Here is a 57,481-nt window from a genome sequence, read left to right as displayed (position 1 = left end):
TCGAGTGGACTGCCCGCCGCCCACAAGCAGCACCCCGTCGCAGCTCAACAGGGTCCGGTAGTAGGAAACTTCCCACTCCCCACTGGTGTCCCGGAACGTGTCCAGGGTGACCGAACTGCCGTCGGGCAGAGCGAAGGCGACCTCGCGATGGCGCGGCGGGTACGCCGCCACCCTGCCGGGGTTCTGTGCGTCGGTCCCCTCGGCGTACCCGTGGACGACCTCATGCTCGATGTAGGTGGGTTTGCTGGAGAAGACGGCCAGGTCACAACCCGCCCGGGCCAGCTCGCGGCCGAGCTCCCGGCAGGCCGCCGGAGCCTGGTCGGCCGCGCGCAGCGGAGGCGCGAAGGTGCGCGACGCGTCCACGCTGCCGACGATTGCTATCAAGGGGCGTTCGCGCTGCGACAAGACCATGCGTGATTTTATCCCGCAGACCAAGATCGCCACGGCTCTACGGGGATAGCGTCTTGCTCCTCTTCAGCGGCTTCCCGAGCCACCACTCGGCCGGACCGGAGCCTTTGCGCTCCGGCCGCGCGATCCGCGTCCGGGCGGAGAGGCGGTTCTCGACCGTGTCGCGCTCCGGGGTCAGGCAGTACAGCCACCTCCTGAGGGCGCTTCGGTCCACGGTGCCGCTTTCGTCTACCATCGCGATGGCTCTCTTCTGCAGATCCTCCAAACCCGAGCTGGCCGGACAAGGCGTACCTAGGCGGCGGACTGCATATCCGAGTCACCTTCCGGGGCCGCCTCAACGCGAAGGTGGAAAAGGCTCAGTTCCTCCGCGTCGCACTCGCTGATCCAGCGGATCCGGCTCAGCCTTGAGGGCTGATCCTCCCCATCATGCTCAGATGCTTGCCCGGAGCGCTGGGGCGAGTCCTCGTGCGGCTCGCCGGACTCCCTATGGTCAGACCGTGGACCTCCGTATGCTGCATACGAACGGCGTCGCACAGCGCCTCGGCTCCAGGGGGAGACTTGCATCAGGCCGCCATCGTCTTCGTACATGGTCTCTACTCGTCGCCGACCACCTGGACCCCCTTGCACCAGGAGATGTCGAAGATCCCTGCTGTCTCGGACGAGTACGACTTCCTGTTTTTCGAGTACGCGACGCGACCGGTGACTTGGAATCCGTTGCGGCGGATGCCGGATCTCGACACGATCGCGGAGAGCCTCCGTGGTTTCATCGGGGATCTGACCACCGGGTACGAGCGGGTAGCCTTGATCACACACAGCCAAGGCGGGTTAGTCGCCCAACGATACTTATCCCGCATGCTGCTGGCGGGCCGCGGGCAGGAACTCGCCAAGATACGACGGCTGGTGATGTTCGCCTGCCCCAACAACGGGTCCGACCTGTTCCTGCTGGCCCGCAGGGGGCTGATCCCTATGACCAGGAACAGCCAGGAGCGCGAGCTTAAACCGCTTCAGACCTCGGTACTGGAAACTCAGCGCAGGGTGATCGACGGAATTGTTCGGGCCACGGAAGTCGCGGACACCAGCTGTCCGATCCCGATCGTGGCCTACGCAGGCGAGAGCGACAACGTGGTGGTCCCCTCCTCGGCCGCAGGGTTCTTCCCCGAGACGGGGGTGTTGCCAGGCGACCACTTCTCGGTCATCAAGCCCAGCGGCCCGAACAGCCGGCTTGTCCATGCCTTAGGCAAGGAGCTCGCACGGGCCCTCGCGGAACCCTTCCCCGTCGACCCGCAGCCCGAGGCTGACATCCCCCATCGGCGCAGGCCGGCGCACTCTGCAGCCGACGTGCTCACGGAACGCGAAATGGCTGGACCGATCAACATAACAACCGGCGCGCCCGGTAGTCCTGTGTCCGCGCTCTACCTGCACGGCGGCCCAGTGGAGCAACTCAGGAACGTAGATATCTTGGTGTCATCGGAGAATACATATCTCCAGATGTCCCAGTTCTTCAAGCCGTCGACTTCCGGCAGCCTGCGGCGGGCAGCGGCGGAGAAGAGCGGTGGGGGACAAATTTTGGAGGACGTGGCCGGCGATCACCTCGCGGTGTGGCTTCGCAGACACGGCAGCCTCGGACTGCCCGTAACCGGCGGAACCGTTGCGCCTACACCTGCGGGTGCGCTGTCGAGACGAAACGTGCAACGCATCTACCACGCAGCTATCGCCGCCCCCATTTCGGGAACGAACAACTACGGCATCGACCCTCAGTCGATTCCCAGAGCCGTGCACAACGTCTTCGACCTGGCCCGTCAGGAACGTCATGAGCAAGGCCTCGCTCTCTCATCCATCTGCTTCCCGCTCTTCGGGGCAGGGCGCGGGGGGATGAGCGTCTCGGAGAGCTTCGAGTTGATCTGGGAGCCGCTGATGAGCGAACTCGCCGAAGACCCCAGCTGGAGCATCCACTTCACCACCCGCCGAAAAACGATCTTCGACCTGCTCCACGAGAGGCTTCGCGCCAAGAAGCGCGCCTATGAGCAGATCGCCCAGGAGCGCGGGTGACCCCGCCGGAAGGCCTGTCCCTCCATGGTGCGGTCTGTATGGACCACATCAGTGACACACATCTGCGCCGCCACCTCAGCACGCTATTGACCGCCTCTCACTGCTCCTTCTGTACTACGCACTCGCTTCAAGGCGAGCCCGTGGCCGTCGGCCTCCACCTCCTTGGGCGCCGTGTGCTGGGCGCAGTCCAGGACAAGTACGAGTACACGCAGGCGTCCGAGGAGGGCATCAGTACTGCGGCCGCCGTCGAAGAGGTCTGCCGAGGCGCCGTCGAGCCTCGCATAACGCGCCTGGTAGGGGAGTGGGCGAAACCCACGTCGTGGAAGCTGAGGGCGGTTCCACGACAGCGCCCCGCTTACGCCCATTGGACCGGATTTCGCCGGCAGGTCAGTCACCAGAGACGCTTCACCCTACTCGCCGAGACCGAACGGCATGATGCGCCTTCGCCCTTGGCCATGCTGGGCGAGGTGTCTGCGGTCGTCGACCGGGTGGGGCTCGTTCGCACGTTGCCCGCTGGACACCAGGTGTGGCGCGGGCGCATGCGCGCCCACGCGGCCACACCGAGCTATGCCGCGGCGGACATCGGCTCGACGCCGCCCACACGGGCTACCGCCAACCGGATGAGCCCCGCAGGTGTCTCGATGTTCTACGGATCTGCGAACGCGGATACCGTCCTCGCGGAGATATCGGCACACGATCTCAGGCCCTACGCAGCCGTGGTGGCATTCGAGTTGATCCGTCCGGTTTCCGTGGTCGACTTGGCGGTCGTACCTTCCGTACCGAGCTGGTTCGACCCCGACCGAGGGACCATGATCGGCCCAGTTGAGTTCATCCGGTCCTTCTCGGATGACCTGAGCCGTCCGGTGGTCCGGGACGGGCACGAGCACCTTGCCTATGTCCCCACCCAGGTACTGACTGAGTACCTCCGCTACCTTTCACCACTGAGCGTGGACGGGATCGCCTTCCGCTCGGCACACAACGGTGGTGTCAACTACGTCCTGTTCACCGGTCCCGAAGGCTGTGTCGACCCCGGAGGCGAGACAGCTCAAGCGATGCTTCGCCTTCAGCCGGGCACCGAACGGGTTGTCGAGCGTTCGGGCATCTGAGACTTCGGCACGGTTGGCGGTGAGACGTCGAAGGGCGGGAGTCAGGTCTCGGTGGTCACGCCTGACGAGCCAGGGTCCGGTCCGCTGTTGGGGCAGTAGGCCCACGAGGGCTGGGGCGGTGTCGATCATGTGCTCTCTCGGCCGAGACGACGGGCCGGCGCCCGCCGGTTCTTCAAGAGTTCGGTGCCGTGCTCGACGCGGATGCGCCGCGAGGTGTGCGCTCTGCGCCGGCGCCCACCACATGCTTCCGCGGCCGGCACGCAAGCTGTCCCGGTGCCGCTCATGCGACAACGACGCTGCCTCGCCAACGAGTGCTCGTCCCCATGCGATGTGGGTTTCGCACAGGCGGGAGGTGCGTGGACGCGCGTCGTTGGTGCGCGCAAAGCAGTCTCCCATGCCTGATGACCCGTCAAGCAGGTCGGCATCCGGTCAGCGTGAGTCGCCGGGCGTTGCCGGAGGAGTGCCCGAGAAGGCCTCGTCGGCGGCGCGAACGCCCAGGTGGGCCCGTAGCGCCAGATCGGAGGGATGTTCCTCGCAAACATTGTTCCGCGGGTGCCGGTGTACGGTCGAGACCGCCCTTGACCCGCAATAAGCAGGCAGGGAGCCGTCTCAGAGGGGTCGACAGTGCTGCGCACTCTGTTCGGGTCCACGATCTGACTGTTTGGCGCCGCCGCAGTTCAGTGGCGTCATGCGCCGCCCTCAGGTCAGCAAATGGTCAGCATGCGTCCCGGATGTGCGGCGTAGTGGTCGTCTTCTCCGGCTGGATGGCGTATCCGGGCTCCTCGCGCTGCTTGCCGAGCGTGTCGTCGAGATCCGCGGAGGAGAGGCCGCCGTCGGCGGCGGTCACCGTGATGTCACCGCTGCGCGCCCCGCTCACGGTGGCTGCGAACCGGTCCAGCACGGACAGGGGAGTCGGGGTGCCGTACCGGCTGCACCCCGGCTCTCACCGATCTCCAGCAGCCGTCGCCGTTCCTCGGCGCTGGTGAGCGGCAGGTCGCCCACGACCGTCGCGGTGTCGCGTACCACGTGTGCGAGGAGGAGAGCGAATCGATCGGCGATCCGTGCGATGGTCTCGGCACCGAACAGATCCTGGCTGAACTTCGGCGTTCCGTCGAGGCAGACCCCGTCGCCCACGACCGACGCCGGCTCGGTGAAGGAGAAGGAAAGGTCGAACGTGGCTGCCCGGTGTCCACCCCCCTTTAAGTGGGTTACGAGACCGGGCAGGTCCAGCTACGGGGGCCGGTGGTTGTTGAGGGTCGGCATGACCTGGAAGAGCGGGTGACACGAGGGCGAGCGAGTACCGGGCACCGGCCTCACCGTAGGCCTGTACGGTCGGCCCGCACAGCCCGCACAGCCCGCACAGCCCGCCCTCGCGACCAACGCGGACGTCGACTTTCCGGCCGACGGCACGTGCCCGCCGGCGCTCCGTACAGGGCAGGGCGGCTACTTCGCGGAAAGCATGAGGCGGCGCCGCGCGAAGAAGCCCTTCTCTCCAGGGGAGGCCGGAGGCATCAGATGCCGACGAGCCACGGCCACGAGCAGTGCATAGGCGGCCACCACCAGGACGACCGTGATGATCCACGACCGCGAACCGGTCGGGTCGTAGACCCGCCCCGTGTTGCCCACGTCCATGGCCGGCGCCGTCTGCCCGGCCGCGAACGTGTCCCGGCCGCTCCCGTAGAGCTTGACGCCCGTGAGTTCCACGGTGCCGTCGTCGGAACGAAACGTTCCCGACCATTCACATGAGGTGTGCCCGGAGTGACCCACGCACACGAGACGGGCGGCGGTGAAGGTGCCCCGCGGCCCGTCCGCGGTCGCGGCCCGGGCGGCGGTGCCGAGATTCGGCACCGTCATCCAGAAGAGCAGGATTCCAGCCAGCAGAAGCAGGAGGGAGACGAACCCGGAGGGCCTTCTCCCGCTGGTGGTCATGGGTTCAGTCCTGCGGCGCGCAAGTGCACCGTGCGGCGGCGTTGTCCGGCCGGTTCGCGCGGGTGTGCAGGTACATCGCCACCACCATGGGGACCGTCACCAGGGCGTTGTAGAAGAGGTGCAGTTCCACCCGGGGCATGATCAGTTGGATCAGGCTCGTCGGAGCGGCCTTGCCCAGCAGGTGCGCGCCCGCGAGTGCCTGGACCAGGAGCAGCAGGTGCTCCAGGTGGTGCCACACCTGGATCCCGAGCGACACCTTCCACCAGGTCCCCGAGCGGCCGGTGAAGCCCGGACGCAGAAGGAACAGGCCGACCATCATCACCAGGGCGTAGCCGTAGTGCATCCATTCCGAGGTGACGAGCCACGGGAACGGAATCCCGAGGACACCGCGCGCCTCCGGGATCGGCCAGCCCATGACGTAGATCTGGTAGGCCTGGACCAGGTGCTCTGCCCAGTGCGCTATGACGATGAACAGGAATAATCGCAGGCCGAGTTGATGGTGTCGGCCGTTGAGCGAGTCGAGTCCGCCCCGCAGGGTGTTGGGTGACGCTCCCGTGCTGATGGCCATGCCTGAACCTCCACGGTCGGGAAACGGTGGCCCATTACACCAGCACCGCACACGCGACGGCTTCTTCCGAAGTGCTCTCCTTCGGCGACCTGTTCGCGGACGCCCGCGGGCCGGCGCACGACCCGGTGCACGCTCCCCGGTGTGCACGGCGCCGACCTCCCCGGTACGCGCCGAACAGATGCCGCTGCTCAGGGACATGATCGGGGAAGGACCGATCCTTCTCTGCGCTCATGGCCGGTCGGAGACTCGGCCGCGACAGCGCGAGCTTCCACGCCTCGACGCACGGTTGCCACCGACTGGAGCGTTCACTAGCTTCCTCGCAACGCGAAGGCCCCGCCGTTCCGCGGCCACGCGATTCTCACCGCACATCTGTCTCCCCCTTCTCCTGGAGGACGAGCCGTGCCCCACATCGCGCTGAACAACGATCTCCCCGGAATCACCGGACTGATGGTCCACCGGCCCGACACCGGCGGACCGCTGGGCGACCTGGCGAACGCTCTGCTGAGGGCACCGTCCTCGCTCGAACCGGGCGAACGCGAGCTGATCGCGGCGTACGTCTCGCGGCTCAACAGCACCGAGTTCTGCTCGTCCTCGCACGGGGCCTTCGCGGCCGCGCAACTGGCGGGGGGCGGGGAACTGGTACGGGACGTGCTGGCCGATCCTGGCACCGCGCCGATCAGCGGGCGGCTCCGTGCGCTGCTGGGCGTGGCCGCAGAGGTCCAGAGCGCCGCGCGTCCGGTCTCCGATCGAGCGATCGAGGCGGCCCGCGCCGAGGGCGCTGACGACACGGACCTGCACGACACCGTTCTCATCGCCGCGGCGTTCTGCATGTACAACCGCTACGTCAGCGGCCTCGCGACCGAGCTGCCCAAGGACGACGAGTACTACGAGCACGCCACCCGCCGGATCGTGACGGACGGCTACCGGGCCGGGATCGTCCAGGGTGAGTGACTCCACTCAGCCGGGGGCACGGGAGGCTGCCGTATGACCGACCTGACCATTGGTCCGATACCGGACCCCGATCATCACCCAGCCTACCGTGCCTGTCGGGAGAACATCACCCGGCTCGTCACCTCGGACCCGTCGGTCGCGGAGCTCCCCGTGCCGGCCTGTCCCGGCTGGAGCGTACGTGATCTCGTCGGCCACCTCGTCCTGGTCTGCCGGCTGGCCGTCGACGAGGATCCGGGCGAGATCAGTGAGCCCCCGCCTCCGCCTCCGGGCATCCCTCTCGACGAACTCGTCATCACCTGGGCCGCGTTGGAGGAGCAGCTTCCGGCAGTTCTGCCGCGCGCGGAGTGGCTGCGTCGCCGCATCCTTCCGCTGGACGCGTTCTCGCACGAGCTCGATCTCCGTACGGCACTCGGTCTGCCCCCGCCCGATGGTTCCCCCGCCCTCGCGGACGCGCTGGATCTCGCCGTTATGGGCTTCACCCTGTCGCTGCACGGGCACGGCCTGCCGGCGTTGCGCGTCCGGACGCCCGACCGGGAGTGGACGGCCGGCGAGGGCGAACCGGCCGCCACGCTGGGCGGCGGCGCTCTGGAGGTCTTCCGCGCTCTGACGGGACGGCGCACGGTCCGTCAGATCGGTGAGCTGTCCTGGAGCACCTCGCCGGCACCGTGGCTGCCCGCGTTCACGTGGGGCCCCTTCACACCGCCGACGCGCGCGGTCGAGGAGGCGGCGACCACCCCCATGGGATCGGACCGGCACTCCCGCACCTGATGGCCGTCGCCACCCGGAACGCCGGGTGGCGACGGCCACCGGAGCCCCGCCGGCCCGTGGGCCGACGCTCAGTCCACGCTCTCCAGCCGTCGGCGGCGCTCGCCGGCGGGGCGGCCCGACGCGGCGCGGAACACGATGGGGCGGGCGATGGCCTGGAAGTCCACATCCGGGTCGAGGCGGCGGACCGTCTGCTCCACCATGAGGAGCGCGAGAAGGGGGAACACGAACTCCGACGAGGCGTAGATGCCGTTGCGCCGTTGACTGGCGAACAGTTCGGTGGAGAAGGCGATCAGGTCGAAGTCGCGTGCGGTGCTGCCGCCGTACCGGTCGACGAGGCGCGTCATGTCCGCGGTGAACGCGGCGGTGTCGCTGCGCCGGTCGACCTGTCCGGCGCTGGCCAGGACCGCTTCGGCGCACCGGGGACCGTTACGGAACCCGAGGTTGAGGAAGAACAGGGCCAGATTCTCCCGTACGACCTCGGGGACGCGGTAGACGAATCCGGCGTCCAGGACGACCACGGATCCCGTGCGGGTCAGCCGCAGGTTGCCGGGGTGCAGGTCGCAGTGGACCAGGCCCGTGCAGAACAGCATCTCGAAGACGGCCCGCAGCGTCTGGTCGGCGAGCGCCCGGCGGCGCTCCTGGCTCAACTGGGCCACCTCGACGTGCTCGCGTACCCCGGGCACGAAGTCCATGACCACGCAGGCCTCTCCGCACAGCGCGGTCACGGGCGCGGGGACGGCCACGAACTCCAGGGTGGAGAGGTCGTCGCGGAGCAGGGCGAGGTTGCGCGCCTCGGCGGCGAGATCGAGTTGGCGCAGCACGCTCGCCCCGACGGCGCGCGCCATGTCGGAGAGCGGGGCTCCGCGCAGCCCAGGGAGCCGTCCCGCGAGCGCGAAGGCGGTGCTGAGGATGGCGACGTCGCGGCGGACCGTGTCGGTGAGACCGGGACGGCGGAGCTTGACCGCCACCTGGGTCCCGTCGCTCAGCCGGGCCGGGTAGACGCAGGCGATGCTTCCCGAGCCCAGGGGCTCGGGCCGGAAGTCCGTGAGCAGCTGGGCTCTCCCGGGGCCGAGGTGTGCCGCCAGCGCCCGGTGGACGTCCCGGGCCCGCATGGGTTCGACGTTGTCGTGGAGGCGTCCCAGCGCCGCGCAGGCGCGGGGCGGCAGGACGTCCTCGCGGGTGCTGGCGATCTGGGCGAACTTGATGAAGGCCGGGCCCAGCCGTTCGACGATCCGGGAGAGCTCCTCGGGCCAGTCCGCCGGGGTGGTGGGCCGTCCCCTCAGCCGCCGCAAGGAGTGTCGTGCCAGGTGGCGGGCGGTGCCGACGGAGACGGTCGACAGGATGTGGCCGAGACGCAGCAGGGCCGCGGCGGTGGTCACGGAGGGCAGATCAGGACGTTCAGCTCGTTCCATATGGCCACACGTTCCTTAAGTTGATGATCTACGACTCCTAGTATCGGCCAAGTGATCCGGGGATACACCGTCCTTGACAGGTCAAGGTTACTTAGTTTTCATATAACTACCTCGCATGGGGTGCACTACCTAACTGCGGAGGAAACATGACCCAATCGATCGAATCCCGGATGCAGGAAGGCCTGGTGGCCCTGACGCCGCCGCCGGCCGCCCGGTACAACGACCCTGCGGAGTACCTGGACTTCGCCCGGCCGATCACCGAGAAGTTCCTGCCGTACGACACCCGTAGCGACAGCGAGCTCCGGGAGGTCACGGAAGGGCACGAGAGCCCCCTGGAGCGCGAGCGCGCACTGTGGGAGTTCGCCGACCGCAACCCGGAGGAGAGCCTGGCGTTCATCGCCGAGACCATCGCCACGGAGAAGGACCGCCTGGTCCGCTCGGGCGCGCTGTGGCTGGCCCTGCGTTCGGCCGGTCCGCGGGCTCTGGGCGTCTTCGAGAAGTACGCCACGGACGACGACCCCGAGGTGGCCGACTGGGCGCGCGTGCTCACCGGCGACATCACCGGCGTCAAGCAGCAGCGGGTGTACAACGAGGCCGAGGTCGAGGAGACCGGCTACTTCGATCAGACGGTGCCGCTCATCATCGGCGGCCGGGTCGTCATCATGACGCCCGGTGTCGGCGCGGTCCGCGCGGTGCTCTCGCCGCTGTGGTTCGACTCCATCCTCGGCCGTGTGCTCGCGAGCACCAACGTCGAGACGATCCGGACCGACCTCACGGTCGAGAAGGAGCTCAAGGGGCTGAACGAGGACGGCTCGTGCCACTACGAGATCTTCCCGTTCCGCGGTCTGAGCGTCGAGTACGACGGGAACAACCTGGAGCACAACTACCTCTCCGAGACGCTGCGTCCGTTCTACCCGAGCGGCTTCGTCGGCAAGGGTGAGATGGTCGAGGTGCCCGTGTCGCTCGGCCGTATCGCGCTCACCTCGCTCGCCCGCAAGGGCGACGTGGCCATCCAGGGCGACGGTCCGCGTGCGCAGCGTCTGCGCGAGGCCGACATGCCCTTCGTGGAGAGCGTGCGCGGCCGGTACTACGGCTGGGCCGCGGTCAACCTGGACCGCACCTTCGACCGTGGCACCGTCGGCGCCGGCGACGTGCAGCTGTCGAACCCGACGGACCCGATCGCGGGCCCGATGACCAACGCCAAGCTGTACGGCACGTTCCGCGGCAAGACGGGCGACTACACCGGCGCGGGCCGCTACACGCTCAACTCGATCAAGTGCCACGGCCGTCCCGACGGCAAGATCGACGTGGTCCAGGGCGGTGCCGAGCTGGCCGCCGAGTGACCTGTGGTGTGACCTGACGGTGCACCCCCACGCGAGGTGGGGGTGCACCGTTGCGTCGTGGCCCGGCCGGGACGTCGGACCGCCGGCAGGGGCCGGTCCCGGCGCCGGGGCGTCCGGGAGGTCAGTCCAGGCCGAGCATCAAGGTGCAGCGGAGCACGGCATCCGGCTCGCCCTTGATCCGGACGTCCCCGGTGGCGAGCGCCTGGAACGGGGACAGCATCCGAGCGCCCACCCGGACGAACGTACCGGCGTCGCACTCGATGGTCAGCGAGGGCTCGGCCACCGCGCCCCGCTCGAAGGAGACCCGGCCGTCGCGCACCAGGATCTGGAAGGTCTGCTCGCCGACCCTGAACTCGTAGACCTCGTCCACCTGGGGAACGGCGTCGTCGACGATCATCGCCTGCACGGCGAGGAAGCCCCACTCGGCGCGGGTCGCCCCGTCGGCGTCCGACGCGTCGAGGAAGTTCAGGCCCCAGCGCGCGAGCGCGAGGACAGGCTCCCGCAGCTCCTGCCCGGAGGCGGTGAGCCGGTAGAGACGGGCGCGCCCGTCGTCGGCCACGGACGCCTGCTCCACCAGGCCGTGGTCGCCGAGCATCCGCAGCCGGTCGGTGAGCAGATTGGGGCCGATCCCGGGGAGGTTCTCCAGCAGGCCCTTGAAGCGGGCGGGGCCGATCAGCAACTCCCGCACGATGAGGAGGGTCCACCGCTCACCGATGATGTCCAGCCCGGCGGCCAGACCGCAGAACTGTCCGTAGTCTCGTTTCACGGCGGCCTCCTTCACTCTCGTTCTCGATAGTAACATTCGTGCTCTGTGCAAGGGAGTGGGAAGAAGCAGGTGGGTGGGGTGAGGGCCGGCCCACCGAGGCCGCGGGACGTCCGCCGTGGCGGGGCCGAACGGGCGGATACGGCGGGGGCGCCGAGTCGCCGCGCGGCGGGAAGGGCGCCTCCGTCTCCGCGTCGGATCCGAGAGCGTCCCCGGTCCCATCATCCCTGCTGGGTAAGGCGGTTCACGGATGGCTGTCTGGGGCGCCGGACGTCGTGCCCGCACCGCGCCGCCGGTGTGCCGGGGCGGCGGCATCCGGTCGCCCCCACCTGACGGGGGCATGTGGCGGTGGCATGCGCGTTCGACTGCGGGCCGGGCGGTGGACGCATAGCCGTGAGGGTCCCGCGGTGCCCGACGTGATCCTTGCCACTCACTACGTATTCGTATAGTCTCCTGCCGGACAGTTCGATTCACAGGCCCTTGTTCACCGGGCTCAGATCTCGCTGGGTGGTGGATTTCGTGTATCTCATCTGGTTCCTGCACAGGGTTCCCAGGTCGCGCGAAGAGGATTTCCGCACTGTCGTCCACGACGCCGTAGAAGTCTTCCGGCGGCACGGCGCCATCGGCGGCACCGTGATGGAGGTGAGTGACCCCGAGGCGAAATACGGCTGCTCGGACATCGCCTCCGGCGTCGACGTGGCGCCCGACGAGGTGGTCTACGCCGAACTCACCTACTTCCACGACCGGGCGCACTACGACGAGGTCATGCCGAAGGTCGACGCCGACCCCGAGTTGGCGGAGCTCTACGACAAGCTCGTGGAAACAGTCGATATCTCGAGAATTCTCCGCAGCGAGATGAGCACGGTATTCGAGCTCATGAACACCGAGGAGCACGCCAGGTACCGGCGGACTCCGCACAGGCATTGGCATCCGGCACACCAGGAGACAGCGTGACGACAGAACACCAGGACGGGTCCGACGCGGCGTTAGCCGAACCCTCGTGGAACTTGAGGGCCGTCACCTGGTTGTCCGGCACCCAGTTCTTCATGTTCGGCATCGCCATCGGCGTGATGACGGTCGCCTGGGCGGAGGTCATCCGCTCCCTCGACCTGAGCGACGGGTTCTTCGGCACCGCGCACCTGCTGCTGCCCGTCGTCGGGCTGGTGACGCTGCTCGCCGCCAAACAGATCTACCGCTACCTGGACCACCGCTGGATCGGCATCTACGGCCAACTCGCCCTCATCGGGCTGCTCGTGATGCTGGCGGTGAGCGACCACTTCGTGGGTCTGCTGATCGCCTTCGTCCTCGCCGGCCTCGGGTCCGCGCTGGTCGACACCGCCACCAACAGCGTGTTCATGGAGATCCAGGCGCGCGGCGGCCGCGAAGTGATGAACATGATGTACGCGATCAACAGCGGCGGTACGGTCATCAGCGCCCTCGGCGCCGGAGCCCTGATCAGCATGGGCATGGACTACCGCTGGGTCGCCGTGCTGTTCGCCGTGATCATGGCGCCGGTGCTCGTCGCCTCCTTCGTCATCATGTACCCGCCGGTGAACCAGGACGAGCCGGAGGAGGCATCGGACGCCGCGGAGGCCGAGGGCGACGTCGGCCTCTTCAAGCTGATGCGCAACCCGCTGTTCCGCGTGGTCTTCGTGATGACCGTGCTCGGCATCGCGGTCGAGAGCATCGTGCAGGTCTGGTCGGTGATCTACGTCGACCAGCTCCTCGACGCCCCCATCGTCTACGGTGGCGCGGCCTTCGCCCTCTTCAGCCTCACGATGATGATCGGCCGCATGATCAACGCGTGGCTGGTGGCCGCCCTGGGCATCCGCAGGTCCTTCCTGATCTCGGCCGTGGGGACCGCCCTGTCCGGGGGACTGCTGATGGCCGCATTCGACCTGTGGCTCTCCGTCTTCGCCTTCCTCCTCATGGGCATCGCCATCGCCGGCGTACAGCCCACCTGCCTCAGCGCCGCGGCCCGGGTGGCACCGAGCCGCGTCAACATCGTCGCCGCGGCCATGATGGTGCCCGCGTACGCCGCGTTCATCGCGACGCCGACCGCCTACGGCTGGCTCTCCGACGCCACCTCCCTCAACACCGCCATGGTGCTCGTCGTGGCCGCGGGCGTCGGGGTCGGTGTGCTCGCCCTGAGCCGCCCGATCGCGGAGGCCGACCGGGCGGCCGCGCCCGCCGAGTCGGGGGACTCCACGCTCACCGCCCAGACCTGACCGGCTCCGCCGCGTCCCGCCGCACCACTTCACCCCTCCCGGCCCACGTACAGAAGCGGAGTTCATGATGAGCGGATCGCTCAGCGCCCTCGGAACGGCATCGCGTACGGCACGCACGGCGACGCTGGACCGGATCCTCCCGGCGACGCCCGACGAGGTGTGGCGGGCCTGGACCGAACCGGACCGGCTGCCCCACTGGTTCGGTCCGGTTCTCCAGGGCATACCGGGGCCTGACGTGGAGTACGTACTCGAGGGCCGCGGCGCGCACGGCGACACCATCGTCTGCCGGGTTCTCACCTGGGAGCCGTCCACCCGGCTGCGGGTGACCTGGCGCTACACCGGCGAGACCGAGTCCGAGCTGCGGCTCGACCTGACACCCACCGACGACGGCGGTACCCGACTGCTCCTGGAGCACGTGGGGTTCGGCCCCGAGGCGGACCCGGTCGACTACGCGGCCGGCTGGCACATGTACACCGACAACCTGGAAGCACACCTCGCCGGAACCCCCGGCGTGGCGGACTCCGACGCGCGCTGGATGGAACTGATGCCCGTCTACGCGGCGGCATCCGCCGACTGAGCCCGCAGAACAGAAACAGAGCAAGGAGAGAGCACGACATGAGCACCACGGACGAGAGCGGCAACCCCCAGGAAGCCGTTCAGGTTCCCGACATCCTGCATTCGACGCTGGTCCGCGCGGCCCCCGAAGCCGTGTTCGACCTGCTGTCCAGCGGCACCGGCTGGGACAAGTGGTTCACCAACGGCTCGACCTTCGGTCCGGCCGTGGGCAGCCCGGTGCACCTGGTCTGGCGCGGGTGGACCGACGACGGCAGCGATACCACCGACGACGGTGTGGTCATGGAGTGCGTGCCGAACGAACGCTTCGCGATCACCTGGGGAACTCCGCCCTCGCTGGTCACCTTCACCATCGCCGAGCACCCCGACGGCACCTGGCTCACGGTGGTGGAGACGGGCCTGCCGCAGAACGCGGCCGGTCTCGCGCGGTACGGGGAGTGCGCTCCCGGATGGGGAGAGGCCCTCACGCTCGTCCGCTGCTACGCCGAACACGGAATCCGCCTGTCCACCTGAGCGGGCACCGCCCCCGCCGACACAGGAGCTGATGTCCATGACAGACCCCCGCACACCATCGCGCGTCGCTCTGGTCACCGGCGCCAGCACGGGGCTCGGCGAGACCGTCGCCGAGTACCTCGGCGGCGCCGGCTGGCGGTTGGTGCTCACCGCCCGCACCGAGTCCGACCTGACGGCGGTCGCCAAGCGACTCACCGACCGGGGCACAGCCGTCGTCGCGGTGGCGGGGGACGTGGGGGAGGCCGCGCACCGGGAGCGGCTGATCGCCGAGGCCGGCTCGCTCGGACGCCTCGACTGGCTCGTGAACAACGCCTCCCAGATGGGGGTCAGCCCGATCAGACCGCTGCTCGACCACCCGGTGGACGTCTTCGAGCAGGTGCTCCGCACCAATGTGGTGGCTCCCGTGGCACTGGCGCAGCTCGCCCTGCCGCTGCTGCGGGAGACCGGCGGACTGGTGGTCAACCTGTCCAGCGAAGCGGCCGTGGACGTGTTCCCCTGCGCGGGCATCTACGGGGCCAGCAAGGCCGCCCTCGACCAGGCCTCGCGCATCATCGCGGCGGAACTCGCCGACACCGGTGTGGGAGTCACCTCGGTCGACCCGGGCGGCATCCGCACCCGCGGGTACGCCGAGGCGGAGCCGGGCTTCGATCTGTCGGGCGTGCCGACCCCGGAGGTGACGCTGCCGTTCTGGGAGTGGCTGGCCGGGACATCGTCCCCGGAGGTCTCCGGTCGGCGGTACCTGGCGCAGGCCGGCCCGTGGGACGTCCGGTGAGCGCCGGCCCGGAGGGCGACCACGGATACGAGGCACCGTACAGCGCCCTCGCGCGGGTCTACGACCGGTGGATGGCCGCGGACCGCATCCCCTACGACCAGTGGCTCAGCTTCGCGGGGAAACGATTCGCCGAGAGCGGTCTCGAAGTGCGGACCGTCCTCGACGTCGCCTGCGGTACCGGTATGACGATGAGGGCCCTCCAGGACCACGGCTACGAGGTGACCGGCGTCGACGCCTCCGACTCGATGCTGGACATCGCCCGTGCCCGCACCACACCCGGCACCGAACTGTTCTGCTTCGCGGTGCCCGATGAACGGCTCGCGGAACTGGGTCCTTTCGACGCGGCTCTCGTCTGCTTCGACGGGGCGAACTACCTGACGGGTGAGGACGCCCTGGCCACCACGCTGCGCCAACTCGCCCAGGCGCTCCGGCCCGGCGGGGTGCTGGTGTTCGATCTGAGTACCCGGCGCACCTTCGAGGAGATCGCGGCCCTCGGAGAGTTCGGCGAGGACTTCGGCGACTTCGCCTACATCTGGAACACCCGGCACGAGCCGGACACACCCGCGTACGAATATCTCGTATCGCTCTTCGTGCCCGAAGGAGAGCTGTTCCGGAGATCCGTCGAGCAGCACGCGCAACGCCACTTCACCCGTGACGAGGTCCAAAACGCGCTGCGCGCCACCGGCTTCACCGACATCGCGGTCTCGGACAACTACACCGACCGAGACGCGACCGACGCCACCCGGCGGGAGTCCTGGAGCGCCCGCCGCACGACCGGCTCCATACCACGATGACGCCCAGGGGGCTGAAGATGCTGCGCCGTTTGTGCACCGCCACGCTCGCCACCGCCCTGTTCTGCGGTCTGATGACCGGCACCGCCTCCCAGGCCGGGGCCGGCGGAAGGCTCGACGTGGTCGCCGAGAACCTGGTGACCCCGCGCGGCCTCACCTGGGACGCCCACGCCGGGCGCGTCCTGGTCACCGAGGCGGGCCGGGGCGGCCCCGCTCCGTGCGCGCCCGGCGTGGGCGGTTATCCCGCCTGCTTCGGCGCGACCGGGGCCATCACCTCGTACACACCGGGGAAGAAGCGCGCGGTGGAGCGCATCGCCACCGGTCTCCCCTCGGTGATCAACGAGTTCAGTGTGCTGGGACTGCACGACGTCGACGCGAGCCACGGGCGGATCTCCGTCGTCTTCGGCATGGGCGGCGAGATGGCCACACGCGACGGGCTGGGCCCGCCCGCGCGGGGACTCGCGCAGACCGGCACCATCGACCGGAAGGGCCGGCTCCACCCGGTCGGGGACCTCCTCGCGTTCGAGCAGCGCCACAACCCGCACCGCGCGGACGTCAACGCCAACGCGTACGGCATCGTCAGGGTCCCGGGCGGGACCCTGGTGGCCGAGGCGGGCGGCAACAGCATCCTGTCGGTCACCGATGGCGGATCGGTCCGCATGGTGGCTCTGATGCCCGACCAGATCGTCGACGGCCGACCGCTGGAGTCCGTGCCGTCGGCCATCGCGAAGGGGCCCGACGGCGCCTTCTACATCAGTGAGTACAGCGGCGAGCCGACCCAGCTGGGCAAGGCGCGGATCTGGCGCATGGCGCCGGGCCGGAAACCGGCCGTCGTCACGAGCGGGTTCACCGGGATCATCGACCTGGCCTTCGACCGCCAGGGGCGGATGCTGGTGCTCGAACTGGCGGAGAAGGGCTTCGACTCGCCGGACCGCACCGGGCGACTCGTACGCGTCGAGAGGGACGGACGCCGTACGGTGCTGGCACGCGAAGGGCTGGAGCACCCCGGCGGGGTCACCGTCGCTCCGAACGGCGACATCTACCTGACCAACCGGACGACCTCGCTCGGCGAGGCGAACGGACAGCTCCTGCGCCTGCGTCCGGGCCGATGACCCCGGGGCGCGGGTGGGACCGTTAAGGATCCTCCCACCCGCGTCCCCGGCACCGGCGGTGTCAGGACTCGCAGTGTCCGCAGCCGTCCTCGGTGGTCCGGTCGCCGTAGTCGTCGTGGTGACGGACCCAGTTCATGATCCCGGCCTCCTCCTGGCGCCCGAGGGGGGTCAGGTCCAGGTAGTTGAAGGTGCCGTTGAGCAGGTCGGTGCCGCGCGAGTACGTCGAGTACGTGTGGAAGACGCGGTCGTCCTCGCGGAGGAAGACGCTCAGGCCGTGCTGCTCGCCGGTCAGGGCCCAGGAACCGATTCCGGCGTCCCGCAGTTCATCCTTCGTCCGGAAGTTGAAAAGTACGGGTGCGACGGATTCATCCATCGTGACGTGGAAGTCGTAGTTGAACGACGTTCCGTGGGAGGAGAACCAAGGGAAATTCCACCCCATGCGCTCGCGGAATTTCGTGATGTTCGCGAGAGGCGCGCGCGAGACCGCGGCGAAGGATGTCCCGGCCGCGTGCAGATGCGCCAAGTGGCCGATGTTGTCGGCAAGGAGTGAACAGCCGGTACAGCCGGCGTCCCAGTCGGGCGCCAGCATGAAGTGGTAGACGACGAGTTGATCGCGGCCTTCGAACAGATCGAGGAGGGAGGCCGAGCCGCCCGGCCCTTCGAAGACGTACGGCTCGGTGATCTCGACCATCGGCAGGGCGCGGCGCTGGGCACTGAGCGCGTCCCGTTCCCGGTCGAACTGCTTCTCCCGTGCCAGCAGTTCCTTCCGAGCCGCTAACCATTCTTCCCGCGTCACAATCGCCGGACTGTCCATTCCCGGGCCTCGCCTTCGTCGTGCTTTACCAGCAGAGCGAACCCTACCGGAAGAGGGTCGGCCGCAGCGTTCGGCCGCCTGGCGGCACGGCGTGCATTCGTGCGCCCGACCGGGCTCCGAAACCGCGCTCCATGAGCCGGCGCACGGCACCAGGAAAAGGGAGCGCACTTTTCGAGTGGACAGCGGGCCGGAAGCGCCGGGTACATTCGGCATGGTTTTCCGCACCGGCTTGTAGGCACCCAAACGAGGGGGTACCGCACAGTGACGGCTGGATTACGTGCGCTCCGGCGCAGAATATTGACCCCCGCACTGTCCAGCACCAGTCTGGACGTACGAGGATTCCGGAAAAAGAACCCGGCGTCCCAGCAACTGCTGGAAACCGTGGGCCGAAGCTTCCTCGAAGGCTACGGGCGGATCGTCGAAGCGCCGGACTCGCGGGCCGCGGAACCCCGACTGGAAGCGATTCCCCGGGAGTTCCGGGGATTCGCCTACGAGGGAGCGGCCATGGCGTGCTCCATCATGGACGCGCTGCCCGGCAGCAAGGGGCAGCGCCTCAGCGGTCTGCTCGCCGGACGAGGGGGCGCGCACACCTACATGGCCTACGTCGGCATCGGCTGGGCCATGGCACGTCTGCCGCGGATGCTGCACCCCGCCGTCGAGAAGACGGATCCGCTCCTGAGGTGGCTGATTCTGGACGGATACGGCTTCCATCAGGCCTACTTCCGGACCGCGCGCTATGTCCACGGGCAGCACCGCGAGCAGAAGCTGCCCTGGCCGCGGCACCAGGCCTCCTACGCGCAACGCGCGGTGGACCAGGGCATCGGCCGGGCCCTGTGGTTCGTCGGCGGCACCGACGTCGACGCCGTCCGGAGACTCGTCGACGCCTTCCCGCCGGCCCGGCGCGGCGACCTGTACAGCGGGGTCGGACTGGCCGCGACCTATGCGGGCGGCGCCGGCGCGGACGAACTGCTGCGCCTGCGGGACAGCGCCGGCGCGTACCGGCCGCAGCTCCTCCAGGGGTCGGCGTTCGCCGCGGAGGCCCGCGAGCAGGCCGGGCTGACGGTGCCGCACACCCAGCTCGCCACCGAGGTGCTGTGCGGAATGACGCCGCACGAGGCGGCTGGCGTCTGCCGGGAACTGCGACCGGGCGCGTCCGACCGGGTGGACACACCCGCGTACGAGACATGGCGTCAGCACATAGCCGGAGCACTCGTTTCCGAGGGAAGGAGCTAGCCACGTGTCCACCGTGCGATCCCGCCTCTATCTCAGACTTCCCGGAATCGTCGCCGTCCTGATGATGGTGGTGACCTACGTCCTCGTCCGCCCGGTGACACCGTCCTCGGCGCAGACGGGCGAGCTGGCGAGCTCCTTCGCCTTCACTCCCAGGACCATCGCCATGCCCGCGGGCTACGACCACCAGGAGATCCGCGAGGTCAACAAGGCGTACAAGCACATCGAGGCGTGGATCTCCTCGGTGGGTGCCGCCGTCGCCATGAACGACGTCGACGGCGACGGGTTCTCCAACGACCTCTGCGTGACCGACCCCCGGATCGACCAGGTCGTGGTCACCCCCGCACCTGACGAACGCGGCGACCGGTACGCGCCGTTCGTCCTCGACCCCTCCCCGCTCCCCATGGACGACGTGATGGCGCCGATGGGCTGCGTCGCCGGTGACTTCAACGAGGACGGTCGCAGCGACCTGCTCGTCTACTACTGGGGCCGTACGCCTGTCATCTTCCAGGCCCGTCCCGAGCAGAACGCCATGAGCGCTGCCTTCTTCGAACCCGTCGAACTGGTCGCCGACGTCGGCGCGACGCGGTACACCGGGCCCCGCTGGCACAGCAACGCGGCGACCATCGCCGACTTCGACGGGGACGGCCACGAGGACGTCTTCATCGGCAACTACTTCCCCGACAGCCCCGTCCTCGACCCCACCGTCCGAGGCGGCGTGGTCATGAACGACTCGCTGTCCAACGCCCTCAACGGCGGTGAGGACCACATCCTGCGGTGGACCCCGGACGGCTTCGTCCAGGCCGAGGACGTCATGCCCCGGGACATGCGGATCGGCTGGACGCTGGGTGCGGCCGCCACCGACCTGGACGGCGACCACCTGCCCGAGCTGTACGTCGCCCACGACTTCGGCACGTCACGCCTGCTGCACAACCGGTCCGAGCCCGGCCGCATCGAGTTCGCCGAGGTGAAGGGCGCGCACAACCCGATGGTGCCCAAGTCCAAACGGGTCGGCGCCAGTTCCTTCAAGGGCATGGGGATCGACTTCGGGGACCTGAACCAGGACGGGCTGTACGACATGTTCGTCTCCAACATCACCACGTCCTTCGGTCTTCAGGAGAGCAACTTCTCGTTCATGAGCACCGCCGACGACACGGACGACGTGCGCGCCCGCATGAGCCGGGGCGAGGCGCCGTACGTGGACCGCAGCGGCCCGCTCAACCTCGCCTGGTCGGGCTGGGGCTGGGACGTGAAGATGGGCGACTTCGACAACGACAGCCAACTGGAGATCACCCAGGCCACCGGCTTCGTCAAGGGCCGGCACAACCGCTGGGCCCAACTGCAGGAACTGGCCACCGCCAACGACGGCCTGGTCGCCCACCCCGGCTGGTGGCCCCATGTCAGGAAGGGCGACGACCTGGCCGGAGACCAGACCATGCGGTTCTTCGCCAGAACACCGGACGGCGACTACGCGAACCTGTCGGACCGCCTCGGCCTGGCTGTGCCCATCCCCACCCGCGGCATCGCCGTCGGGGACTCCAACGGCGACGGCAGGCTCGACCTGGCGGTGGCACGGCAGTGGGGCGAACCCGGCTTCTACCTGAACGAGAGCCCGCCCGCCGGCGACTTCCTCGGACTGAAGCTGACCCACCCCTCCGGATCCCCGGTCGTCGACGCCCAGGTGACCGTGACCCTGCCCGACGGTACCCGGCGCGTCAGCCGCGTCGACGGCGGCGGCGGACATTCCGGCAAGCGCAGCCATGAGGTGCACATCGGCCTCGGCGAGCAGAGCGGCACCCCCCTGCCGGTGCGCCTGAAGTGGCGCGACCGCTCCGGCGCGGTCCACGAGAAGGACCTGCGGCTGGCCCCCGGCCGGCACGACCTCCAGCTTGCGTCCGACGTCAAGGAGAAGTGACCGCGATGACCGAGGCACCCACCACACCCCCACGGCACGACCCGAAGATCGTGACCGCGCTGCGTCGGTTCGCCATCTCGATCACTGTGCTCAACATCGCCGGCTACACCGTGCTCGGCTTCGAACAGCCCTGGCTGTGGCCCTTCATCGCGGTCGCCGTCGCCTACTGCGTCGAAACGGTCCTGGAGTTCATCGGAGCCCGGGTCGAGGAGCGCCGGCCGCGCTACGCCGGCGGCGGGACGAAGGGGGTCCTGGAGTTCCTGTACCCCAGCCACATCACCGCGCTCGCCGTCAACATGCTGCTCTACGTGAACGACCGGCTGTGGGTGATGGTCCTCGGGGTCGTCATCGCGGTCTCCGCCAAGTGGGTCCTGCGCGCCCCGGTCCGGGGAAAGCCGCGGCACTTCATGAACCCGTCGAACTTCGGCATCGCGGTGGTGCTGCTGCTGTTCCCCTGGGCCAGCATCGCGCCCCCGTACCAGTTCACCGAGTACACCGACGGCGCGGTCGACTGGATCATCCCCGCGGTGATCGTCGCCCTGGGGACCCTGCTCAACGCGAAGCTCACCGGCCGCATGTGGCTGATCGGCGGCTGGCTGGTGGTCTTCGTGCTCCAGGCCGTGCTGCGGGGCGTGCTCTTCGACACGGCGATCCCGCCGGCCCTCGGCATGATGACCGGGGTGGCCTTCGTCCTGTTCACCAACTACATGGTCACGGACCCCGGCACCACTCCGTCGCGGCCGGTCGCCCAGGTCGCCTTCGGCGGCGGCGTCGCCGTGACCTACGGGATCATGACCGGTCTGGGCATCGCGTACGGCCTCTTCTTCGCCACCGCCGTGGTCTGCCTGGTCCGCGGCGGCTACCTCTGGCTGGTCCACCTGCGCACCGAGCAGACCGGGACGGCGACCCCCGCCCCCGCGCGGACCGTCGAGGCCCGGGGCGTTCCGTCGGAGACCGGGAAGGCGGCGGTGGCGGCATGACCCGGGTATCCATCGTCGGCATGGCCTGCCGCTTCCCGGACGCCGCGTCGCCCCGCGAGCTGTGGGAGAACGCGGTGGCCGGCCGGCGCGCCTTCCGCCGCATCCCCGACGTACGCATGCGCCTGGACGACTACTGGGATCCGGATCCGGCCGCTCCCGACCGGTTCTACGCGCGTACGGCCGCGGTGCTGGAGGGCTACGCCTTCGACCGCGTGGCGCACCGCGTCACCGGCAGTACCTACCGTTCGACGGACCTCACCCACTGGCTCGCCCTGGAGACCGCCGGCCGGGCGCTGGCGGATGCCGGGTTCCCCGAGGGCGGGGGACTGCCGCGAGCGCGGACCGGGGTCGTCGTCGGCAACACCCTCACGGGGGAGTTCACGCGGGCGAGCGGAATGCGCCTGCGGTGGCCCTACGTACGCCGTGTGCTCGCGGAGGCCCTGCGGGGCCAGGGCTGGGACGACGACCGGCTCGCCGTGTTCCTCGACGGTGTCGAGAAGACCTACAAGCGGCCGTTCCCCGCGATCGACGAGGACTCGCTCGCCGGAGCCCTGTCGAACACCATCGCCGGCCGTATCTGCAACCACTTCGGACTGGGCGGCGGCGGCTACACCGTGGACGGCGCGTGCTCCTCCTCGCTCCTCTCGGTCACCTCCGCCGCCGGATCCCTGCTGAGCGGGGACCTCGACGTCGCGGTCGCCGGCGGTGTCGACCTGTCCATCGACCCGTTCGAGATCGTGGGCTTCGCCAAGACCGGCGCCCTCGCCCGGTCCGAGATGCGCGTGTACGACCGGGGATCCAACGGGTTCTGGCCCGGCGAGGGCTGCGGCATGGTCGTGCTGATGCGTGAGGAGGACGCCCGCGCGGCCGGCCTGCGCCGGTACGCGACGATCGCCGGCTGGGGTGTCTCGTCGGACGGGCAGGGGAGCATCACCCGCCCCGAATCGGGCGGCTACCGACTGGCCCTGGCCCGTGCCTACGAACGGGCCGGGTTCGGCATCGAAACCGTGCCTCTCTTCGAGGGGCACGGCACCGGCACCCCGGTGGGCGACGCCAACGAACTCGGCGCGCTCACCGCCGCCCGCGCGGAGGCCGCCCCCGGCGCACCGGCCGCCGTGATCACCTCCGCCAAGGCGATGATCGGCCACACCAAGGCCGCCGCCGGGGTCGCCGGACTGATCAAGGCCGTGATGGCGGTGGACGCGCGCCTGCTGCCCCCCACCATCGGCTGCCGGGAGCCGCACGAACTGCTCACCGGACCCGGAGCGGGCCTGCGCGCGCTGCGCACCGCGGAGTCCTGGCCCCAGGACATGCCGCTGCGCGCCGGGGTCACCGCGATGGGTTTCGGAGGCATCAACACCCATGTCGTCATCGACAAGGAGACGCCTCCGCGCCACCGGGCGCCGCATCGACGCCACCTCACACTCGCCGGCTCGCTCCAGGACTGCGAACTGCTCCTCCTGGACGGCGAGTCTTCCGCCGAACTGCGCGAGCGCCTGACGAAGACAGCCGACCTCGCACCCAGGCTCTCCTACGCCCAGCTCGCCGACCTGGCCCACACCCTCCAACGTGATCTGCGGGAACTGCCGTGGCGGGCGGCCGCGGTGGTCACGTCTCCGGACGACGCGGAACGCCGGTTGCGGCAGTTGATCGACGCGTTGGACCAAGACCCGGACCAGGACCAGGATCAGGACTCGGCCGGTCTCGTCGCCGTCGACGACCGCGCCTTCATCGGGTGCGTGCGAGACGAGGCAGCACGCATCGGCTTCCTCTTCCCCGGCCAGGGCTCCGGCCGCGGTACCGACGGCGGCGCACTCCGCCGGCGCTTCGCCCAGGCCGCCGAGGTCTACGACCGGGCCGGGCTGCCCGCCACCGGGGATCCGGTGGCCACCGAGGTGGCGCAGCCGCGGATCGTCGCCGCCGCCACCGCCGGACTGCGCGTGCTCGACTGGCTGGGGGTGGAGGCCGAGGCGGCGGTCGGGCACAGCCTGGGCGAACTCGTCGCGCTGCACTGGGCGGGAGCCCTGGACGAAGCGCTGCTGTCGGAGACGGCCCGGGTACGGGGCGAGGCCATGGCCACGCACGGCGAGCCCGGCACCATGGCGTCCCTCGCGGCAGCCCCCGAACGCGTGAAGGCACTGACGTACGGCCTCGACGTGGTCATCGCCGGATACAACGGCCCCGAGCGGACCGTCGTCGCCGGAACGGCCGACGCCGTGGCCGCCGTGGCGGAGCGGGCCACGGCGCAGGACGTCGGCTGTACGCCGCTCGCGGTGTCCCACGCCTTCCACTCCCCGCTGGTGGCACCGGCCGCCGACGTCTTCGGGACCTGGCTGGACGACGTCCGGTTCGGGCCGGTGCGGGGCCGGGTGCTGTCCACCGTGACCGGGCAGGAACTGGCCGATGACACCGACCTCCGGAAGCTGCTGCACCGGCAGATCACCGAGCCGGTGCTCTTCACCCGGGCGGTCCAGCAGGCGGCCGCGGGGGTCGACCTGTTCGTGGAGGTCGGACCGGGCAGCGTGCTGAGCTCCCTGGCCACCGGTGCGACCGGCGTTCCTTCCGTCGCGCTGGACACGGACGAGTCGTCGCTGCGCGGTCTGCTCCGGGTCGCCGGAGCCGCGTACGTGGTCGGTGCTCCGGTGATGCACGAGCGCCTGTTCGTCGACCGGCTCACCCGGCCCCTCGACCTCGACGCCGAGTTCCACTTCCTGGCGAACCCCTGCGAGAGCGTCGCGCCCGACGGGCTGCCGGCCGTGCCGCCCGCGGGGGAGCGGCCCGTGGCCGGAGCCGGGCCCACCGTCGACGCGGAGCCGTACGCGACCGGCACCGGGCCGCAACCGGACAGCGCCGCCGAATCCGTGGGCGACGAGGAGCAGTCCGCCGTCGAGGTGCTGCGCACCCTGGTGGCCGAGCGGGCCGAACTCCCCGTGGATCTGGTGCGGGACGACAGCAGCCTGCTGGACGACCTGCACATGAGCTCCATCACCGTGGGGCAGATCGTCAACCAGGCGGCCACCCGCCTCGGCCTCGCCACCGCCCATGCCCCCGCCAACTTCGCCACCGCCACCCTGGCCGAACTCGGCGAGGCCCTGGAGGCGTTGGCCGGCATCGGCCCGGACGGCGGTGCCGGGCCGGTACCGGCCGTGCTGGGCGCCGCCCCCTGGGTCCGGGCCTTCGCCGTGGACCTGGACGAGGTGCCGCTCGCAGCGGTCCGAGCGGAGGAGTCCGAAGGCGACTGGGAGGTGTTCGCCCCGCCGGCGCACCCGTACGCCGAGGAGCTGCGGAGCGCCCTGCGCGGCGCCCGAGTGGGGCCCGGCGTTCTGGTGTGCCTGCCTCCACGGTGTCCCCCCGACCGGCTGGCCGTGGCACTGGAGGGTGCACGGCGCGCTCTCGCGGGCGGTGCCGGGCAGCGGTTCGTTCTGGTGCAGGAAGGCCTGGGTGCGGCCGGTCTCGCGAAATCCCTCCACCTGGAGGCTCCGCACGTGCGGACCACCGTCGTGGACACCCCGGCGGCCGAGGGCGTCGTGGACCGGATCGTGGCCGAGGTGTCGGCGACCACCCGGTTCGCGGAGGTGGGTTACGACGTCGAAGGAGTCCGCCGGGTGCCCGTGCTGCGGGTGCTGCCGGTGCGCGGTGAGCGCACCGACGAACTGCTGGACTCCACCGACGTCCTCCTGGTCACCGGGGGCGGCAAGGGAATCACCGCGGAGTGCGCGCTCGCGGTGGCCGGCCGCAGCGGGGCCGCCGTGGCGATCGTGGGCCGCTCCGACCCGACCGGCGACGAGGTCCTGTCCGTGAACCTGCGGAGGATGGCCGACCTGGGCCTCCGGGTGCGCTACGCCCGCGCGGACGTCACCGACCCCGAGCGGGTGCGCGCGGCGGTCGCCGAGCTGACCGCCGAACTCGGGCCCGTCACCGCGGTGCTGCACGGTGCCGGACGGAACGAACCCGCCGCGCTCACCGACCTCACCGAGGAGGACTTCGAGCGCACCCTCGCACCGAAGGTCGACGGCCTGCGGGCCGTCCTCGCCGCGGTCGACCGGAGCGCCCTCAAGCTGCTGGTCTGCTTCGGCAGCGTGATCGGACGCACCGGACTGCGCGGCGAAGCGCACTACGCCACGGCCAACGAACGGCTCGCCGACCTCGCCCAGCGGTTCGCCGCCGACTCTCCGCACTGCCGTGTGCGGTGTCTGGAATGGTCCGTGTGGTCCGGTGTCGGCATGGGCGAGAAGCTGTCCGTCGTCGAGTCCCTGGCCCGCGAGGGCATCGCACCGATCTCGCCGGACCAGGGCGTCGAGGTACTGCTGCGTCTGATCGCCGATCCCGACGCCCCGCCGGTCACCGTCGTCACCGGGCGCACGGGTGAGATGGACACGCTGCGCCGCGAGCGGCCACCGCTTCCCCTGCACCGGTTCACCGTCGCCCCGCTGGTCCACTACCACGGGGTCGAACTGGTCACCGAGGCGGAGCTGAACGTCGGCACCGACCCGTACCTCGCCGACCACCTGCTCGACGGAAACCTGCTGCTCCCCGCGGTGATCGGGATGGAGGCGATGTGCCAAGTGGCCGCCGCGGTCACCGGGCGCGACAGCGTCCCCGTGCTGGAGGACGTCCGCTTCCTCCGCCCCGTCGTGGTGCCCCCCGACGGCTCGGCCCGGGTGCGGATCGCCGCCACCGTCACGGCCGCCGACACGGTGGAGGTCGTCCTGCACGCGGAGGAGTCCGGATTCGTCGCCGAACACTTCCGGGCACGGCTGGTGTACTCCGGCCTGCCGGTGCCCGACGGTCTGCCGGTGGTCGAGGGTCCTCCCGTACGCGACGGTCTGCCGGTGGTCGAGGGTCCTCCCGTACGCGACGGTCTGCCGGTGCCCGAAGGTCCTCCCGTACCCGACGGGCCGGGCCTCGGGGACGTCCCGCTGGACCCGATGGCGGACCTGTACGGCGACGTGCTCTTCCAGGGCGACCGCTTCCGGCGGTTGCGCCGTTTCCACCGCGTCTCGGCTCGGCACGTGGACGCGGAGCTGTCGGTGGACGAGGCGGCGGACTGGTTCGCCGCCTACCTCCCGGGCGGGCTGCTGCTGGCCGATCCCGGTATGCGGGACGCGCTGATGCACGGCAATCAGGTCTGCGTCCCCGACGCCACTTTGCTGCCGTCGGGCATCGACCGGCTGTACCCGCTCGCCGCGGGGGCCGATGTCCCGAAGGAGCTTCGCTACGCGGCGGTCGAGCGGGAGCGCGACGGCCAGACGTACGTCTACGACATCGCCGCCCGCGCCCCCGACGGACGCGTCGTGGAACGCTGGGAGGGGCTGCGCCTGACAGCGGTACGCCGAAGGGCGCGCAGCGGTCCGTGGTCCGGGCCGCTGCTCGCGTCCCACATGGAGCGGACCGTGGAGGAACTGACCGGGCGACGGGTCGCCCTGGCGGTGGAACCGGCCGAGGAGCACCCACCGGCCGAGGCAGCGGCGGGAGTCGCCGCACGGCGTTCGCTGACGGCGCGGGCCGCAGGTCGTGCTCTGGGCGGGCCCGCGGCCGTCACCTATCGGCCGGACGGCCGGCCGGAGCTCGGTGCGGAAGGCCTGGTCATGTCCGCCTCGCACGCGGCCGGCTGGACGCTGTGCGCGGTGGCTGACGCGGCCGCCGTGGGCTGTGACATCGAACGCGTCGTTGCCAGGCCGGCAGCCGTATGGGAGGGGCTGCTCGGCGATCACGCCCCGCTGGCCGCCTCGATCGTGAAGGAGACGGGAGCCGGCTTCGACACCGCGGCCACGGTCGTCTGGACCGCCATCGAGTGCCTGCAGAAGGCCGGGCTCACCGCGTACGCCCCGCTTTCGCTGACACCGCGCACCATCGACGACTGGACGGTGTTCACCTCGGGCGGCGTGCGCGTGGCGGTTCTGGTGACCCGGCTCAAGGGCCTGCCGGATCCGGTAGCGGCAGCGGTACTCGTCACGGCGGAGCCACGCCCGTGACGGCCGCCCCGGCCCCGGACGCACCTGCCGCAGGCCTGCGGCAGGCTCCGCACCACTCCGAAGAAAGGGAGAGGTTCGTGGCGGACCACTTCGAGTACCGGCATGTCGTGGGCTTCGAGGAGACCAACCTCGTCGGCAATGTGTACTACGTCAACTACCTCCGCTGGCAGGGGAGGTGCCGTGAGCTGTTCCTCAGAGCTCATGCCCCGGAGGTGCTCGCCGACGTCCTCGGAGATCTCAAGCTGTTCACCTTGAAGGTCGACTGCGAGTTCTTCGCCGAGATCACTGTCTTCGATGAGCTGTCCGTCAGAATGAGGTTGGCCGAACTCCGGCAGACGCAACTGGAGTTCACCTTCGACTATGTCCGAATCGACGCCGAGGGGGCGGAGCGGCTGGTGGCCCGGGGCAGGCAGCGGGTCGCGTTCATGCGGGGCCCGAACACGGCCACGGTCCCGACTCCCGTACCCGAGGCTCTGGTTCGCGCCCTGGAGGCCTACGCTCCATCGCCCCGGCCCCGGTCGAGCGTGTGACCGGCCCCCGCGAGACCGCCCTCCCGCTGCCCGCACCGAGGGAGACGGACGGGACGGATCTGCGTCGAGCGTTCGCCGAGTTCGCCACAGGGGTCACCGTGGTCACCGTGGGCGGCCCCTTCGCGCGCGGCATGACGGCGAACTCCTTCTCCTCGGTCTCCCTGCGCCCGCCGCTGCTGCTCGTGTGCGTCCACAACGACGCCGTCATGCGCCGGGCTCTCCACCCGGCACGGCACTTCGGAGTCTCGGTGCTCAGTGCCGCACAGGAGGCGGTGGCCCGGCACTTCGCCGACGACTCCCGCCCCGTGGGCCCGCAGCAGTTCGACGCGGTCGGCTGGTCCCCGGGCGCGGCCACCTCCGTGCCCCTCATCGATGGAGCGCTGGCGCGCTTCGAATGCGAGAAGTGGCGCACTTACGACGGCGGCGATCACACGATCCTCGTCGGCGCGGTGGTCGGCTGGAGTCGGTCGCCGGGGCTGGATCCGGAGTCCGCGGGTGACAGGGCCACCGAGGACGCCCTGATGTACTTCCGGGGACGGTTCCGGGAGCAGGGCCTCAGGACGGAGGGGCCGTCGCGATGAGGCGAAGGGTGGCCAGGTTCTCCCGGGAGAGGCGGATCACGACCGGTTCCGGCGCGTGGTTCGCCGAGGTGGTGATCGGTCCGAAACCGCCCACCATAGGGGTGTGACGGGCCCGAAGCCCGTCGTCCGTACGGTGCATGACGGAGCGGGCCAGCACGTGCCAACGTCCCGTGGGGACATGGTCGAGAGTGAATGCTCCTGGGCGGTTCAGCACCGTGCAGCGCACCGGGTGCCCCTGAGGGAAGGGGGCGGGGAAGAGGCCTACGAAGACCACTCCGGACTGGTCGCCGGCGGGCGCCTGCACGCTCCCGTGGAGCTGTGCCGGCGCCGTCCGGGCGACGGACCCCAGCCCACCCCCGGTTGCCGCAAGGGGGGTGGCCGAGCGGAGCAGTCGGTACGCGGACGGGGTGACGCCCGTGCAGGACTTGAAACAGGTGCTGAAGGTCCCGACGCTGCTGTATCCGACCGCGTGGCTGATCTCCGCGACGTTGAGCCGGGATCCGGTGAGGAGCCGCTTCGCCTCCTCGAAGCGGAGCGCTCGGAGGAAGCGTCTGGGGGAGACCCCGATCAGGTGAGTGAACTCCCTCGTCAAGTGGAACCTGCTGAAGCCGGCTGCCTGGGCTATGCCATCGATGGTCAGATCTTCTCTGAAGTTGTGATGCATGTTGGCGATCACCTGAACGACGGCTCGCGTGATTGCTGACTCCATGACATCTCCCTCATCAGGAATGGCAGTTGTCGAGCATCCCGACATACGGTTTGGAACAGGTATGCGAGCGCAGGCGTATCGGTATATTGCCGGTCCCGGCTCAGGACCGGGTGGACGAGGAGATCCGAGGCGTGCGGCGCCGGATCCGTACGGGCCGCCATGCTCCGTGAACCGGAGCGATGTTCCTGACAAACATCGTCCGGCGCGTGCCGGTGTACGGTCGGGACCGCCCTTGACCTGCACAAAGCAGGCAGGGAGCCGCCTTGGAGGAGCCCACCGTGCCGCGCACTGTGTGGGGCAGGTCAAACCACGTCAGGGGGCTGAGTACCGCTGGTGCGACGAGGGGAGGCGACGCTGGGTGCAGACCGACCGGGCCAAGCCGGTCATGTCCGGGAAGAGACCAACCACCGCGATGACCTGCCACGATGAGTGGGATTGGGTCACCGAACCGCGCGCATGGTCTGTCACTTAGCTCATGCTCGTGCCGCTTGATGTGGAGCGGCGCGTCAGGGAGGCCCGCCGGCTGAACCCTCGATGGCACCCCGACCACTTGGCCGTGCTCCGCCTCGACAGGGGCGACCTGGCGTTCTTCTCCTGAGTGGTCGGCGTGGGAAGTCCTTCGAGGTTGACCTGAGAGTCCGAGCCGCGATGAGCGATCGATGCCATCAGCGGGGCATCGCCGCGATCGGCCTCAGAGACGCCGGGCAGCAGAAACGCCGCGTGCCCCCTGCTGGCCTGCACTGTTCCGGCGGGATGATGTCGGGCCGCGCTTCGCTCGGGCGGTGGCAGGGCCTGTCCTCGGGGGGCCGGCTGTTCAGTCGATGGTGACGACGACGGAGGGCCAGCCGCTGGCTCCGTCGGGGACGGTGCCGGTGCGCTTCTCGGTCTGTACCCGGCCGCCGCGTTCGGTGGCGCGGACGGTCAGGGTATGGCTGCCAGAGGTGGCCTGCCATGGGTAGGACCATTGTCGCCAGGTGTCGATCGTGGCCTCGGTCGCGAGGTCGGCGTCCTGCCAGGGGCCGTCGTCGACGCGTACCTGGACTCGGTCGATACCGCGGTGCTGGGCCCAGGCCACCCCGGCGACCATCACCGTTCCGGCCTTGGACCGGGACAGCGGTCGGGGAACGTCGATCCGCGACTCCGTCTTGATGGGGGCCTTCCGGGCCCAGGTCCGCTTGACCCAGTACGGGTCGTAGTCGGCGAAGGTGGTGAGTTCGATGTCCTCGATCCACTTGCAGGCCGAGACGTACCCGTACAGCCCCGGGATGATCATGCGGACGGGGAAGCCGTGGGTGAAGGGCAGCGGCTGTCCGTTCATGCCGACGGCCAGCATCGCGTCACGCCCGTCCATGGCGGTCTCGACCGGGGAGCCCAGCGTCATCCCGTCCACGGAGCGTGAGACGAGCTGGTCGGCCGGGCCCCCTGCGGACGGTGGTCTGACTCCCGCTTCGGCCAGCAGGTCGGCCAGTCGTACGCCGAGCCATCGGGCGTTTCCGACGTAGGGCCCGCCGACCTCGTTCGACACACAGGTCAGCGTGATCTCGCGCTCGATCAGTTCACGGCGCAGCAGGTCCTCGAAGGTGAGGGTCAGCGGGCGGGTGACGCCCTTGCCGTGGATGCGCAGCCGCCAGGTGGCCGCGTCCACCTTGGGCACCACCAGAGCTGTGTCGACCCGGTAGAACGACCTGTTGGAGGTGGTGAAGCGGCTGATTCCCGGGATCCGGAGCTGTGTGCCGGGCGGGATCGGGGCGGCGGGCGAGGCGGGTGGTGGCAGGCGTACGGCGTTGCGGGACGCCGACGCGGCCCGCGACGAATGGTCTGTGAGATAGCGGCCGAGCGCGCCGACGCCGAGGGAGCCCGCGGCCGCCGCCGACGTACCGATGACGAACCCTCGCCGGTCCCAGCCCGGCCCGCTCCCCGGGTCCGCCGTGGTGGCGCCGGATCGCGGGGAACCGGTCAGCCGACCGATCAGGTAGTAGAGCAGCGCCGCTGCGACCAGAGCGCCCACCACCGAAGGGAGCGCGTCAGTGAGCCCCGTGGAATCCGGCCGGGTCACCGCCGCACCGGCGCCGACCACCCCGAAGATCAGCACCCCCGCCGCGCCGACCCGCCGAAACCGGAGCGCCACCACGCCCAGCACGACAGCCAGTGCGGCCAGCGCGGCGAGAATCCCCAACTGGAGAACCAGCTTGTCGTCCTCGCCGAAGTGGCGGATCGCCCATTCCTTCACCGGCGTCGGTGTACGGTCGATCGCTGCCCTGCCGACCGCCGTGATCGGTCCGGCCTCCGGGCGGACGGCGACGGAGACCAGCTCAGCGACCGCGAGTGCCGCGAATCCCGCGAGCAGCCCGCTCAACGCTCCGAGCGGCAGACGGACCACGAGCCGGGGAGAAGTCGTCATGCCGCTGATTCGAACCCACTACGCATGCTTTCGCGTCCCTCGCGGGGCATCCGGATCCGGATGCCACCCGCATGCGCCGTCCGACCGACCCGAGCGGGTCCAGCACCGCACAGGTGCTGGACCCGCCCTGGTGACCGCCCTGCCGGGGGTCTACTTCGGGGGCATGAGGACGGTGTCGACGATGTTGACCGTGGCGTTGGCTGTGGGGACGCTCCCGCACACGATCTTCGACGTGTCGTTGACCGTGATGCTGTCCCCGGAACCTGCTGTGGTGAGCGTTCCGCCCTCCAGCGTCTTGAACGAGCCCTTGTACAGCTGCTGCTGTGTCAGCTTCTCGCCCACGACGTGGTAGGTCAGCACCTTGGTGAGCTGGGCCTTGTCGGCGAGGAGCTTCTCGAGGTCCGCCTTCGGGATCTTCGCGAACGCTTCGTTGGACGGGGCGAACACCGTGATGTTCTTCGCGTTGTTGAGGGTGTCGACCAGTCCGGCCTTCTTGACCGCGGCCGTCAGGGTCGAGAGCTCCGGGTTGTTCGACGCGGCGGTGGCCACCGGATCCTTCGCCATACCGGACAGACTGCCTGAGCCCTCCTTGGGCACCGACGCGCAGGCCGGCCCGTAGGGATTGGTCGGAGTGGTCGCGGTGTCCGCGAGTGCCTGCGGTGCCGCCACGCCGAGCGTGACCGGCAGAATCACAGCGGCGGCACCGGAGATCACGGTGCGCGACAAACGAGTGGTCTTCACGAGATGATTCCTCCTCCGCGGTGGGCGCGGGCCCACGAGAGTCAGATGGAGTGTGCGACGGCCGGAGGGCCACGTGGTGGCGCTTTCACACCAGCCGGCTCGCTACTGCCTTCCGCACGGCTGCGCAGCCACCACAGGTCACGCTTTTCATAGTCACAGAGACACGCACTTTCCGCCTCTTCGGAGCGGGGAAAGCGGCCCGCCCCGGCGCCCGACGATGCCATCGTGCCCTACCGCGATTGCCGGACCAGGGGATGAGGGCTCGACCTCGGTCGCTGCGTTGCCCCCGAGGGTGCCGCAGCGGAGACCGAGGTACCTGACCAGCGGGAAAGATGGCGTCGATTCCAGTTCCCATCCTTTTCGGATTCTGCTCCGAATCACTTGTGGGAATTCGGGGGCGAGAGTGGAGGGTCGCATCGTGGCCATCACATCAGGACAGCGAATACCGCACAGGCGGGTCAGGCTGGACGAACACCTGCCGGTCGATCACCGGCTCAGCCGTGTCTACCGCGCCGGAGCAGGAATTTTCGGCGTTTCCCTCATCGCATTCGGTGTCTTCGGGCTGATGAACCGGATCGGATTCTTCACCACCGGCGGGGACACCGTCGCCGGTCTGAACACGAACGGGGCTCTGAGCACCGTGTCCATCGTCATCGGTGGCCTGTTGCTGGCAGGTGCGCTCGTAGGCGGGAACCGCGCGTCCACCCTGAACATGATCATCGGGGTCGGGTTCGTCCTGAGCGGCTATGTGAACCTCGCGCTGTTGCGGACGGACTACAACGTCTTCGCCTTCCACATTCAGAACGTACTGTTCAGCTTTGTCGTCGGGGTGATCCTGATGACCTTCGGGATGTACGGCCGGGTCAGCGGAAGCCTCCCCCACGACAACCCCTACTGGAAGGCCCGCCACCCCGGGCACTAGCCCTTCGCGTGTAAGGGAGGTTCCCTCACGATGAGGTCCTGCCCGAGCGAGCGCTGATGCTGTGGCCACCAGTATTCCCTTCGCTCAGCCGAACAGCGGTTCGGCCAGGAGGAACACGTTGAGGCCGCTGATGAGTGCGACGGCTGCGCCGGCGGTGACGGTCGTGCGCCGCCGGTTGACCAGAGGCCCCATGAACTTCCGGCTGCTGGTGAAGATGATGAGGGGCACCAGGGCGAAGGGGATACCGAAGGACAGCGCGGCTTGACTGAGGATCAGTGCTCTGGTGGGCTCCATGCCGGCCAGCAGGATGGCCGTGGCGGGCAGCAGGGTGGTTGCACGCCTCAGGATCAAGGGAATCCTGCGTCGCAGGAAACCTTCCATGATGATCTGTCCGGCGTAGGTGCCGACGCTGGATGAGGCGAGACCGGCTGCGAGCAGCGCTACGGCGAAAGCCATGGCGGCTGTCGGCCCGAGGAGTGAGCCCAGCGCTCGGTGTGCCTCGTGGAGCGTGTCGGTTCCGGTGTGACCGTCACGGTGGAAGACGGCGGCGGCGACCACGAGCATCGTCATGTTGGCCAGCCCGGCGAGGGACAGGGCGATGACGATTTCACGGCGAGTGCGGTGCAGCGCCCTTCCATGGTGCGCCGGGTCGTGCTCCGCGGACCGGGTGAGGGCCGAGTGCAGATAGATCACGTGCGGCATGACGGTCGCGCCCACGATGCCGGTGGCCAGCAGGAGGCTTTCGGCGCCGGCGAAGCCAGGGAGCAGTCCGGCAGCCGCCTCGTGTGACGCGCCGGCGTCGACGGCCTGGTAGAGAAATCCACCCAGGATGATCAGGAGCATGCCGGCAAGCACCATCTCGAAACGGTGTCTGCCCTGCGGGGCGAGCGTCAGCAGGAGGATCGAAACGGCAGCGGTGATCAGAGCGCCGGGAATCAAGGGAATCCCGAACAGCAGATTGAGGGCGACCGCGCCGCCGATCAACTCGGCCAGGTCAGTCGCGATGGCCACGATCTCGGCCTGGCCCCAGAGGAACAGGGTGACTGGCCGCCCACAGGTTTCGCGGCACAGCTCGGGAAGGCTCCGCCCGGTCGCCATACCGAGCTTCGCGGACAGGTACTGAACGAACATGGCGACCACGTTGGCGACGACGATCACCCAGAGCAGCAAGTATCCGTAGCTGGCTCCAGCAGCCGTGTTGGTGGCGAAGTTTCCCGGATCGACATACGCCATGGAGACGATGAAGGCAGGCCCGAAGAAGGCGGCCCTCCGTGCCCATCCGCCGACCGAACGGGGGCTAGGCGATGGCCCGTCCTGCGGTCCACGGCTGTCGGCCACTGTCCGGGTCGGGGCGGCGGTGCCCGCTCCTGCGGCGTCGGTACTCATGTCGGTGTCGGTCATGGTGTCGAAGGCTTCCGTCGGCACTGGGGGGCACGTCGTCCACGGGCTACGAGGCGCCCGGCCGTGTAGAGGCACAGGAGGATCGCCATGGCCTGCTGCGGCGGCGTGCCGTAGATGGCCGCGGCCACCAGGGCCAGGAGATTGACGGCAATCAGGACTGAGGTACTGAGAGGCACGTGGGTCCTTAGCGGAGAAGCCGGCGGAAGGTCCGGAGCCGGGACAGCGGATGCACGGAGTCGCTGTCCCGGCTCGGTGGGCTCAGACTCAGCGGCTTCCGCCGCTGGTGCGGATGGAACCGTTGACCCCGTTCGGGAAGAAGCCGCCGGACGTGGCCTTCTTCGGCGTCAGGTAGACGACGTTGAGTACCCGGTCGGCGCTGCGGCCGAAGGCCAGACCATTGTTGTCGGCGGGCACGATGTTGGCCTTGCCGTTGCGCACGATGCCCTGGTCGTCGTCACTGCCGCCGTCGAGGCTGTCCCGCGCGTCGGAGATCTTGCCGGCCTGGTCCGCGAGACCGCGGTCGAGCAACGACACCCGGATGTTCGCGGCGTGGTACGCCTCGACCGCGAGAATCCCGGCGGCGGCACTGAGGTAGGTCTTGTTGGTGATGAGAGGCGCTGCGCCCTTGTAGGCGGTCACCCCGACGTCCTCGAAGATGTACGCCGCGAGCAGGAAGTTGTTGTCGTTGGCGTACGGGTCGAAGGTCTCGTGGCGACCGATGAGCCCAGCGGCGCGCGCGGCCGCGGTGAAGCTGCCTTGGATGTCGATCTGCGGCTGTGCCACGGTCGCCGAGCCGAGCGCGCCGCGCAGGAAGGCGACGTGATCCACCTCGTCACGTGCGATCTCCTCCGCGTACTGACGTACCGCACGAGTACGGAAGTTGACCTTGCGTCCGCCCGTCACCGAGCCGCGCTTGCCCTTGCCGGTCGTCAGGTTGTCGGCGAGGCCCTTGCCGTACACGGCGTAGGAGTAGAACTGGGCCTCCAAGTACTCCAGGTTGAGGGCGAAGTTCAGGATCGCGGAGTCGCTGGGCGCACGAGTGTCGCCGCCGTCGGCGTAGGCGCTCGACTCCGCCCCGGTCGCGGAGCCGGTCGCGGCCGCGGTCAGAACACCGGCGCCGACCACACCGAGGCCGGCCGCGCCGGCCCCCCGCATGAAGCGACGGCGGTCGACGTCATTCTCGGCGCTACGGCTGATCAGTTCACGTACAAAAGGCTTGCCGAACACGGTGAAATCCTTTCGCTTGGTGACGCTTGAGTGGTGATTCTCGGATGCTTGGTGCTGCTGGCTGAGCCGCCGGAACCAGTTCCCGAACAGCAGAGGGCCGAGACGGCACGCCATGTGTAGCCGCTCGCTCCCCGGCTGCCCGTGCGGAAGCGGGCCTGTCGTCCTGTCCACGCTTCGTGAGCGCGCAGTTGCTGTCAGGGATCCGAGAGTTCCGAGACGTCACCGACCCTGGTGTCTGCTGAACGCATGACCCGTCAGGTCGAACGAGCGCTTCTCAGGAGCTACCAGCAACCTCCCTGCTCTTGCGTAGGTGTTGCACTAACGCATAGCGCAAAGTACCTCATATTTGGGCAAGTTGCGCAATGGGTCTTTGTGTCTGCCCTTTCGGATGTTCATGGAAATACCCCGGAGGATGGCCACCTCGAGGATGCTCCTGTGCCCAACGGCCAGCAGGGTTCAGCTGCTGCGCACCGTTCATCAGTCTTGAATTCGCGTCTGGTCCACGATCGGATCGGTCACGTGCCTTGCGGTGCGCAGAATTGACTCGGATGGGCTAGTCGGTGCACTAAATTTCGCGAACGTTCGCGCGATGCTCGAAGACTGCTTCCTTCCGGTGCATTGGGGACGGGCGGCATTGTCGGAATTGCGGCCCTGCGCGGATCGGATGCATGTCCGCTCCATAGCGGCCTACAGATTCGGGTCGATCTGCCCGTGGGCGACGAGGCGGCAAGCGGATTCGGGGCAGGCGCCGTGGATGTCTGATCGTCGTTCCACGCGGCTGTGTTCGAGGCCGTGGAGCCACGAGAAACGGCGTCTCGTGCCCCTGCCGTAGTCGCCCGTCCCCGGTGCTGGGAAAGTGCCGGGCCTGGGTGATGATCGGGCACGATGGGGTGTCGTCGGACCGGGGAGAGGCAGACGTCGCGGTCCGGCGCCCATACGGCTGCGGGCTGGATGGACCTGCGTGACGCGCGGCCCAGCTCCGCACGTGTTCTCGTCGCTTGTGACTTCCGATGGGCGGAAGTCCCACTTCGTAAGGGACACAGATGCGTAAAGCAGTTCTCACCGTGGCCCTGATCGCCGCGGTGTCCTCGGTTGTGCCGGCATCGGCAGGCGCTTGGGCGGGGGGAAAGGCCGAAGACAGCGGGCTCGGCGTGATCGGACTGACCTCCGGTCAGCGGCTGGTGGAGTTCCGTACCGGCGAGCCCTCCAAGCCCTGGCAGCTGGGCAAGGTCAGCGGGCTCAGCGGAGACACGAAGCTGGTGGGCATCGACTTTCGTGTGCAGAACTCCAAGCTGTACGGGGTCGGAGACAAGGGCGGCGTCTACACGCTGAACACCCGCAACGCGAAGGTGGCCAAGGTCTCCCAGCTGACCGTGGCACCGGCCGGTAAGTTCTTCGGGGTCGACTTCAACCCGGCGGCGAACAGGCTGCGCGTCATCAGCGACACCGGCCAGAACCTGCGCCATAACATCGACGACCCGGCCGCCCCGCGTACCACTACCGTCGACACCCCGCTGACGAACCCCACGATGCCCCCCTCATCGGCCAAGGGCGTGACCGGCGCGGCGTACACGAACAACGACCTCAACGCGGACACCGCGACGGCGCTGTTCGACATCGACACGACGAACGACCGCGTCTCGCTCCAGTCGCCCGCCAACTCCGGCACCCTCGCCCCCACCGGCACCCTCGGCGTCAACGCGGGGCCGAACGCCGGATTCGACATCTACTTCTCCCACCAGGCCCGCACGAACCAGGGTTTCGCCGCGCTGAGCGTCAATGGTGCCTACTGCTTCTATGAGGTAAACGTGCTGACCGGCCAGGCCGAGGAAGTCGGAGTGTTCCCTCGCAGCCATCAGGTCACCGATGTCGCGCTGCCCCTGAACCAGAGCTGAGCGCAGAATGAGGCGTGGTGGCGACGTCAGGTCGGCGCCACGCTCTACCGCCGTTGCCGCCGCGCGGTCAGCCAGGCCCAGGTTCTCCGAGCCGGTAACCAGAACCTCGGAGTCCGGCCGAAGGAACGCCTGGTTCCGGGCGCCGCGGTGCCGGTACGCCGGCGTCTCCGTGGCGTGCGGAGGGCTGCACCGTCGTGATCACGCAACCAAGGTATGGGAACTTTCAACTAACTGATCATTTCAGAATGAGTTGAGTTGAGGTCTTGCTCCTGGCGAAGTTGGTCGGCGAGGTGTTCGGGTGCGTGCTGATCTTGTTCCGGACCGAGCCGAGCTGCACCGCGCCGACCTCTTGGATCTTGAGTACTACGCTGTTGACGGCTCGCATGTCCGGGCCCTCGAAGGGGGGATCACGTCGGCTCCTCGCCGGTCGACCGCGTCCGTCCCGGCTCGAAGCATCACCTGATGGTTGACCGGCACGGAACCCCGCTCGCCGTCACGCTCACCGGCGGCCACCGCCACGACGTCACTCAGCTGCTGCTCCTGCTCGATACGGTCCCGCCGATCCGGGGGCTACGCGGAGGGCCTCGCCGCCAGCCGCGGCACCTGTATGCCGACCGAGGCTACGACTTCGACAAGTACGGGCGCCTGCTGTGGAAGTGCGGCATCAAGCCGATGATCGCCCGACGCGGCGTGGCCCATGGCTCAGGGCTTGGCGAAGTCCGTTGGGCGGTGGAACGGGCCTTCGCCAGTCCGTTCTATACCTCCACCACGTCCAAGCCGAGGAAGGGAAACATGAAGTCGCCCGACGGGTAGGGCGCATGCGGGTGCGCGGCCACGCACAGGCCCCCTGCTCGGTGGACCTGGTCCAAGTACTTGTCCACCAGGCCGTCCCTGACCTGGTGGGTCCAGTCGACGACCTCGCCGGGATTGAGGCCGACCGCGAGCCAGTGCCCGGTCTTCGTGGTCACCTCCTCACCGAGAAGGATCAAGAAGTCATCGGCGGCCAGATGCCCCCATACACCCGGGAGTGCAGCTGAGTTGTGCTCCGTCGTCGCGATGAAGTCGAGCCCGGCGGCGCGCGCCTGAACGGCCAACTCCTCGGGGGTGAGTTCCCCGTCCTAGTGGACGGAGTGGACATGGCGGTCCCGGCGGTACCAGGCCGACCCACGTCCGACCGCACGCGCCGGCGGGAAGCTCGAACTCGACAAGGTTCTCCTCCCAGAGTCCTGTCAAGCCAACGTCCCAAGCGGGGCAACCTGTTCCACCGCCCGCAGAGCACGATCTCGGTCGAGACGTCAGACCAAGATCTCGTTCTGAAACGATCAGTAAGCCTCCAGTGCAGACCAGCAGCTGTTACGTCCATCGAAAGGTGCTTTCATGCTTCGTCGTATCGCGTTCACCCTGGCCTCCGTGGCCGCCGTCGGTTTCGTCGCTGCCGCCCCCGCCGTCGCCAACGACTGGGAGGGCGGCAAGACCGTCGCCGGCTACCAGCACGTCGAGGGCCACAAGGCGAGCGCGGAGTACCTGAACCTCGGTGGACCGCACGGCATCACCCATGCCAAGGAGAAGAAGATCCACTTCGCGGCCGAGCGCGGCTACTTCTACAACCAGTACCTGCACGGCCGCTAGTCTGCGCCGAGTGTGGGGCCTGCCCTTCGGGAGGCGGGCCCCACGTGCGTGCTCCTCAGCGCCGTGCTGGCCGTCGGGCCGCATCGTTTGCTTCACGTGGCGCAGGCCGCCAGGTGCCCGGTCTCCCGCAGCTCGCCGACCTACGCTGCCCCGCGCCCGCTCGTGCGTCCCGGCAGCCGTGAGCCCGCCGGAGGCGACCGCCCCCGGCCCGGCCGCCTTCTACCGGGGCATACAGGGCGGGAACCTGTGCTTGCTGGCGCGGTGCACGGTCGGCGATTCCGGACCCGGAGCTCACCTGGGCCCCAGCAACACCCAGGGGTTCACCCTCTGCCTGCTCGTCCTGTGCACCGTCCGCCCCTGATCGGCACCGGACATGAGCGGACCCCGAGTCGGTGAAGATGACTCGGGGCCCGGCGCGTTCCAGCTCCCTCACGCAGGGCGTGGGGAGGAGGGCTCAGCTCTTGGGCATGAGGACGGTGTCGACGATGTAGACGGTGGCGTTGGCGGTGGGGACGTTGCCGCAGACGACCTTGGAGGTGTCGTTGACGGTGTAGTTCTCGCCGGAGCCCTTGGTGGTGAGAGGGGACTTCTGGAGGGTGTCGTAGGTGCCGCTCTCCAACTGCATGGGGGAGAGCTTCTCGCCGACGACGTGGTAGGTGAGGATGTTGGTGAGCATCTCCTTGTCGGCCAGGACCTTGTCCAGGTCGGCCTTCGGGATCTTGGCGAAGGCGTCGTTGGTCGGGGCGAACACGGTGATGTTCTGAGCGTTGTTGAGGGTGTCGACGAGGCCGGCCTTCTTCACCGCCGTGACCAGGGTGGACAGGGCCGGGTTGTTCGAGGCGGCGGTGGCGACCGGGTCCTGGGCCATGCCGTCGAAGGAACCCGCGCCGTCCTCGGGGACGGACGCGCAGGCCGGACCGAACGGGCCGTCCGCAGGCATCGCGCCCTCGGCCGGTGTGCTGGACTGCTCCTCAGCGGGGGCGGAGCTCGAGGACTTGTCCGCGGCGGCGTCGGAGGAGCTGTCGTCCCCGCCGCAGGCGGTCAGCGTCAGGGGCAGGACGGCGGCAGCGGTGAGGGCGAGAGCGGCGCGGCGGTAACGGAAGGCGGTCAAGGCATTCTCCTGTGTGTTCGATCGGTAGCACTACGTGTTCATTGTTGGATAGGCATCGGCGAGGTATTCCGATGTTCCGCAATGCTGACGTCAGGCCAGGTGCCCCCGGCCCAGGGCGGCTCGGGTCAGACCGCTGGTCCCTGGAGAGGCTGGGGGGCGGCGTCCGCTGTGCGGCGGATCAGTCGTGCGGCTCTGATCGTCATGTCAGCTATTCGGGGCTGCCACGAAGACGGATTGGTCGGTAGGCGAGAAAATTCGTCCGTCGCGCCCCGGGCGTCCGGCCTCGATGGAGTTGGCCCGTCCGGGTGTCATGCCGGGATCGACCAATCCAAGGCTGCCGCCGTGACGAATAGCCGGATGTGAGCGGGCGTCAGGAGGAGGCCCCGCTCACGACGAGGGTTCCCCGCCGGCTGCGTGGAACCTCATCTCGCCCTTCACGGCGAAAGGCCGGTGGAGGGCGGCTGTTGTGGGGCGCCACTCTCCTGGGCGCCCCACAACGGACCGACCGGCCCCCAAGGGTGTCCCCCGTAAAACGATCACGTGAGTCGACAGTCCCCGTTCGGACGGCGACGATGAGCCCCTCTGGTCGGCTGACCGCTGCCGAACCGTTGTCTCGTGAGTGGGCCGGGGCCCGGCCGCGGGAGCAGGCCGCGTATCAGGCGGCTGCTCTCCTCTACGACCTGCCAGGCTGCTTGAGGAGGTACTGCGACGGGCGTACGCCGGCACCGTGGCTCGACCAGCTTCTGGTGTCGGTCAGGCTCTCGTGCGGCTGCGGGCTGCCTGATGAAACGCATCCTGATCGCGCAAATGCGTTCAGCGGTTGTCACCGTCGCCCTGACGGCGGCGCTGTCCTCGGTCATGCCTGCTTCGGCGGGCGCCTGGGCGGCCGGCCCGTCGTCCGCCTGGCCGACGTCGATGACTTGACCGCCCAGGCACAGAGCACCGGCTCGTTCCCCAGGAACCCCCAGGTCACCGACGCGGTCCTGTCTCTTGACCAGCGCTGACGCGCTTCACGTCGGGCCGGGAGGACAAGCGCTTCTGCGGGGCGCCCCAGGAGTGGCGCCCCGCAGACGCTGTTCCTCACAGCCGTCACCGCGGGAAACGGGTGCGGCGTCCATCTTTGTCGGTGCCGCTGTGTACGGCGCACCTTCCGAACGACCGCACAACGGGCATTCGGCACAGGGCGGATGGTGGATCGGTCCCCGCGGTGACTTCTCACCGATCTTTGTGGCACGTCCGCGCTGATGAGTGTGGCGTGGACGACGAGGTTGTCCCGGTGTTCGCCGCGGTCGCGGTCGTAGGCACCGGAGCAGCTCTGCCTCGCCTGCGCCGAGCGCCCTGGCGGCCGCAGCGTCGCCGCCCTGCGGTACTTCACCGTCTACGGCCCTCCCCGGCAGCGCGCCGACATGTTCACCCACGGCGCCCTGTACGCCGCCCCGACCGGGAAGCCCCTGCGCCTGTACGGAGACGGCCACCAGTGCCGCGACCTCACCTACATCGACGACGTGGTCACCGCCACGATCGCCGCCGGCGCCGTCCCGAACGCGCACGGCACCATCAATGTCGGCGGCGGCTCGAACACATCGCTGCTGGACGGGGTCAACATCGCCAACAGACTCACCGGCCGCGAGATCCAGCTCCATCAGGACCACGTGCGCAACGAGGACGTCCTCGTCACGCGCGCCGGCCTCAGCTGCCCGACGGCCAGGATGTCGTCCTGGTCGACATCGGCGGGTACTTCGCGGCCAGACTCGACAGAGGAGCATTCTGGGGTTGTGGGGGCACGCGGCCGCCACCAACGCGTCCGGGTGATGGTGATCACGGGACCCGCGGAGGAGGGATGCGTAGGCTTGTGGAGTGGTTGCGGCAGAGCCCGCTGGATCAGCGGAACCCTCCCACGGCTAGCTGGCGAAGCGTCAGGAAAGTCAGCAAGAGGTCAGCATGAATCCTGAAGGACCCGGGGAACGCTGCCCGGACACGCGACTCGTTGTAGGGTGAGAAAACAGCCCTTGACCTGCAAAAAAGCAGGCAGGGAGCCTATCACCAGGAGTACCTCGATGCTACGTACGATGTTCAAGTCCAAGATCCACCGGGCCACCGTCACCCAGGCCGACCTGCACTACGTCGGTTCCGTGACGATCGACGCCGACCTGATGGACGCCGCCGACCTGCTGCCCGGCGAACTGGTCCATATCGTTGACATCGACAACGGCGCCCGCCTGGAGACGTACGTCATCGAGGGCGAGCGCGGCTCCGGTGTCATCGGGATCAACGGCGCCGCCGCACACCTCGTGCACCCCGGTGACCTGGTCATCCTGATCAGCTACGCACAGGTCGAGGACGCCGAGGCCCGCGCGTTCACCCCGAAGGTCGTCCATGTCGACACGGACAACCGGATCGTGGCGCTCGGCACCGACGCGTCCGCCCCGGTGCCCGGGACCCGTACGGAGCGGAGCCCGCACGCGGTCGTCGCGGGCGGCTGAACCGGCCGCCCGTGCCCACGGAACGAGGAGAGCTGAAGCCCATGGCGGAGAACGCTGCTGTAGAGATCAGCGACGACCGGGAGCGCGGCACGCTCACGGCCTTCGAGGAGGGGAAGGCCGCCGGAACCATCGCGTACTTCGTCATGGAGCCCGCCCCGGGTGCGCTCGTGGCCGTCCATACGGTGGTCCGCCCCGAGCACGAGGGCAAGGGCATCGCCGGAGCCCTCGTCCGGAAGTTCTACGCCATCGCCGCCCAGGAGGGCGTCCCCGTCGTGCCCCTGTGCCCGTACGCGGCGAAGTGGGCGCAGCGCCACCCCGACGAGGCACCCGCGGCTCCGGAGGGGCTCGTACGGGAGGCGGAGCGGGAGCTCAAGGACCATCCCGAGCTGTTCTGAGGGGAGGGGGAGGAGCGGCGGGCGTCCGCCGCTCCTCACGCGGTCAGTGACGTGTCCGCCGCGCCGCGGAGCGCGAGGTCCTGGCGGATGTACCACTCCGTGCGCAGCACCTGGTGCTGAACGTCCGGCGGCAGAGCGGCGATCCGGCCGGGAGCGGCGCCTCGTGCCACCTCGCTGCGGTGGGCGAGGATCGCCGCGAGCTTCTGCGGGAGCCAGGGCGCGACATCGACCGTCGTGGTGATCCACGCGTCGTCCGAGACGTGGAACGCCTCGGTGGGCGTGCCCGGCCGGCCCAGGCGCCTGCCCACCTCCTCGGCGGCCGAACGCGGGTGCGTGGCCAGGTAGAGGGCGCTCGGCTGCCACGGTTCGCCGGCCTCGGGGAAGAGCCGGGCGAGCCCTGCCGCCCGGGCGGCCAGGGCGGTGACCCGGTAGGCGTGTACGTGGTCGGGGTGGCCGGTCATGCCGCCGTAGGCGTCCGGGGCGATCACCACCTGCGGCCGGACCGCACGGATGTGGGCCACCACGGCGCCCACCGCCTCGTCCAGCGGCGCGTCCACGAACCGGGGCCGGCCCGGGGCCGACTCCGGCACCCGCGCGTCCGCGTAGCCGAGGAGCCGCGGCGCTCCCGCGCCGAGGAACTCCAGGGCCCGCGCGAGCTCGGTGGCCCGGTGGCTTCCCTCCACCCAGGTCGCGGTGACCACAGCGGTCCGCGCGCCGGCCGCCGCGTGCCGGGCCAGTACGCCGCCCGAGAAGAGGGACTCGTCGTCCGGGTGTGCGTGGACGGCGAGCACGCTCGGCAGGGACATGGCGGAGGCCTTCCTGTCGGTGCAGTCGGGGCCGGTGCAGTCGGGGCCGGCGCGGGCGGGGCCTCACATCCGTGACCGGCACATCCCGCAGCAGGATATCGGCGTGGGGCACTGTGGTGGACCTGAAGGCCGTACTCCCTCGCCCGTCGTACGTGTGGACTCGACAGGCGGGGGCAGCCGCACCGGGAGACGGTGGAGGAAAGCTCCATCTGTCCGTTTCATGTCGTTGTGGAGGATCGAAATGACCCACCCGTACCCCGACCCCGTACCGCCGTCGCCGACGCCTCCGCCCGTGCCGGGTCCGCCCACCCCCGTGCCGAGCCCGCCGCCCGTGCCGCCGGGCCCCGCCCCGGTGCCGCCCGGCCCGGCCCCGGACCCGATCCCGCAGCCTCCGGCGCCCGGGCCCGACCCCGTACCGGACCCGGAGCCGCAGCCCGAGCCCACCGGGCCGTAGCGGCGTCAGGGCAGATGGAGCGGGGTCTCCGTACCTACGGTGGCCCCGCTCGGCCCAGCCCCGTCAGCGCGTCCGCGTGCGCCAGGCCGCTCTCCGCGGCGATCGCGTCCATCGTCTGGGCCTCCCGTACCGTCGCGAACACCACCTCGCCCTCCGGCGCCGTCGAGCGGAAGCCGTACACCGCCGGGCGCGGCAGGCTGTTGTACGCCCACGGGGTGGAGAAGTAGTACGCCCCCGTGTCGTACAGGACGACGAAGTCGCCCTCGGCCAGCTCCGGCAGCTCCCGGCCGTGCGCCACCACATCGCCCGCGAAACAGCACGGCCCCGCGATGTCCTGGGCCAGCGGCCGTCCGCGTTTCGGCGAGCCGTCCTCCGCGAACGCCCCGACCCGCAGCGGCCAGGAGTCGGGCATGAAGACCGTACGGGTCGCGGTCTGCGCCCCCGCGTGGGTGAGCGTGATCCGGCGGCCGCCGGCGTCCTTCGTGTACTCCACCCGCGCCCCGATGAAGCCGTTCTTCGCGAGCAGCGACCGGCCGAACTCCGTCACGAGTCCGTACCGGCCGGAGAACAGCCCCGGAGCGGCCGCCGTCAGCGCGTCCACGTACGCGGAGTAGGTCGGGTGCGTGGTGTCGTCCGTGAAGTTGACCGGCAGCCCGCCACCGATGTCCAGGCTGGTCACCTGCCGGGTGCCGAGGCGTTCGTTGATCTCCTCGGCCAGCTCGTACGTCTGCGCCACGCCCGCTGCGATCAGCTCCAACGGGCAGCCCTGGGAGCCGACATGGGCGTGCAGGCGGGTCAGCCACGGGCGCGCCCCGAAGGCCCGTACGACTGCCTCGCGGGCGCCCGGATCACGGAGCGCCACCCCGAACTTCGAGGTGTCCGTCGCGGTGGACATCGGGCCGATCGCCCCGCCGCCCACCTGTGGGTTGACCCTCAGTCCGAGGACGGAGGGGGCATCGCGGTGCCGCAATGCGTCGATACGGTGGAGCTCGGCGATGCTGTCGGCGTTGACGGCCACCCCGAGGGCGAGCGCCAGCCGGATCTCCTCGCGGGTCTTGGCGGGGGAGTCCAGGACGATCGCCGCCGGCGCGAAACCGGCCTCGACGGCGAGCCGCAGCTCACCCGGGCTCGCCACCTCGCACCCCATGCCGCAGTTGGCGAGCAGCCGCAGGACCGGGACGAGGGAGGAGGCCTTGGCCGCGAAGGTGTGCAGCACACCGGGGCTGTGGGCGAACGCCTCCCGCAGCTCGGCGACGGACGACCGCACCCCGTCCGTGTCGACGAACCCGGCCACCGGACGGGACTCGCTCAACAGGCCCTGCCCGACGGCCGCCCGGACGGCCGCGTCGAAGCGGACGGCGGGCCGCCGGAGGGGTGGCGTCGGTGTCTGGGTCGTACGGCCGGAGTCGGTGATGACTGCCCCCACAGGTCTTCGGTGAAAGAGGCTGGACCTCAGGCGATGAGCCCCACCACCGCCTCCGGCGTCAGCATCCGGAACGTGAACGCCTGCTGGAAGTAGAGGTGGATGCCGGTCGCGTCATGGTCCGCGTAACCGATCGACAGGTCCTGGCCCAGGCAGAGTTCGAAGTCGCCGCCCCGGGTCGACAGCAGCACCCCGCCCTTGACGGCGGGCGCCCACAGGATCTCGCCGTCCACGATACGGGCCAGGTGCGTCTTGACCGGATAGCCGTGGTCCGACATCTCGGCGGCCTCGGTGAACGCGTCCGCGCCGAGCAGCAGCCGGTACGGTCCCTCGACACCGGCCAGCCGCAGCCGCGTCACCGCCTGGCTGACCGCCACCGGATAGTCCCGGGCATCGGCGGGCAGCGGCAGCGGGTCGTGCGAGGAGCCGTCCCGCAGACCGGTGATCCCGGCCGACGCGTACCCGTCGATGACCGCCATGTCCTCCGCGAACGCGCAGGTGCGCGCGGCGTCCTTGACGGGCTGCCAGTCGCTGTCGGCGGAGCCGCGCTCCACGTCGTCAACGGCCTGCCTGCTCACCGTGAACGGCACGCGCCACTCGATGACCGGCATCGATGTGCGCGCCCGGGCCACCACGTCCGGCGTGGGCGGGTCGATGTCCCGCAGATGGCCGTCACCGACCGCGGCCAGCGTCGGGCCGTCCGGATCGGAGACATCGACGACGCGCCGGCCCGCGACATGGCGGCGGAACGTACGCCGGGCCTCCTCCTCGATCTCGTCCCAGGCGGCGGGGGTGACCGGTGCGAGTTCGCGGTGTAGATTGTCCATCACTGGGCGCTTTCTTGCAGGCTGCCGATGCGCAGCGAACCGTGGTCCGAGCCGCCCGTCCCGTTTCCGTTTCCGTTTCCGTTTCCGTTTCCGTTTCCGGTTCCGGTTCCGGGGGAATCCTGCCGGACCGGTGCGGGCACCGGTTCCGGCCGGTCCTCAGCGCCGGCCTGGTCGGGCGGGGGCGGCGGATCGTCGAGGAACTCGGCGCGGGGGGCGAAGAAGAGGCCTCCGGTGACCGCCGTGGAGAAGTCGAGGATGCGGTCGTGGGTGCCGGGCGGATCGCCGAGGAACATGTTGCGGAGCATGCGTTCGGTGACGTCGGGGTCGGCCGCGTACCCGATGAAGTACGTGCCGAACTCGCCCTGACCGAAGTTCCCGAACGGCATGTTCGCCCGCAGGATGTCGCGTTCGGTGCCGTCCGGGTCGGTGATCGTGTTGAGCGCGAGATGGGAGTCGGCGGGCTTCTCGTCGTCGGGGAACTCCACGTCGTCGAGCTTCGTACGACCGATGACGCGTTCCTGCTCCTCCACGGAGAGCGCGTTCCAGGAGGTCAGGTCGTGCAGATACTTCTGCACGACGACGTAACTGCCGCCCTCGAACTCCGGATCGTCGTCCGCGCCGACCATCGCCGCCGAGCGGGCGTCGTCGCCCACCGGGTTCTCCGTACCGTCGACGAAGCCCAGCAGATCCCGGTGGTCCAGGTAGCGGAAGCCGTGCGTCTCGTCCACGATGCGCAGCGCCCCGCCGAGCTTGGTGAGCAACTGCGCCGCCCACGCGAAGCAGACGTCCATCCGCTCGGCCCGGATGTGCAGCAGCACATCCCCCGGGGTCGCCGGGGCGTGGTGGAGCCGGCCCCGCAGCTCCTGGAACGGGTGGAGGTGGGCGGGGCGCCCTCCGCCGAACAGGCGGTCCCAGACGGCGGAGCCGAACCCCGTCACGCAGGCGAGACCGGCGTCCGGGTAGCGGAAGCCGAGGGAGCGGGCGACGGCCGCCAGGTCCGGAAGCACCTCCCGTACGGCGTCCTCACCGCCCGGCTCGACCGTCCCGACCAGGAACAGCGCCGCATTGGTCAGCGGGGCCACGACGGGCTGGACGGCTACAGGGTCGGGGACGGCTGCGGACATGCGCGGCACTCCAGGCATCGGGTGAATCGCGTGTACAGGGCTCGCAGCCCACTAAGCCACGCCCCGTGGACAGCCGCACCCGGGGTGACCCGGCCGAGCCACCCCCGGGTGAGTCGGCCGAGCCACCCCGGGTGACCCGGGCGAGCCCCTCGGGGTGCGTACGCCTCAGCCCGCCTCGACCTCGGACCTGTCCCCGCCCCACAGCGTGTGGAACGACCCCTCCCGGTCCGTACGCCGGTAGGTGTGCGCCCCGAAGAAGTCCCGCTGCCCCTGCGTGAGCGCCGCCGGCAGCCGGTCCGCGCGCAACCCGTCGTAGTAGGACAGCGCGGCGGCGAAACCGGGCGTCGGCACGCCCTGGCGCGCCGCCTCCGCAACCACCGCCCGCCAGTCGTCCTGTGCGGCCCCGATCTCCCGCCCGAACTCCTCGTCCGACAGCAGGCTCACCAGCTCCGGCCGGGAGTCGTAGGCGGCCCGGATACGGTCCAGGAACGCCGCGCGGATGATGCAGCCCGCCCGCCAGATCGCCGCCACCGAACCGAGGTCGATGTCCCAGTCGTACGCCTCGCTGCCGGCCCTGATCTGGTGGAAGCCCTGCGTGTACGAGACGACCTTCGAGGCGTACAGGGCCTGCTCGACCCGGTCCGCGAACGCCGCCGCGTCCGCTCCCTCCAGCGGCTCCGCCACCGGCCCCGGCAGCTCCCGTGACGCCTCACGCAGGTCCACATGACCGGAGAGCGAGCGCGCGAAGACCGCTTCGGCGATCCCGGAGACGGGAACGCCCAGGTCGAGCGCGATCTGCACCGTCCACCGCCCGGTGCCCTTCTGCTCCGCGCGGTCCTGCACGACGTCGACGAACGGCTTGCCGGTGGCCGCGTCCGTATGGGCGAGGACCTCGGCGGTGATCTCGATGAGGTACGAGTCCAGCCGTCCGGTGTTCCAGCTCCGGAAGGTCTCGGCGATCTGCGCGGGGGAGTACCCGGCGATCCGGCGCAGCAGGTCGTACGCCTCGGCGATCAGCTGCATGTCCGCGTACTCGATGCCGTTGTGCACCATCTTCACGAAGTGCCCGGCCCCGTCGGGGCCGATGTGCGCGGTGCACGGGGTGCCGTCCTTCGCCTTCGCGGCGATCTTCTCCAGCATCGGGCCCAGCGACGCGTACGACTCGGCCGATCCGCCCGGCATGATGCTCGGGCCGTGGAGCGCGCCCTCCTCCCCGCCGGAGACGCCCGCCCCGACGAAGTGGATCCCGCGGTCCCGCAACTCCTTCTCCCGGCGGCGGGTGTCCTCGAAGTGGGCGTTGCCCCCGTCGATGATGACGTCGCCGTCCTCCAGCAGCGGCGCGAACTCCTGGATCACCGCGTCCGTGGGATCGCCGGCCTTCACCATGATCACCAGTCGCCGGGGGCGTTCCAGCGCCGCGACGAACTCCTCGGGGGAGTGCGCGGCGACGAACGTGCCCTCGTCACCGAACTCCTTCACGAGGGCGTCGGTCCGGGAGGCCGTGCGGTTGTGCACGGCGACGGTGAAGCCGTTGCGGGCGAAGTTCCGGGCCAGGTTGCGGCCCATCACCGCGAGTCCGGTGACGCCGATCTGGGCAGTGCCGCTCATCTGTGTGCTCCTGCGGTTCCGGGGGCGTTCGGGTCGGATTCCGGGGACGGTCGGGTCAAGGGGTACGGGGCGGGGGCCGGCGGCGTTCACGCGCCTTCGGTAGAGCCCTCGACGGCAGAGCCCTTGACGGAGGAGCTGTCAACAGAAGCGCCGTCCTTCGCGGCGCCGTCGACGAGCGCACCGTCGGCAACGAGCGCACCGTCGGGCAGCGAACCGTCCAGCAGGCTCTCGTCGTCCCCGTCCTCGGGGATCACGTGCATCGCGGCCTCCTCGGCCGACGCCGCCGCGCCGTCGATGCCCACATCGCTGGCGGTGAGCGTGGCCGGAACGCTGCCCTCCGCCTGCTGGGTCAGCCGCCCGGCACGGGCGACGCCGACCTTGCCGTCCCAGAGCTCGCCGTCCCCGCCCGCCAGGTCTCCCACACCGTCGCCGGTGAAACCGGGCGTCTCGGGAACCTCCCTGGTCAGCCGTGCTTCGAGCGACTCACCCGTGAGACTCTCGGCAGCTGTGGTACCGAGGCCCTCGACCACCCAGGGCCGGTCAGGCGGCGAATAGCCCTCGTCCAGCGGATCGCCGGTGCCGGAGGGGTCCAGCAGCGTGTCCTCGGCGCCGAGCTGTTCATCGGGGTCGGAAGCCTCCTGCTCCTGGGGCTGGTAGACGTCGTCCCCCCAGTCGGTGTCGCTCATGGCGCGCATCCTTTCCTCGGGAGAACCACTGTCCCCTGTACGCAATTCCACTCCGGTCCCGCTCCGGCCGCAAAGGGAAGATCGGATCTCGGCTCTCCGCCGTGGTGCGCAGGAAGGGTCCGTACGGAGGTCACGGCCCCGCCGTACGGGGGTGGGAGCCGGAACGACAGGGCTTCCGGCGAGAACCTCCGCCCCGGCATCCGCCGGAGCGGACCTACTGGGCGTGGCAGGACCACCACGTGCTGCAGCGCATCCCACGAGCTCGTCGGCGACGGGATTGCGGCCCTCCAGCGACATGGCGACCAGCGACACCGGCGACCAGCGACATGGCGACCGGGGACATGCCGACCGTGTGCGAACTGACCGGTCAGTAGGGGCAGCAGTCCGACGGGTCGGGGAGCACACCGAGCCCACCTCGCCCACCTGCGAAAATGCGTTGGCGCGACAGGCGGACGGGCTGACATCCTGCCCACCGCACGCCCGAACGCCGGGCGGCCGGGCGGAGCAGAGCGGGGGAGCGGCAGCCGTGGACGTGTTCACCACGAAGGCGGGGCAGGTGCGGGGGCGGCGTTCCGGACGGGATCCGGGGATCACCGCCGTACGCGGACTCCCTTACGCGGCACCGCCGTTCGGCGCCGACCGGTTCCGGGCGCCGCGTCCGGCGCAGCCCTGGGACGGCGTACGCGAGTGCACCGCGTTCGGCCCCGTGGCGCCCCAGTCAGCCGAACTGCCCGGCTCACCGGCCTGGTCGCCCGGCGACGAGGACATCCTCACGCTGAACATCTGGGCACCGGCGGACGGGCCCGGAGACCTGCCCGTGCTCGTCTGGATCCACGGCGGCGCGTACGTCTTCGGCTCCTCCGCCCAGCCCGACTTCGACGGCACCGCCCTCGCCGCCCGGGGGCTCGTCGTCGTCACGTTCAACCACCGCCTGGGCTTCGAGGGGTTCGGCCACGTTCCCGCCGACGGCGAGGGGCCCGCCTGTCCCGACAACCGAGGGCTGCTCGACCAGATCGCCGCCCTGGAATGGGTACGGGACAACATCGCCGCCTTCGGTGGCTCACCCGGGCGCGTCACCCTGGCCGGACAGTCCTCCGGTGCCACCTCCGCGGCCTGCCTGATAGCGACCGAACGGGCGCGCGGCCTGTTCCAGCGTGCCATCCTGCACAGCGCCGTCAACGCCTGCGCCACGGTCGAACAGGCGGCCCGCACCACTGCCGAGGTCGCGGCGGCGGCCGGCGTGCCCGCCACCCGCGCGGGGCTGCTCGCCGCGTCACCGCAGACGCTGGTGAGCGCAGCCGACCGGGTCGTCGACCGGTACCGGCAGGACCCCGGCTCCGGGCGGCGCCACTACGATCCGGCGATCTACGGGCCCGTCGCCGACGGGGACCTGCTGCCCTCCGACCCGCTGGAGGCGTGGGCCGCCGGAGCCGGGGCCGAGGTGGAGCTGCTGGTCTGCCACACGACGGAGGAGTACTGGCTCCTGGACGCTGTGGGGAGCAGCGCCCAGGTCACCACGGAACGGCAACTCGCCACGTTCGCCGAGGACTTCGGCCTGCCGTCCCACCTTGTCGACGGCTACCGCGACCGTATGCCGGACGCGCCCGTGCTCGACGTCTATCTCGCCCTGTACGGAGACCTCCTCTTCGCCGAATACAGCAGCCGGCTCGCCGAGACCCACGCCCGGGCCGGCGGACGGACCTACCTCTCCCGCTTCGACCGCCGGAGCGGCGGGACAGGCGGGAGCGGCGTGGACGGCAGGGGCGGCGAGGACGGCGGGAGCGGCGAGGACACCAGGGGCGGCGGAGACGGCGGGAGCGGCGGAGACGGCGGGCGAGTCCGGGCCTGGCACTGCGCGGACATCCCCTTCGCCTTCGGAAACCTCCACCAGGAGAGCCTCCATTTCCTGACCGGCGGCCCGCCCGGCCCGGCCGACCACGAGCTGGCGCACCGCATGACCGGCGCCTGGGCCGCGTTCGCCGCCCACGGGGACCCGGGCTGGGCCCCGCTGGACGGCGGCGGAGAAGCGACCGCGGTGCGGGTGTGGCGTATGACCGGGGAGGAGGCCCGGGAGACCGACGCCTGCCGCGACCTGTGGCGTGCGGCCGGCCTGCCCCTGCTGGCCCCCTGAGCCTCCAGGCCGAGACCCGGGGGCCTGCTGAGGCCCACCGCAGCTAGTACGGCGGCAACCGCAGCGCCCCCGTGCCGTCCCGCACGTCGTGCACGACGCGGATCTTCCCCACCGGGTTGCCGCGCTCGTCCGCCGTGACCAGGACCGCGTCGTCAGGGTTGACGCAGCGCCCCCGCTCACCTGGTTCCGGGCAGAACAGCAGGTAGCCGGTCTGCCGGTCGACCCGGCCCGGCTCCAGGCGCCACACCCACTGGTAGCTGCTCATGACCACGTCCGGGTATGTGGCGCGCAGCTCCTTCCGCACGGCGTCCTGGACCGTCTTCCCGAACGCCTCCCTCACCTTGAACGGCCGCACCACGCTGGCGCTGCCCGCCGTGTCCACCTGCCCGGCCCTGATGTCGTAACTGGCCGAGTGGTAGGTGTGCTTGGTGAGCGAGCCGAGGAGGTCGCTGCGGGTCAGCCGCATCATCGTGGGCCAGGAGTCCTTGCCCCGGTCGCGCTTGCCTGCGACGGCGGGGGAGACCACGTTCACGTGACTGGCCTTCGCCTTCGCGAGCGGGCTGTCGGCTCCGCTCGCCGTGACCCAGCGCTGGACGCAGTCCCCGATGTCGGCGAGCACCCGCCGCACGGTGGCGTCGGTCAACTCGGCGACCACGTACGGCGGTGTGCCGGTGGGGCCGAGGGCGATGACCTCGTAGCCGCACGCGTCGAAGGCGTCCCGCAGGGTGCGGAACGCCGCCGCGTCCGCCCGTCCGCGCGCCACCGCTTCCGTCAGGACCCCGGCGCACTCCTTGCCGTCGCAGGTGCCCTTGTCCGCATTGACGCGCAGCCGGACCACGGCGTCCCGGTCGTCGGCCACCGCGAAGGTGACCTCGGAGCCTCCGGTGCCCGGGAAGAGTGTGCGTGCCCCGATCGCCTTGATCTGACCGGGGAAGTGCCTGTCGGCCAGTTCCTCAGCCGCCCGCCGGTCCTCCTTGGTGGTGACCACCCCGCAGGCACCGGCCAGTGCGACCAGCGACCCCGCCAGTACGCAGGTGACGGCGGCTCTCCACTGTCTGCGGCGTGATCCGGCCATGGTCGGCTCCTCGGGGTGGTGCTGCCCTGTGTTCCTGTGACAGTAGGACCGGGCTGGGCGGGCCGGATGAGTACGCCTACTCAAACCCGGTACGCGGCCCCTTCACGGCCCTGCGGTGCGGGGCCCCTCGCGGCCCGGCCCGGACGGCCTCCGCAGCGCCCTCCGAACCACCTCCCGTCATTGGCATGGACCTGACTATCGAACTCCGCTACAGTCCGGGACGACGCATCTGAGAGCGCTCTCAAAGACTCGATCCGGATGTGCTCCCGGATGCCTCCCCGTTCCACCCCCACGTCGTTGGAACAACAGGAAGGGTCACTCCCTTGAGACACGCAACCGCCCTGCGGACCGCCCTGTCCGCGCTCATGGTCGTCGGTGCCTGGACCGCCGTCGGCCCGGCGACCGCCTCCGCCGCCCCCACCGACTCCGTCACCTCCGCCGCGGAACTCCCCGCCTCGGCCGCCCTGCTCTCCGCCATGCGGCGCGACCTCGGCCTGACCGAGGGCCAGGCCCGTACGCGGCTGGCGCAGGAGAAGGCGGCGACGGCCCTGGAGCCGAAGGCGCAGCGCGCCGCGGGCTCCGCCTACGGCGGGTCGTGGTTCGACTCCGCGACCGGCAAGCTCACCGTGGCGGTCACGGACGCCGGCAAGGCCGGTGCCGTACGGGCCGCCGGCGCGCAGACCCGGATCGTCGAGCACTCGGCCGCCCGGCTCGACGCCACCATGAAGCGCATCGACGCCCTGAGCGCGCCCGACGGTGTGGCCAGTTGGCGCGTCGACCCCGCCACCAGCCGTGTCGTCGTGAACGTCGTCGAATCCGCGCAGGGTGACAACGATGTCCGCGCCTTTGTCGCCAAGGCCCGCAAGGCCGGGCCCGTCACGGTGGAGCGGACGGCCGAGGCCCCGCAGACCTTCGCCGCCGGCACCGTCGGCGGCGACCCGTACTACACCGGCAACGTCCGCTGCTCGATCGGCTTCTCCGTCCACGGCGGCTTCGTCACCGCCGGGCACTGCGGGGGCACCGGACAGCAGGTCCGCGGCTGGGACAACTCCTACATCGGCAACTTCCAGGGCTCGTCCTTCCCCGGCGACGACTACGCCTGGGTCAACGTCGGCAGCGGCTGGTGGACCGTCCCCGTCGTCCTTGGCTGGGGCACCGTCCCGGACCAGCTCGTCCGCGGCTCGAACGAGGCCCCGATCGGCGCCTCGATCTGCCGCTCCGGCTCCACCACCCGCTGGCACTGCGGCCGGGTCCTCGCCAAGAACGAGACCGTCAACTACAGCCAGGGCGCCGTGCACCAGATGACCAAGACCAGCGTCTGCGCCCAGGGTGGCGACTCCGGTGGCTCGTTCATCAGCGGCGACCAGGCCCAGGGCGTCACCTCGGGCGGCTGGGGCAACTGCTCCAGTGGCGGCGAGACCTGGTACCAGCCGATCAACGAGATCCTCAACCGGTACGGGCTGAGGCTGCACACCGCCTGATCCGGGGGAGCCGCACGCCCGGCTCCCGTGGATGAGGTGAACGCGTACGACAGGTGGCCGAGCGGCCCCGCCCACGGGTGGGGCCGCTTCCGTGCGCCTGCCCTCCCTGTGCCTCCCAGGCGATCCGGTACCCGCCGTCGCTTTGGCCCGTCACCCCAACGCCCTTTGCGCGGAGCATTGTTCACAAGCTATTGACACCCTCTCAGCCTCGACGCAACACTGACAGCGCCTTGGAGAGCGCTCTCCCAGACAGTCTCCGGCCGCTTTCCGGCCTCGTGGACGCCCTGGGGCGGCGGCTCCTCCCGGCTGCACCACCAGCTCAACTCTCCCCCCACCGTGCACCCGATGTGCATGGATGCAGAGCGGCATGGAGGTCCGCATGGTGACAAGACTGAACAGAACGACCCTGGTGTCGACGCTGATCGTGGCGACCGCCCTGGCCCTGGTGGCCCTGGGGCTGACCGCGATCACGAACGCCGGGGCCAGCACGGCCGCCGCCCCCCGGCCCGCGGCCGATCAGCCCGCTGCGGCGTCCCACGTGATGCAGGGGCACAAGATGGCGCCCGCCAAGCCGGTGGCCTTCGGGGACGATCCCGACGGTGACGGGTACATTCCGGCGAACCCGCCGGTCACGGGCGTGCAACCGTCCCAGGAGATACCCCCGCACCGCTACTTCCACGAGTTCCAGGCGAACTGCTCGGTCACCCACACCGCCCCGGACGACCCGATCGTCTACCCGGGCCAGGCCGGCGCGTCGCACGACCACACGTTCATGGGGAACGACACCACCAACGCGAGCAGCACCACTGCCTCGCTCGGCAGGGGCGGCACGGCCTGCCTGGCGGTGGGTGACCTCTCCGCGTACTGGATGCCGACCCTCTACAACGGGAACCAGGAGGTCCGCCCGACCGGACCGCAGGTCATCTACTACAAGGCCGGAGTCACCGACTACCGCACGGTGCGGCCTTTCCCCAAGGGGCTGCGGTTCGTCGTCGGCAGCCCGACCCAGACCAAGGAGCAGTTCCGCGACCACCCGGGCGCGGTCGAGGGGTACGAGTGCGGTGAGAGCTTCCACAACTACGACATCCCGGCCGCCTGCCCCACCAGTCGGGACACCCAGCTCAACCTGCGCATGCAGGCGCCCAGTTGCTGGGACGGTAAGTATCTGGACACCCCCGACCACAAGTCCCACATGGCCTATCCGATCGTGATGGGGGCCAACCAGGACGTCTGCCCGACGAGCCACCCGGTCGCTCTGCCGATGATCGAGTTCAAGATGGCGTGGCCGGTCAACGGAGACATGTCGAAGGTGAGACTGGCCAGTGGCAGCGGCTACTCCTTCCACTACGACTTCTTCAACGCCTGGGACGACGCCACCCTGAAGGCCATGGTCGACCACTGTGTCGTCGGCGGCCTCCAGTGCGACCCGCGTGGTTACGACCAGAACAACCCGGGCCGGGGCTCCGTCCTGGACGAGAACTACCGGCTGCGACGCTGACCCGCGTGGCCGCCTGACCGACCCTTGATTGCTCTTCCCCGTGGGTGCACCCCGCCCACGGGGGAGAGCGCTCTCCAGAGCCTCGTTCCTCCCCCCACCCCTCCGAGGAGTCCTCCCCCCATGAACCTCCCCCCTCTCCGACG

Annotated in this window: 50 protein-coding genes and 2 pseudogenes (2 of these 52 cut by a window edge); 30 read left to right on the top strand and 22 right to left on the bottom strand. The window is 69.9% G+C overall.

Annotated elements, in window-relative coordinates; genetic code table 11:
• Positions 1–411: the beginning of a hypothetical protein gene (locus ACFWRT_RS00780; protein WP_380948850.1), read on the bottom strand. 729 nt of this gene lie to the left of the window's left edge; the window shows 411 of its 1,140 coding nt (coding positions 1–411); the start codon lies at positions 409–411; the stop codon falls past the left edge of the window.
• A 555-nt stretch (positions 412–966) separates the two neighbouring features.
• Here ACFWRT_RS00780 and ACFWRT_RS00775 point away from each other — a divergent pair.
• Positions 967–2,457: an alpha/beta fold hydrolase gene (locus ACFWRT_RS00775; RefSeq protein ID WP_380948849.1), complete on the top strand. Its 1,491-nt coding sequence runs from the start codon at positions 967–969 to the stop codon at positions 2,455–2,457.
• Positions 2,458–2,597: 140 nt separating this feature from the next.
• The gene (locus tag ACFWRT_RS00770; RefSeq protein WP_380948848.1) at positions 2,598–3,563 is read left to right on the top strand and encodes an RES family NAD+ phosphorylase; all 966 of its coding nucleotides are present in this window, start codon (positions 2,598–2,600) and stop codon (positions 3,561–3,563) included.
• 715 nt (positions 3,564–4,278) lie between these two features.
• Here ACFWRT_RS00770 and ACFWRT_RS00765 read toward each other — a convergent pair.
• The 4 genes from ACFWRT_RS00765 to ACFWRT_RS00750 form a co-directional block, all read right to left on the bottom strand.
• Positions 4,279–4,440, bottom strand: a complete 162-nt coding sequence (locus tag ACFWRT_RS00765) for a hypothetical protein (protein ID WP_380948847.1) — start codon at positions 4,438–4,440, stop codon at positions 4,279–4,281.
• A complete protein-coding gene (locus ACFWRT_RS00760; protein WP_380948846.1) occupies positions 4,437–4,697 on the bottom strand; it encodes a hypothetical protein in 261 nt (86 codons plus the stop codon). Before ACFWRT_RS00760 ends, ACFWRT_RS00765 begins: the two co-directional genes overlap by 4 nt.
• Positions 4,698–5,006: 309 nt before the next feature.
• Positions 5,007–5,492 (bottom strand): hypothetical protein, encoded by a 486-nt coding sequence (locus tag ACFWRT_RS00755; RefSeq protein ID WP_380948845.1) that lies wholly within the window; start codon positions 5,490–5,492, stop codon positions 5,007–5,009.
• Between the two features lie 4 nt (positions 5,493–5,496).
• A complete protein-coding gene (locus tag ACFWRT_RS00750) occupies positions 5,497–6,060 on the bottom strand; it encodes a hypothetical protein (protein ID WP_380948844.1) in 564 nt (187 codons plus the stop codon).
• 399 nt (positions 6,061–6,459) lie between these two features.
• Between ACFWRT_RS00750 and ACFWRT_RS00745 the strand changes: the two genes are divergently transcribed.
• Together ACFWRT_RS00745 and ACFWRT_RS00740 are read left to right on the top strand one after the other, a co-directional pair.
• Positions 6,460–7,011 (top strand): carboxymuconolactone decarboxylase family protein, encoded by a 552-nt coding sequence (locus ACFWRT_RS00745; protein WP_380948843.1) that lies wholly within the window; start codon positions 6,460–6,462, stop codon positions 7,009–7,011.
• A gap of 33 nt (positions 7,012–7,044) precedes the next feature.
• Positions 7,045–7,779, top strand: a complete 735-nt coding sequence (locus ACFWRT_RS00740) for a maleylpyruvate isomerase family mycothiol-dependent enzyme (RefSeq protein ID WP_380948842.1) — start codon at positions 7,045–7,047, stop codon at positions 7,777–7,779.
• Positions 7,780–7,847: 68 nt separating this feature from the next.
• Here ACFWRT_RS00740 and ACFWRT_RS00735 read toward each other — a convergent pair whose 3' ends face one another.
• Positions 7,848–9,191 (bottom strand): ABC1 kinase family protein, encoded by a 1,344-nt coding sequence (locus ACFWRT_RS00735; RefSeq protein WP_380948841.1) that lies wholly within the window; start codon positions 9,189–9,191, stop codon positions 7,848–7,850.
• 146 nt (positions 9,192–9,337) lie between these two features.
• Here ACFWRT_RS00735 and ACFWRT_RS00730 point away from each other — a divergent pair, with 146 nt between their 5' ends.
• Positions 9,338–10,534: a HEAT repeat domain-containing protein gene (locus tag ACFWRT_RS00730; protein ID WP_228991985.1), complete on the top strand. Its 1,197-nt coding sequence runs from the start codon at positions 9,338–9,340 to the stop codon at positions 10,532–10,534.
• A gap of 121 nt (positions 10,535–10,655) precedes the next feature.
• On the opposite strand, the gene ACFWRT_RS00725 is transcribed toward ACFWRT_RS00730, so the two are convergent.
• Entirely contained in the window at positions 10,656–11,300 is a 645-nt protein-coding gene (locus tag ACFWRT_RS00725; RefSeq protein ID WP_380948840.1) for a winged helix-turn-helix transcriptional regulator, read from the bottom strand.
• 504 nt (positions 11,301–11,804) lie between these two features.
• Between ACFWRT_RS00725 and ACFWRT_RS00720 the strand changes: the two genes are divergently transcribed.
• From ACFWRT_RS00720 to ACFWRT_RS00690, 7 genes are all read left to right on the top strand, one after another.
• Positions 11,805–12,251, top strand: a complete 447-nt coding sequence (locus tag ACFWRT_RS00720; protein WP_380948839.1) for a DUF1428 family protein — start codon at positions 11,805–11,807, stop codon at positions 12,249–12,251.
• Positions 12,248–13,525: an MFS transporter gene (locus ACFWRT_RS00715; protein WP_380948838.1), complete on the top strand. Its 1,278-nt coding sequence runs from the start codon at positions 12,248–12,250 to the stop codon at positions 13,523–13,525. The genes ACFWRT_RS00720 and ACFWRT_RS00715 overlap by 4 nt, the downstream gene beginning before the upstream one ends.
• A gap of 67 nt (positions 13,526–13,592) precedes the next feature.
• Positions 13,593–14,102: an SRPBCC domain-containing protein gene (locus tag ACFWRT_RS00710; RefSeq protein ID WP_381121201.1), complete on the top strand. Its 510-nt coding sequence runs from the start codon at positions 13,593–13,595 to the stop codon at positions 14,100–14,102.
• Positions 14,103–14,140: 38 nt separating this feature from the next.
• Positions 14,141–14,611: an SRPBCC family protein gene (locus tag ACFWRT_RS00705; RefSeq protein WP_380948836.1), complete on the top strand. Its 471-nt coding sequence runs from the start codon at positions 14,141–14,143 to the stop codon at positions 14,609–14,611.
• 37 nt (positions 14,612–14,648) lie between these two features.
• Complete coding sequence (locus ACFWRT_RS00700; protein WP_380948835.1) at positions 14,649–15,383, top strand: SDR family NAD(P)-dependent oxidoreductase; 735 nt, start codon at positions 14,649–14,651, stop codon at positions 15,381–15,383.
• A complete protein-coding gene (locus ACFWRT_RS00695; protein WP_380948834.1) occupies positions 15,380–16,177 on the top strand; it encodes a class I SAM-dependent DNA methyltransferase in 798 nt (265 codons plus the stop codon). Before ACFWRT_RS00700 ends, ACFWRT_RS00695 begins: the two co-directional genes overlap by 4 nt.
• Before the next feature lie 17 nt (positions 16,178–16,194).
• A complete protein-coding gene (locus ACFWRT_RS00690) occupies positions 16,195–17,286 on the top strand; it encodes a ScyD/ScyE family protein (protein WP_380948833.1) in 1,092 nt (363 codons plus the stop codon).
• Between the two features lie 61 nt (positions 17,287–17,347).
• Here the strand turns inward: ACFWRT_RS00690 and ACFWRT_RS00685 are convergent, their stop codons facing one another.
• Positions 17,348–18,100 carry a DUF899 domain-containing protein gene (locus ACFWRT_RS00685; protein ID WP_380948832.1) on the bottom strand — a complete coding sequence of 251 codons (753 nt, stop codon included), beginning with the start codon at positions 18,098–18,100 and terminating at the stop codon, positions 17,348–17,350.
• A gap of 261 nt (positions 18,101–18,361) precedes the next feature.
• On the opposite strand from ACFWRT_RS00685, the gene ACFWRT_RS00680 reads away from it, so the two are divergent.
• From ACFWRT_RS00680 to ACFWRT_RS00655, 6 genes are all read left to right on the top strand, one after another.
• Positions 18,362–19,333 carry a DUF1702 family protein gene (locus ACFWRT_RS00680; protein WP_380948831.1) on the top strand — a complete coding sequence of 324 codons (972 nt, stop codon included), beginning with the start codon at positions 18,362–18,364 and terminating at the stop codon, positions 19,331–19,333.
• A gap of 64 nt (positions 19,334–19,397) precedes the next feature.
• Entirely contained in the window at positions 19,398–21,245 is a 1,848-nt protein-coding gene (locus ACFWRT_RS00675) for a CRTAC1 family protein (RefSeq protein WP_380949008.1), read from the top strand.
• 5 nt (positions 21,246–21,250) lie between these two features.
• Complete coding sequence (locus ACFWRT_RS00670) at positions 21,251–22,225, top strand: enediyne biosynthesis protein (RefSeq protein ID WP_380948830.1); 975 nt, start codon at positions 21,251–21,253, stop codon at positions 22,223–22,225.
• Positions 22,222–28,200 (top strand): type I polyketide synthase, encoded by a 5,979-nt coding sequence (locus ACFWRT_RS00665; RefSeq protein WP_380948829.1) that lies wholly within the window; start codon positions 22,222–22,224, stop codon positions 28,198–28,200. The genes ACFWRT_RS00670 and ACFWRT_RS00665 overlap by 4 nt, the downstream gene beginning before the upstream one ends.
• 77 nt (positions 28,201–28,277) lie before the next feature.
• Positions 28,278–28,730: an acyl-CoA thioesterase gene (locus tag ACFWRT_RS00660; protein ID WP_380948828.1), complete on the top strand. Its 453-nt coding sequence runs from the start codon at positions 28,278–28,280 to the stop codon at positions 28,728–28,730.
• A complete protein-coding gene (locus ACFWRT_RS00655; protein WP_380948827.1) occupies positions 28,727–29,311 on the top strand; it encodes a flavin reductase family protein in 585 nt (194 codons plus the stop codon). The genes ACFWRT_RS00660 and ACFWRT_RS00655 overlap by 4 nt, the downstream gene beginning before the upstream one ends.
• On the opposite strand, the gene ACFWRT_RS00650 is transcribed toward ACFWRT_RS00655, so the two are convergent.
• The 3 genes from ACFWRT_RS00650 to ACFWRT_RS00640 all read right to left on the bottom strand — a co-directional run bounded on the left by ACFWRT_RS00650 (position 29,286) and on the right by ACFWRT_RS00640 (position 33,162).
• Entirely contained in the window at positions 29,286–30,020 is a 735-nt protein-coding gene (locus tag ACFWRT_RS00650) for a helix-turn-helix domain-containing protein (RefSeq protein ID WP_380948826.1), read from the bottom strand. The genes ACFWRT_RS00655 and ACFWRT_RS00650 overlap by 26 nt on opposite strands.
• 814 nt (positions 30,021–30,834) lie before the next feature.
• A complete protein-coding gene (locus ACFWRT_RS00645) occupies positions 30,835–32,421 on the bottom strand; it encodes a molybdopterin-dependent oxidoreductase (protein WP_380948825.1) in 1,587 nt (528 codons plus the stop codon).
• A gap of 150 nt (positions 32,422–32,571) precedes the next feature.
• Positions 32,572–33,162 carry a fasciclin domain-containing protein gene (locus ACFWRT_RS00640; protein WP_380948824.1) on the bottom strand — a complete coding sequence of 197 codons (591 nt, stop codon included), beginning with the start codon at positions 33,160–33,162 and terminating at the stop codon, positions 32,572–32,574.
• A 403-nt stretch (positions 33,163–33,565) separates the two neighbouring features.
• On the opposite strand from ACFWRT_RS00640, the gene ACFWRT_RS00635 reads away from it, so the two are divergent.
• Positions 33,566–34,084 (top strand): DUF4383 domain-containing protein, encoded by a 519-nt coding sequence (locus tag ACFWRT_RS00635; RefSeq protein ID WP_380948823.1) that lies wholly within the window; start codon positions 33,566–33,568, stop codon positions 34,082–34,084.
• A gap of 84 nt (positions 34,085–34,168) precedes the next feature.
• Here the strand turns inward: ACFWRT_RS00635 and ACFWRT_RS00630 are convergent, their stop codons facing one another.
• Together ACFWRT_RS00630 and ACFWRT_RS00625 are read right to left on the bottom strand one after the other, a co-directional pair.
• Positions 34,169–35,485 (bottom strand): Nramp family divalent metal transporter, encoded by a 1,317-nt coding sequence (locus tag ACFWRT_RS00630; protein WP_380948822.1) that lies wholly within the window; start codon positions 35,483–35,485, stop codon positions 34,169–34,171.
• A gap of 264 nt (positions 35,486–35,749) precedes the next feature.
• Positions 35,750–36,712, bottom strand: coding sequence for a ferritin-like domain-containing protein (locus ACFWRT_RS00625; protein ID WP_380948821.1), 963 nt, complete (start codon positions 36,710–36,712; stop codon positions 35,750–35,752).
• Positions 36,713–37,755: 1,043 nt separating this feature from the next.
• Between ACFWRT_RS00625 and ACFWRT_RS00620 the strand changes: the two genes are divergently transcribed.
• Both ACFWRT_RS00620 and ACFWRT_RS00615 read left to right on the top strand, forming a co-directional pair.
• Entirely contained in the window at positions 37,756–38,607 is an 852-nt protein-coding gene (locus ACFWRT_RS00620) for a DUF4394 domain-containing protein (RefSeq protein WP_380948820.1), read from the top strand.
• 325 nt (positions 38,608–38,932) lie between these two features.
• Positions 38,933–39,354, top strand: a pseudogene (locus tag ACFWRT_RS00615) (transposase); the annotation flags it as partial.
• An 8-nt stretch (positions 39,355–39,362) separates the two neighbouring features.
• On the opposite strand, the gene ACFWRT_RS00610 reads toward ACFWRT_RS00615, so the two are convergent.
• Positions 39,363–39,575 (bottom strand): hypothetical protein, encoded by a 213-nt coding sequence (locus tag ACFWRT_RS00610; protein ID WP_380948819.1) that lies wholly within the window; start codon positions 39,573–39,575, stop codon positions 39,363–39,365.
• A gap of 409 nt (positions 39,576–39,984) precedes the next feature.
• Between ACFWRT_RS00610 and ACFWRT_RS00605 the strand changes: the two genes are divergently transcribed.
• Positions 39,985–40,236: a hypothetical protein gene (locus ACFWRT_RS00605; RefSeq protein WP_380948818.1), complete on the top strand. Its 252-nt coding sequence runs from the start codon at positions 39,985–39,987 to the stop codon at positions 40,234–40,236.
• A 454-nt stretch (positions 40,237–40,690) separates the two neighbouring features.
• Here the strand turns inward: ACFWRT_RS00605 and ACFWRT_RS00600 are convergent, their stop codons facing one another.
• Positions 40,691–41,347, bottom strand: a complete 657-nt coding sequence (locus tag ACFWRT_RS00600) for a fasciclin domain-containing protein (RefSeq protein ID WP_380948817.1) — start codon at positions 41,345–41,347, stop codon at positions 40,691–40,693.
• 1,319 nt (positions 41,348–42,666) lie between these two features.
• Between ACFWRT_RS00600 and ACFWRT_RS00595 the strand changes: the two are divergent.
• The 3 genes and pseudogenes from ACFWRT_RS00595 to ACFWRT_RS00585 form a co-directional block, all read left to right on the top strand.
• Positions 42,667–43,299 (top strand): annotated as a pseudogene (locus tag ACFWRT_RS00595) (NAD-dependent epimerase/dehydratase family protein); the annotation flags it as partial.
• A gap of 105 nt (positions 43,300–43,404) precedes the next feature.
• Positions 43,405–43,830 (top strand): aspartate 1-decarboxylase, encoded by a 426-nt coding sequence (gene panD, locus ACFWRT_RS00590; RefSeq protein WP_380948816.1) that lies wholly within the window; start codon positions 43,405–43,407, stop codon positions 43,828–43,830.
• Positions 43,831–43,871: 41 nt separating this feature from the next.
• On the top strand, positions 43,872–44,225 hold the full coding sequence (locus tag ACFWRT_RS00585) for a GNAT family N-acetyltransferase (protein ID WP_380948815.1): 354 nt from the start codon (positions 43,872–43,874) through the stop codon (positions 44,223–44,225).
• 35 nt (positions 44,226–44,260) lie between these two features.
• On the opposite strand, the gene ACFWRT_RS00580 is transcribed toward ACFWRT_RS00585, so the two are convergent.
• The gene (locus ACFWRT_RS00580) at positions 44,261–45,031 is read right to left on the bottom strand and encodes a PIG-L family deacetylase (RefSeq protein WP_380948814.1); all 771 of its coding nucleotides are present in this window, start codon (positions 45,029–45,031) and stop codon (positions 44,261–44,263) included.
• A 241-nt stretch (positions 45,032–45,272) separates the two neighbouring features.
• Here ACFWRT_RS00580 and ACFWRT_RS00575 point away from each other — a divergent pair, with 241 nt between their 5' ends.
• Complete coding sequence (locus ACFWRT_RS00575) at positions 45,273–45,485, top strand: hypothetical protein (RefSeq protein WP_380948813.1); 213 nt, start codon at positions 45,273–45,275, stop codon at positions 45,483–45,485.
• Between the two features lie 34 nt (positions 45,486–45,519).
• Here ACFWRT_RS00575 and ACFWRT_RS00570 read toward each other — a convergent pair whose 3' ends face one another.
• From ACFWRT_RS00570 to ACFWRT_RS00550, 5 genes are all read right to left on the bottom strand, one after another.
• Positions 45,520–46,911, bottom strand: a complete 1,392-nt coding sequence (locus ACFWRT_RS00570) for a type III PLP-dependent enzyme domain-containing protein (RefSeq protein WP_380948812.1) — start codon at positions 46,909–46,911, stop codon at positions 45,520–45,522.
• A gap of 26 nt (positions 46,912–46,937) precedes the next feature.
• Positions 46,938–47,735, bottom strand: a complete 798-nt coding sequence (locus ACFWRT_RS00565; protein WP_380948811.1) for a family 1 encapsulin nanocompartment shell protein — start codon at positions 47,733–47,735, stop codon at positions 46,938–46,940.
• On the bottom strand, positions 47,735–48,859 hold the full coding sequence (locus tag ACFWRT_RS00560) for a Dyp-type peroxidase (protein ID WP_380948810.1): 1,125 nt from the start codon (positions 48,857–48,859) through the stop codon (positions 47,735–47,737). Before ACFWRT_RS00560 ends, ACFWRT_RS00565 begins: the two co-directional genes overlap by 1 nt.
• Before the next feature lie 165 nt (positions 48,860–49,024).
• On the bottom strand, positions 49,025–50,467 hold the full coding sequence (gene gndA, locus ACFWRT_RS00555; RefSeq protein WP_380948809.1) for an NADP-dependent phosphogluconate dehydrogenase: 1,443 nt from the start codon (positions 50,465–50,467) through the stop codon (positions 49,025–49,027).
• Positions 50,468–50,553: 86 nt separating this feature from the next.
• Positions 50,554–51,153, bottom strand: a complete 600-nt coding sequence (locus tag ACFWRT_RS00550; protein ID WP_380948808.1) for a DUF5709 domain-containing protein — start codon at positions 51,151–51,153, stop codon at positions 50,554–50,556.
• Positions 51,154–51,679: 526 nt separating this feature from the next.
• Between ACFWRT_RS00550 and ACFWRT_RS00545 the strand changes: the two genes are divergently transcribed.
• A complete protein-coding gene (locus ACFWRT_RS00545) occupies positions 51,680–53,284 on the top strand; it encodes a carboxylesterase/lipase family protein (protein WP_380948807.1) in 1,605 nt (534 codons plus the stop codon).
• Positions 53,285–53,327: 43 nt separating this feature from the next.
• On the opposite strand, the gene ACFWRT_RS00540 is transcribed toward ACFWRT_RS00545, so the two are convergent.
• On the bottom strand, positions 53,328–54,359 hold the full coding sequence (locus ACFWRT_RS00540) for an SCO7460 family lipoprotein (protein ID WP_380948806.1): 1,032 nt from the start codon (positions 54,357–54,359) through the stop codon (positions 53,328–53,330).
• Between the two features lie 323 nt (positions 54,360–54,682).
• Here ACFWRT_RS00540 and ACFWRT_RS00535 point away from each other — a divergent pair, with 323 nt between their 5' ends.
• From ACFWRT_RS00535 to ACFWRT_RS00525, 3 genes are all read left to right on the top strand, one after another.
• A complete protein-coding gene (locus ACFWRT_RS00535) occupies positions 54,683–55,840 on the top strand; it encodes a S1 family peptidase (RefSeq protein WP_380948805.1) in 1,158 nt (385 codons plus the stop codon).
• Between the two features lie 379 nt (positions 55,841–56,219).
• Entirely contained in the window at positions 56,220–57,338 is a 1,119-nt protein-coding gene (locus ACFWRT_RS00530) for a DUF1996 domain-containing protein (protein WP_380948804.1), read from the top strand.
• A 120-nt stretch (positions 57,339–57,458) separates the two neighbouring features.
• Positions 57,459–57,481, top strand: partial view of a galactose-binding domain-containing protein gene (locus ACFWRT_RS00525; RefSeq protein ID WP_380948803.1) — the start only. It continues 1,744 nt past the right edge of the window; the window shows 23 of its 1,767 coding nt (coding positions 1–23); its start codon is at positions 57,459–57,461; its stop codon lies off the right edge, out of view.

The organism is Streptomyces cyaneofuscatus, assembly GCF_042718795.1.
Classification (GTDB): Bacteria; Actinomycetota; Actinomycetes; order Streptomycetales; family Streptomycetaceae; genus Streptomyces; species Streptomyces cyaneofuscatus_A.
The sequence above is the reverse complement of the archived record's forward strand: the minus strand, read 5'-3'. Positions and strand labels throughout refer to the sequence as shown.

Excerpts from the sequence above, each read along its gene's own strand:
- gndA (WP_380948809.1), bottom strand. The coding sequence starts at position 50,467 with ATGAGCGGCACTGCCCAGATCGGCGTCACCGGACTCGCGGTGATGGGC.
- ACFWRT_RS00675 (WP_380949008.1), top strand. The coding sequence starts at position 19,398 with ATGGTGGTGACCTACGTCCTCGTCCGCCCGGTGACACCGTCCTCGGCG.
- ACFWRT_RS00540 (WP_380948806.1), bottom strand. The coding sequence starts at position 54,359 with ATGGCCGGATCACGCCGCAGACAGTGGAGAGCCGCCGTCACCTGCGTA.
- ACFWRT_RS00630 (WP_380948822.1), bottom strand. The coding sequence starts at position 35,485 with ATGACCGACACCGACATGAGTACCGACGCCGCAGGAGCGGGCACCGCC.
- ACFWRT_RS00605 (WP_380948818.1), top strand. The coding sequence starts at position 39,985 with ATGCTTCGTCGTATCGCGTTCACCCTGGCCTCCGTGGCCGCCGTCGGT.
- ACFWRT_RS00530 (WP_380948804.1), top strand. The coding sequence starts at position 56,220 with ATGGTGACAAGACTGAACAGAACGACCCTGGTGTCGACGCTGATCGTG.
- ACFWRT_RS00560 (WP_380948810.1), bottom strand. The coding sequence starts at position 48,859 with ATGTCCGCAGCCGTCCCCGACCCTGTAGCCGTCCAGCCCGTCGTGGCC.
- ACFWRT_RS00565 (WP_380948811.1), bottom strand. The coding sequence starts at position 47,735 with ATGGACAATCTACACCGCGAACTCGCACCGGTCACCCCCGCCGCCTGG.
- ACFWRT_RS00700 (WP_380948835.1), top strand. The coding sequence starts at position 14,649 with ATGACAGACCCCCGCACACCATCGCGCGTCGCTCTGGTCACCGGCGCC.
- ACFWRT_RS00580 (WP_380948814.1), bottom strand. The coding sequence starts at position 45,031 with ATGTCCCTGCCGAGCGTGCTCGCCGTCCACGCACACCCGGACGACGAG.
- ACFWRT_RS00575 (WP_380948813.1), top strand. The coding sequence starts at position 45,273 with ATGACCCACCCGTACCCCGACCCCGTACCGCCGTCGCCGACGCCTCCG.
- ACFWRT_RS00690 (WP_380948833.1), top strand. The coding sequence starts at position 16,195 with ATGCTGCGCCGTTTGTGCACCGCCACGCTCGCCACCGCCCTGTTCTGC.
- ACFWRT_RS00665 (WP_380948829.1), top strand. The coding sequence starts at position 22,222 with ATGACCCGGGTATCCATCGTCGGCATGGCCTGCCGCTTCCCGGACGCC.
- ACFWRT_RS00730 (WP_228991985.1), top strand. The coding sequence starts at position 9,338 with ATGACCCAATCGATCGAATCCCGGATGCAGGAAGGCCTGGTGGCCCTG.
- ACFWRT_RS00550 (WP_380948808.1), bottom strand. The coding sequence starts at position 51,153 with ATGAGCGACACCGACTGGGGGGACGACGTCTACCAGCCCCAGGAGCAG.
- ACFWRT_RS00755 (WP_380948845.1), bottom strand. The coding sequence starts at position 5,492 with ATGACCACCAGCGGGAGAAGGCCCTCCGGGTTCGTCTCCCTCCTGCTT.
- ACFWRT_RS00685 (WP_380948832.1), bottom strand. The coding sequence starts at position 18,100 with ATGGACAGTCCGGCGATTGTGACGCGGGAAGAATGGTTAGCGGCTCGG.
- ACFWRT_RS00645 (WP_380948825.1), bottom strand. The coding sequence starts at position 32,421 with ATGACGACTTCTCCCCGGCTCGTGGTCCGTCTGCCGCTCGGAGCGTTG.
- ACFWRT_RS00710 (WP_381121201.1), top strand. The coding sequence starts at position 13,593 with ATGAGCGGATCGCTCAGCGCCCTCGGAACGGCATCGCGTACGGCACGC.
- ACFWRT_RS00740 (WP_380948842.1), top strand. The coding sequence starts at position 7,045 with ATGACCGACCTGACCATTGGTCCGATACCGGACCCCGATCATCACCCA.
- ACFWRT_RS00620 (WP_380948820.1), top strand. The coding sequence starts at position 37,756 with ATGCGTAAAGCAGTTCTCACCGTGGCCCTGATCGCCGCGGTGTCCTCG.
- panD (WP_380948816.1), top strand. The coding sequence starts at position 43,405 with ATGCTACGTACGATGTTCAAGTCCAAGATCCACCGGGCCACCGTCACC.
- ACFWRT_RS00735 (WP_380948841.1), bottom strand. The coding sequence starts at position 9,191 with ATGGAACGAGCTGAACGTCCTGATCTGCCCTCCGTGACCACCGCCGCG.
- ACFWRT_RS00650 (WP_380948826.1), bottom strand. The coding sequence starts at position 30,020 with ATGGAGTCAGCAATCACGCGAGCCGTCGTTCAGGTGATCGCCAACATG.
- ACFWRT_RS00585 (WP_380948815.1), top strand. The coding sequence starts at position 43,872 with ATGGCGGAGAACGCTGCTGTAGAGATCAGCGACGACCGGGAGCGCGGC.
- ACFWRT_RS00670 (WP_380948830.1), top strand. The coding sequence starts at position 21,251 with ATGACCGAGGCACCCACCACACCCCCACGGCACGACCCGAAGATCGTG.
- ACFWRT_RS00705 (WP_380948836.1), top strand. The coding sequence starts at position 14,141 with ATGAGCACCACGGACGAGAGCGGCAACCCCCAGGAAGCCGTTCAGGTT.
- ACFWRT_RS00750 (WP_380948844.1), bottom strand. The coding sequence starts at position 6,060 with ATGGCCATCAGCACGGGAGCGTCACCCAACACCCTGCGGGGCGGACTC.